The following is a 57,229-nucleotide window of genomic DNA, read 5'->3' as shown; positions in this document are numbered from 1 at the left end:
AAAAGATATACTACTTTTAGAAGAGAACGGCTTGTTTGACGGAAAATATTTTGTCCTGGATTCACTAGAAGAGCTCTCTATATCACATCTTGAAAATATAGTAAAAAATGGCATAGAAGAGATACTTTTTGCCCTGACTCCTTCCATTGCAAATGATGCTGTTATTCTTTATATTGAGGATAAATTGAGCGCTTATCATGTGAATTTTTCTAAAATTGCTCAAGGTGTGCCTACAGGAGTAAGCTTGGAAAATATTGACTTGCTCTCGTTGACACGAGCCTTGGAAGACAGAGTGAGGGTATAAATGAAGTTTTTTATAAGTATATTATTGATTGCACTCTCTTTATCAGCGGTAGAAGTGTGTGATAAACCTGCACCGATTGATGCAACAAAAAGTAAAATAAATATAGAAAATATTAAAAATGACCGTTCAAAAGAGAGTATGCAAAATTGGCTAGATGATGTTTTTGGTCTGCAACCATATAAGGCAAATTATATCTTACCTTTTGCGATTGCAAACCGGCCATATACTTCACATCTGCCAAATGTCATTAACTATGATAAAAAAGAGGCAGAGATTCAGGTGAGTTTGAAACTACAAATTGCATACAATCTTTTTGGTTTGAATGAAAAATACTATCTCGCATATACGCAACATGCATTTTGGCAGATTTATATTGAATCTTCGCCTTTTAGAGAGAGTTTATACAATCCAGAGGGCTTTGTAGTCTTCCCTATTAGTGATAAAAAGTCGATGTTTCATATGCGCTCACTTAAAGTAGCTATTGCGCATAAATCTAATGGACAGCCAAATACTGAAAATATTCCAGAGTTTAATAGATTCAATCTTTCCAAAAGTATTAACTACCTTTATGGAACTCTACGTCTACAGCATAGTACCTTAATTACCGACTTAACACTATTGTATCCTTTTCCTGGTAGCTCAAACTTAAGTGATAACCCGGATCTAATGAAGTATTTGGGATATACACAAGTAAAATTTACTTATTTCTATAATGAAAGCATGTTTAGTCTTATGGTTCGTGGTAATATTGAAAGTATGCGAGGAGCTATGGAAGCAACATATTCATATCCGTTACGAAAAGATAAATCATATCTTTACATGAAGCTTTTTAGTGGTTATGTTGAATCTCTGATTGATTATAATAAAAATATTACAAAGTTTGCTATAGGTTTTTCTTTCTCACGCTAGAAGTTTTAAAGCAGAAAGCTTTTTTGCATTGATGCTTTTATCTGCTCTTTTTTAAGTTTACCCTGAACAAAAAGTTCGTTGGCAAGGACTCCTTGTCCTAGAAGCATATCCGCACCATCTTTGTATGGAAGATTCTTCTCTTTCGCAAGTGCCAAAAAAGGAGTGAGTTTCCCATAAATGGCATCTGCTGCGTAGCGAGTAGCATCTAAAACAGATGTAACTAGCTCTTTTGGAGCAGGAAGTTCTGTATCATTCAGTCCTGCACTTGTCGTATTTACAACTAAATCATAGGATGAGAGTTGAAAATCATCCCATGTGAATGTTTTACAGCCAACTGTTTTAAAGAACTCAAGACGTCCAGCACTTCTGTTTAAAACACTTACTTGCATATTTTCTTCTAAAAACTTTGCTGCTAATGCTTTTGCAGTACCGCCTGCACCAAGAATGAGTACACTTTTGACATTCTCAAACTCTAGGATAGCGTATAAAAAGCCATCAGCATCAGTATTGTAGCCGATGAGCTTTCCATTTTCTTCTACAATAGTATTGACAACACCAACTTTGTTTGCAAAACCACGTATCTCATCACAGGCTGCAAAGGCTGCTTCTTTATGTGGGACTGTTATATTTGCACCACTCAGTTTTAAATTAAAAAAAGTCTCACGCAGAGTTGAACCATCTTCAAGATGTGTACGTGTATAGCAAGCCGGATAGCCAAGGTGTTTAAATACACTGTTGTGCATCAATGGAGAACGAGAGTGTGATACGGGATTTCCAAAAATTGTAAAAAGTTTCATGAGTCTTTTGGATCAAGATCTTCTAAAGAGTGAATAAGTGCACCAAGTTTATTTTTCACTTCCAAGTACTCTAACTCATTAATACTGTCCGCAACTACACCGGCACCAGCTTGAAGTACTACCTTCTCTTTTGTGACAAGAGCCGTTCTGATGGTAATAGCACTATCCATATTTCCATCAAATCCAAAGTAACCGATACTTCCACTGTAAAAACCACGCTTGAGACCTTCATACTCAGCGATGAGTTCCATTGCACGGATTTTTGGAGCACCGGTCATTGTTCCAGCTGTAAAAGTTGCCATAAACAGATCAAACATATCTTTATCATCCCGAAGTTCGGCAACAACATCGGAAACGATGTGCATCACATGGGAAAAACGCTCTATATGCATCATATCTTCTACTTTGACAGTTCCTGTCTTTGCAACACGACCGACATCATTACGTCCTAAATCAATTAGCATCAAATGCTCTGCCAACTCTTTTGGATCATTAAGAAGCTCAGCTTCGAGCTCTTTATCTCGCTCTTTTGTTTTACCGCGTTTTCTTGTTCCTGCAATCGGTCGTAATAACAGCTCACCATCAGTCAGACGAACCATAACCTCTGGAGAAGAGCCAACGATGCTAAAATCTTCATACTCCATTAAAAACATATATGGTGAAGGGTTTTTAGCACGGAGGATTCTATAAAAAGAGAATGGGTCTACCTTGATATGACGGGTGAAGCGGTTTGTCATAAGAATCTGAAAAACATCACCGCTTTTTATCATCTCTTTTGATTTATCTATCATCTCAAAGAACTTCTCTTTAGAGTGAGCATAACTGCCTTTATCATTACCGATATTATAAACTCTGTGTTTATAAGTATAGGTACCTTTGAGATCTGCTTCAATGTTTTCAAACTTCTCTGCATACTCTTTAAGTGTAGAGATAAGTGTGATTTTATGATTTTTATGCGAATAAACCAAAACAAGTTTAGGCAATATCAGGTCTAAATCAGGAGTATGCAGTTCATCGACTAAGTGGTCCATACTGGAACCCAGTTTTGGTTCAAAGACTTTTACCATATCATAACCGATAAAACCGATAAAGCCATCTACATAACCGACACCAAGCTCTTTTGTAGCTTGCTTATAGATAGTTGTATCTATCTTTTTATAGTACTTTTTTAAAAAAGTAAACGGATTCTCTTCTTTTGTATGTTGTACGCCTTCTATGTCAGTATAGACTGTTTTATCATCGATATATTGTAAACGTTCTCTAGCGCCAATACAGATGAAAGAGTAGTTGCCCTCACTTCCACCGGCGCTTTCAAAAAGATAAGATATTTCATCCGAAAACATCTCACGTATTTTTGAGTAGACCGCTATCGGTGCTAACTGGTCAAGCGTAAATTGTTTTGAGTGTATCAAAGTCTGCCTTGAAAAATATTTGTTAATAAATTATTATAGTTTTACTAAGAATGCACCCGGTTCAACTTTAGCACGAAGAACTCTTTTGGCATTGTTAGCTTCTTTTCTTGTATTAAACGGTCCAACAAGAACCTTATTAAGATTACCAACCTTATGGTATCTATAGTTAAAACCTAGATTTTTGATAGATCTTAAGAATTTTTTATTTGGTTCATATCTTGAGAAAGAACCAACTTGAATATAATACTTGATACCTGTTGTTGCTGTTTGTGCAACTTTTTTCGTTGTTGTTTTTACTGGTTTATTCACCGTTTTCGTAGCATCAGGAGCTTTTTTGACAGGAGCAGTAGCTGCTTCTGTTTGACTCTCTTCTTTGAGTTTTTGCGCGATTTTATCAAGATCGGCATCAGTCGAAGAGTCATCCTCGATTACTTGCACTTCTTCAAAAAGTGGTTCTTCTTGAACATTCTCCTGAACAGTTTCTTTTTGTGGTTTTGGTGGTAAAACTGCTTGAGGTAAGTTGTCAGTTGAGCCTGAGTTCATAGAGCTCATAAGCATTAAGACAATAATTAAAACTACACCTAATGTTGCTATTGCCAGTATAATTTTTTTATTAGAACCTGACGCATTTCCTTTATTAAGTACAATATCACTCAGTTCGTTTTTATCATCCATAATCTTACCTCTTGTTAAATCTCTTGTTTATAATACCAAAAATAGGCTAAAGAAACAAGCCAGATAATTTTCTTTAGAAATCAGATTATTTTCTAAAGAAACACTACATGTGTTTTGACCAAGAAGCACCACGCTCTTTGGCATAGACATCATACGGTAAAACAAGAATATTATACTCATCCGGCATATCATTGTTTGGAAACATTCTCCACTGTTTTGGTTGTTTGGCTGCCAGTTTCATACTGAGCATTTTTCCAAGCTGTATAGCCTCTTGAAGTGTTGTATGACCTTTGTGAATGTAAACGTGTAAATGGCCTTCTGTCTTACTCTTATACGCTGTAAAGTTTATAAAACCTTCTTCACGGAGAAGAAGTTGTGTCTTGTGGTAGAACCGTTCAGGGTCACGACCATTATAATCGATAACGATATTTTCTACTTTATTCATTTTATTGACCAATGAATGTGCAACTGTTATCTCACCTTTGAGGTGTTGGTTGATAACCGATTGGGTAAGTGGAGCATTGACTCTTTCAAACTTGTTATAAAAAGTACGCCCTTTAAATGAGATTTTATCTACTACTGTATCACGTTTGATCCAGTAGTGGTCACTTACCATTTTAATGAGTTTTAAGTCCATTGAAGTCATAAAGTTATATACCTGTTAATACGTTGCTTGATTATAAATTACAAAGTTTTGTGCTAACTCTTTTAGCTCTTCTTTGATTTTTGTCTGGAGCTCTGTATTGTTGATATCATCTAAAACATCAGCCATACGGTTTGCAATAAGTTCAAACTCTTTTTCTTTCATACCACGGCTTGTAAGTGCAGGGCTTCCTACACGGATACCAGAAGTTACAAACGGACTTCTTGTCTCACCCGGAACAGTGTTTTTGTTAACAGTGATACCGGCATTTCCAAGAGCAGCATCTGCATCTTTTCCAGAGATCTCTTTACCAACAAAGCTCACAAGTACAAGGTGGTTGTCTGTTCCACCTGATACAACATCATAACCACGCTTCATCAGTACATCAGCAAGAACAGCAGCATTTTTCTTCACTTGTTGTGCATACTCTTTCCATTCTGGGCTAAGGTTATGTTTAAAACCAACAGCTTTTGCAGCGATCACATGAACAAGCGGTCCACCTTGGAGGGCAGGGAAGATTGCAGAGTTGATTTTCTTAGCGATATCTTCATCATTTGTCATGATCATACCACCACGAGGGCCTGCAAGAGTTTTGTGTGTAGTCGTAGTGACCACATGTGCGTGAGGGAATGGGCTAGGATGTTCACCTGCAGCTACCAGACCTGCAATGTGTGCAATGTCAGCAAATAAAATAGCACCGACTTCATCTGCGATCTCACGGAATTTTGCAAAGTCAATCTCACGTGCATATGCAGAAGCACCACATACGATAATCTTAGGCTGAACGATTTTAGCAATGTCTAAAACTCTCTCATAATTGATGCGACCATCAAGCTCAACACCATATGTAAATGATGAGTAGTTTTTACCAGAAAAGCTTGGCTTGGAACCGTGTGTAAGGTGTCCACCATGACTTAGGTCCATCCCTAAGAGTTTATCACCTGCTTTTAAAAGCGCTGCATAAACTGCACCGTTTGCCTGAGAACCTGAGTGAGGCTGTACATTTGCATATTTACATCCAAAAAGCTTGCAAGCTCTGTCTATTGCCAGTTGTTCTACACCATCAGCATATTCACATCCACCATAGTAACGTTTTGCAGGGTAACCTTCTGCATATTTGTTTGTAAATACAGAGCCCATTGCTTCCATAACTGCAGGAAGTGTAAAGTTCTCTGATGCAATCATCTCTAAGTGGTCTGTTTGTCTCTCTAGCTCTTTTTCGCATAAGTTATATACTTCTTCGTCAAACTCTTTTAAAAAACTCATGGTTTGAAATTCCTTGTAAAAATAAAAATATGCAGATTATACTCAAAATATAATAATATAGTACTGAAGATACTTTGGAATTGATTTTCAAAAGATAATAATTTTCCTTTAAGTTGCTTTGTGTAACAATAGTCCTATCTAAACTATAAAAGGATAGAAGATGAGACAGTATGAATCGTACAGATGTAACAAATGTGGCAATATTGTAGAAGTTCAAGATGTTGGTGGCGGTGAGCTTCATTGTTGTGGAGAGGCTATGAAGAGGATTACTGAAAATCTCACTTTAGTTAACCTGATGAAAGCAGTTGCAGGAGAGTCAATGGCTAGAAACAGATATGAGTTTTATGCCAAAGTAGCGCAAAAAGAAGGATATCGTGATATTGCAGTACATTTTCAAAGAGCAGCTGATAATGAAAAGACTCATGCGAAATTACAACTCTCTCTGCATAACCGTATGAAGTTCGAGAGAGAAAACAACTTTGGCAACACAGAAGAGAATCTCCAAGATGCTATCAATGGTGAAAGCTATGAAAATACGACAATGTATCCTGATTTTGCAGCAATAGCAAAAGAGGAGGGGCATCTTGAAGCAGCAACGCTCTTTAAAAACATAGGAAAAATAGAAGTAGAGCATGAGAAGATGTACAGAATGCTTTTAGAGAGACTCACATCACACAAAGAGTTCTTAAGTGATAATGAAGAAGAGGTGTGGATTTGTGAAGTGTGTGGACACATTCATTATGGGCCAAAAGCTCTGGAGGTCTGTCCTGTTTGTAAACATCCACAAGCGTATCAATCACGTTTAGTAGAGCCAAAGTAGGTTCTACTCTACTGAGGCAAGCATTTCCTTTTTAGTTCTATAATTGTAGAATACAATGAAAAAGGAAAAATATGAATACAATAAAAAGAATTTTGATTGCCAACAGAGGAGAGATAGCACTGCGAATTATCCGTGCATGTAAAGAGTTGCAAATTAAAAGTGTTGCAATATTTTCAGAAGTGGATGCAGAGGGTGTCTGGGTAAAAAAAGCTGATCTTTCATACAAGATAGATGGCAATCCTGTTGAAGCATATCTGGATGTTGATAAAATTATCGATATTGCAAAAAGATTGCGCTGTGACGCCATTCATCCAGGCTATGGATTTTTATCAGAGAGCGCTGAATTTGCCGAGGCGTGTCAAGAGAATGATATCATTTTTATAGGCCCACGGACGGAACATATTGCACTCTTTGGTGATAAGATGGCTTCAAAAACTGCTATGAAAAATGTAGGTGTTCCTATCCTCGAAGGTACAGTTGAACCTGTAATCACTGCTCAGGAGGGTGAGAAAATTGCCAAAGAGATAGGATTTCCAGTTATCATCAAAGCTGCATTTGGCGGTGGTGGCCGGGGTATGCGAATCGTTCATAGTGAAGCAGAATTTCAAGAGCTCTTTGATTCCGCTACGAATGAAGCAAAGAAGTACTTTGGAAAAGGTGATGTTTTCATTGAAAAGTATGTCCAAAATCCTCGTCATATTGAAGTACAGATTGTTGCAGACAAGTTTGGAAATGTTGTCCATCTGGGTGAGCGTGATTGCTCCATTCAAAGAAGACATCAAAAAGTCGTTGAGATAGCACCTAGTCCAAGGCTCAATGATGCAACAAGAGAAAAACTCTACACTATTGCCGTCGATGCCGTGAAAAAGATAGGCTATGAAAATGTAGGTACAGTTGAGTTTTTGGTAGATGATCAAGATAATGTCTATTTTATAGAGATGAACACACGTGTTCAGGTAGAACATCCTGTAACAGAGATTATCTCAGGGATAGATATCATTCAAAGAATGATAGAGATAGCCGGTGGAGATAAGCTGAAATATAGACAAGATCAGATAAGCTTTAAAGGCTATGCGATCGAGTTTAGGATCAACAGCGAAAACCCGGAGAAAAACTTTATGCCGACAGTTGGAAAAATTGTCAACTATATGGCGCCGGGTGGTCCTGGAGTACGTCTTGATACAAGTATCTATGCGGGTTATGATATTGTGACAAATTATGACTCTATGATTGGAAAACTGATTGTTTACGCTCTTGAATGGGATGGTGTCGTGAAAAAAGCTATGCGCGCACTTGATGAGTTCTATATTGACGGTATCATTACAAATATACCATTACATAAAGCAATCGTTAATGATGAAGATTTTAGAGCAGGGGTATTTGACACTTCGTATTTAGAAAAGAAATTACCAAACTTTGATTTTAGGGAAAATAAAACTGCAGAAGTTATAGAGGATAAAAGCTATGTGCTAGAGGGATCAAACTCTCTTCTTTATTAAAAGAGAGTAGAGGAGAAGTCTTTACTTCTCTTCTTCATCTTCCTCACAAATATCTTGTGTTAATGGTTTCATAGCAGGGAAGAGGAGTACATCACGGATGCTGTGCTCATTTGTCAGTAGCATTACAAGTCTGTCTATTCCGATTCCCTGTCCTGCAGTTGGTGCCATACCATAACTGAGTGCTTCAACAAAATCTGTATCCATAGCATGAGCTTCATCATCTCCACAATCTTTTGCTGCCATCTGACCTTCAAAACGCTCTAACTGGTCAAGTGGATCGTTAAGTTCTGAGAATGCATTTGCAATTTCGCGTCCTGCTATGAAAAGCTCAAATCTCTCTGTAATAGCAGGATTTTCATCACTTCTTCGAGCAAGTGGAGAGATCTCTACCGGGTATTCTGTGATAAAAGTAGGGTCAATGAGTTTTTCTTCAACGAACTCATCAAAAAGTTCACCTTGCAGTTGTCCGAGATTCATTGCTTCATTGACATCAATATTTTTCTCTTTAAGGTAAGCAATGATCTTTTCTTTATCATTAACGATATCAGCTGGTACACCACCGATTTTTGTCAGTGATTCAATAAGAGGAATCTCAGTAAAGTTTTCAAAGTTTACTTCCAAGTCTCCATAAGGCAGCAGTGTTGGCAGGTCTAAATGCTCAAAAAGATATTGAAAATACTCTTTTGTGATTTCTATGAGGTCTTTATACGTTTTATATGCCCAGTAGAATTCAATTGAAGTAAATTCTGGATTGTGTGTTGCATCCATCCCTTCATTTCTAAAGTTTCTGTTGATCTCAAACACTGCTTCAAAACCACCAACGATGAGACGTTTTAGATAAAGTTCCGGTGCGATTCTAAGGTATCTGTCAACACCAAGTGCATTATGGTGTGTCACAAATGGTTTTGCATTTGCTCCACCGGCGATTGGGTGCATCATAGGAGTCTCAACTTCCAAGAAACCTTTATCTTCAAAGAAACGGCGTGTCAAAGAGATTACTTTAGAACGAATTTGGAATGTTTTTCTTACTTCGGCATTCATAATCAGATCAAGATAACGTTTTCTGTAACGTACTTCTTTGTCTGTAATACCATGAAATTTCTCTGGAAGCGGAGAGATGGCTTTTGTAAGAATTCTAAAATCATTTACATGAAGCGATAGCTCACCTTTTCCCGTAACAAAAGGGTAGCCCTCTACTTCAATGATATCTCCAACTTCGATATTTTTCTTGAATATAGTGTTGTAAAAACCTTCAGGAAGATTGTCACGTGCAACATAGACTTGCAGCATCCCACTCTCATCTTCAATCTTTACAAAGCTTGCTTTTCCCATAATACGTAAAAATTTAATACGTCCGCTTACTGTATAGATGCGGTTTTCATCACGTTTGTTCTCTTTTTGTTCAATATCCGAGTTTACATTTAAAAATTTTTCTACTGTTGTATTTCTTCGTGAGTTGTTTGCATACGGATTTATTTCCGCTTCTCTTAAAACATTTGCTTTTTCAATTCTTTGTTGAATGAATTTGTTACTAAACAATTAATTTTCCTTTATTTATTTGTTTTTTCTTGACACTTTTTACAAATACCGTAAATCTGCATAGAGTGGTCTAACATTTTAAAGCCAAGCTCATCTGTAATGGCATGTTGGCGTTTTTCTATCTGCTCATCTACAAATTCGGTAATCTCGCCACATTCTGTGCAAATAAGGTGGTCATGATGCTCTTTGGCACCAAGTTCGTATTTCTTTCCCTGTGCACCGAATGAGAGTGAAGTGACAACATTTGAGTCTTCTAAAAGTGAAAGTGTTCTGTAAACCGTTGCAATTCCTGTTTTTAGATTAGGGTGTCTCTCTTGAATCAAGTGGTGCAGAGCTTCAGGAGTAAGATGTTCGTTTGAATTATAGAGTGTTTCTAAGATCACTTCTCTCTGGATAGTAAACTTGAGATTGTTTTTTTTGAGCAGTGTTTTAAAATCCTCTAAAAGTTGTTTATACTCAATTGTTCTGTATTTAAAGTTTGTTGTTACATTTGGCATATCAATTCTCTTTTTTCAACTCGTTTTTTATTTCTTGGATATTTTCCTGAAGTTTTTCCTGAGCAAGCTCTTCGGTTTTTTCTTGAATCGTATCAGAAACCTTTCGTGTCGCATCTTCTACAGAGTTATTGATATCTTGTGTAACATCACTTGGGTCTATTTTCATGATGAACCCACCTGTAGAGACAAGTACAGGGAAAAGAACCGAGTTTGAAAATGCAGAGTCAAGTGTCGGTTTGAATGCTTTGACATTGTTTACGGCAAAAGCAATAACTGCAGCAATCAAAAAGAATTTGCTCGCGCCAAAAATAAAGCCCAATATTCTGTCAAATATACCAAGCCCACTCATAACACTGAGCTTTTTAAACACATAGCCTATGGCAATCATGACTATCCAAAAAAGTGTAAGCGTTACTAAAAAACCTGTAAAGCTGATAGCTGCATGGTTTGAAAAGTTAAAGATAAGTTCGCTGAGGTGCTCTCCGACACTGTCACCTACACGTGAAGCTACAAAGATACCGCCAATAATGCCGATAAGTCCAAAAAGCTCTTTAAAAAAGCCATTTAGAATGCCTTTTAACCCAAGAAGCAGAATAATTATGGCTGCTATAAGGTCAAAATAATTAATGTCCATTTGTAAATTCCATATTCAGTTGATTTTTTCCACGCTCTTTTGAATGATAGAGTGCCTTGTCTGCTCTGTCTATAAGTGAATCTGGGGTATCCCCTTCTATATATTTTGTAACACCGATACTGGTAGTTACATTGACAGAGTTGTCTTTGTATATGAGTTTACTGGTGCTGATTGTCTGAAGAATTCTCTGTGTAATCTCTTGACATTTCTCTTTTGTAATTCGGTTGAGAATGATTACGAACTCCTCTCCGCCGTAACGGAATATCTTATCACCATCACGCAGTGTAGAACGTAAAAGGTTGGCTATAAAAATAAGAACTTTATCTCCCACAATATGACCATACATATCATTGACACTTTTAAAGTCGTCAATATCTAAGATAAGCAAGTAGAGTTCATGTTTAAGAGAGCCTTTTTGCATGATTTTTTTTAGGTATCGCTCAAGTGCCCGGCGGTTAAAAACCTTCGTTAATGCATCAAGATTGGAGTCATCTTCCAACTCTTTTATCTGGTGTGTCAGTTGGGAAATAATAGCGTTTGCCTTTTCTACCTCTTCTAGCATATATGACTGAATCTCATCGAACTTTTCTGTTATATTTGGAATATCAATGAGATGATCTTTTGCTTCATCAAGTGTCATCTTGTGTAGTTTGCTCAACTCTTCAAATTTACCGTTTGTATGTTTGTAAGAAGATATACTTTTTTGTGCGATTTCTTTGTAGGCATTGGTAAAAGCAAGTTTGGCATGTTCGATAGAGTCTATCTCGTCATCATGGATTTTCTTAATGCTTTTTATCGCATCTGTCAGGTAAGAAATAAGCATCTCTTTATTAACTTCTTTTTGGGAGTCAATATTATTGAGTAGCTCTTTATGCATTTGTGAAACCAAAGATTTCAAATCATCTTTTTTCATAATTCTCCCAATAAAATGGTTATTTTAGATATGCGATTATACTCATTTAATCATAAAAATAGCTTTTATCATAGCTATTTTATCTATATTTGGATAAAATTGCAAAAATTATTTATAGATAAGGTTTAGACAATGAGTACTTGGAGTCCATCTTCTTGGAGAGAAAAACCAATTTTACAACAACCGACATACCCGGACAAAGCAAAACTTGATGCTGTTTTAAATGAACTCAAACATTATCCGCCACTTGTTTTTGCGGGAGAAGCACGCTCTTTAAAAGAGCAACTTGCAAATGTTGCAGAGGGCAAAGCATTTTTACTTCAAGGCGGGGACTGTGCAGAGAGTTTCTCTGAATTTCACGCAGATAATATCCGTGATACTTTTAAAGCATTGATGCAGATGGCAGTTGTTATGACATATGCTGGTGGGCTTCCTGTTGTAAAAGTAGGCCGTCTTGGCGGGCAGTTTGCAAAACCTCGTTCATCTGATACGGAAACGCAAGGGGGTATTACACTTGATTCATATCGTGGAGATATCATCAATGGTATTGAGTTCAATGAAAAAGCACGTGTTCCAGACCCTGAGCGTATGATAAAAGCGTATAATCAGGCAACTGCGACACAAAACCTCCTTCGTGCATTTGCATCGGGTGGTTTAGCTGACTTGCATCAGGTGAGTAAATGGAATCTTGATTTTGCTCATAAATCCGAAGTAAGTGAAAAGTATGAAAAACTAGCAGAAGATATCGAAAAATCACTCAAATTTATGGAAGCATGTGGTGTTACTTCAAAAACATACAGAACACTGCGTGAGACTGACTTCTATACATCACATGAAGCACTTTTACTTCCTTATGAGGAAGCGTTCACTCGTAAAGACTCTATCACAGGTGACTGGTACAATGTAGCAGCACATATGGTTTGGATAGGGGACAGAACACGTCAACTAGACGGTGCGCATGTTGAGTATATGAAAGGTATTAAAAACCCTATCGGTATCAAAGCTGGACCATCTATGGACCCTGATGATTTAGTACGTCTTGCAAATGCAGTGAACCCTGATAATGAAGCGGGACGTCTGAACATCATCGTTCGTATGGGTGCGAACAAAGTTGCTGAGCATATGCCACAACTTATCCGTGCTATCGAGAGAGAAGGACTGAATGTTGTATGGTCATGTGATCCGATGCATGGTAACACTATCAAATCTTCGAACAACTATAAAACACGTCCGGTTGATGATATCTTAACTGAGATGAAACAGTTCTTCCAGGTTCACAAAGCAGAAGGTACTTTTGGTGGCGGTGTTCACTTGGAGATGACAGGTAAGAATGTAACTGAGTGTATCGGAGGAAGCTTTACGGTAACAGAAGAGGACTTAAGTTCTCGTTATCATACACACTGTGACCCACGCCTTAACGCTGATCAGTCTTTAGAGCTTGCATTTTTAATCGCAGACTCACTCAAAGACGCGCATAAATAATTTTTTATGATGATGCTATAAAATAAGCATCATCCACGCAGTTCCAACACCAAGATAGATAATGGTGTTGGCAAGTGTTACAAGCCCTCCGTATTTATAAACCTCACGACTCTCAATATATCCAGAACTCAGATAAATGACATTGGCACTAGATCCTTGCGGTGTGATGACTGCATTGAAGTTCGTTGCAAAAAGAAGCATAAGTGCAAGCATCTCTGCGGGTACTCCAGCACTCACACCAACACCTAAAAATACAGAAAAAAGAGCCAGCATTTGTGCTGTTTGTGATACAAAAAAGTAGTGTATAAAGACATAACCAAGCACAAGTCCTACATAGACTATCACCCAGCTCTGTCCCATGATAAGTGTTGAGATATGGGCACCAAGCCATGACATAAAGCCAAATTCATTGAGATAGCTACTCATGGCATAGAGCGTTCCAAACCAGATGAGTGTTCCAAGCGCTCGCCCTTCATGTGCTAGGTCATCGAGTGTAAAGATATTACTCAGCATTAAGATGCCAAGACCTAAAAAAGCAATGGCAGTTTTGTCAAGACCCAGTGAGTCTGAAAATATCCAAAGTGTTATCATAGCAATGAAAGTAAAGCCCATAATATACTCATTTTTATGAACATTTCCCATATGTTCTAATTGTTCCTGGGCAATACGTGGAGCATCAGGAGTCTCTTTGAGTTCGGGTGGAAAGATTTTAAAAAGCAGCCATGGAATGACAATAAATGCTACAAGTGAAGGTGCCAGTGATGCAAGAGCCCATGAACCATAACTTATCTCAACACCAAACTCTTTTGCCATCTTCGCTCCGGCAGGATTTGCAGCCATTGCTGTAAGCCACATAGCTGAAGATATGGTAAGTCCTGCCATGGAAGTCATCATAAGGTAAGATCCAAGCTTTTTTCGTGTGCCATCGGCTACTTTCGAGCCGCTATCCGAAGAGAGAGCCTGCACAATTGGGTAGAGGACACCTGAGCGGGCAGTATTGCTTGGAAATGCAGGAGCGATGAACATATCTGCAGCTACTATGGAGTATCCAAGTCCAAGAGAGGATTTACCAAAACGTTTGATGATTAAAAAGGCTATGCGTTTACCAAGACCTGACTTGATAACGCCACGAGCGATTAAAAAAGCAACGATAATAAGAAGGATAAAGCCTTGGGAAAATCCACTGTATGCCTGCTTTGCAGTAAGTGTATGGGTTATGATAACAAAGCCAAGACCGATGATGGAAGCTGTGAAGATAGAAGTTGCTTCAATGATGACTGCTAAGATAATAGAGATAAAGATGCTAAAGAGGTGCCATGCTTCTGGTGTTAATCCAGCAGGAGTGGGTAAAAACCAAAGAAGTAAACCAAAGGCAAAAACGAAGAGTTGTTTATAGTGGGCATTTTTAGTTCTCTTGCGCATTGATCTCTTCCTCTTTTTCTTGAATCGTCAACAGTTCTTCTACTTTTTCTTCATACTCTGCTTCTATATCTGCCAACTCTTTTGCAAGCGCAGTAATGCTGATCTCCTCGTAGCAGTTAGGATCTGCTAAACAGTTGTTCTTCTCTTCCATAAGCAGCTCTAACTCTTCTATCTCTAAGGGGAGTTTCTCAAGTGCAATTTTTTCTTTGTAGGTGAGTTTGAGGACTTTTGGTTTCTCTCTTTTTTGCTCTTTTGGTTTGACTGTTGTTGCCTCTTTCTCCATATCTTCTAATTCATGGAGTTCTTTTTCCAACTCAAGGTACTCAGAGTAGTCCTGATAAGACTCTTCTATGGTCTTGTTTGGTTTAAAGATAAAGAGTTTTTTTGCAATCTTGTCAACAAAGTATCTATCGTGAGAAACGATAATGACGGCACCTGCAAAGTTTGTTAACTGTTCTTCTAAAATGTTGATAGTCGGGATGTCGAGGTCATTTGTAGGCTCATCGAGTATCAAGATATCAACATCTTGTGTAAAGAGCAGGGCAAGGGCAACTCTGTTTTTCTCGCCACCGCTGAGAACACCTATCTTCTTGTCTAAAAACTCACGTGGGAAGAGGAAGTTTTTAAGATATCCGTAAACATGTAGGTCACTGCCACGTACATTGACTCTATCACCTCCATGCGGACAGAAAGTCTCGATGAGGTTTTTATCATCATCAAGCATCTCACGATGCTGGTCGAAATAGCCAACTTTGAACTCTCCACGTTTAATCTTTCCACTTGTTGGCTCTATACGCCCAAGCAGAGCCTTTAAGAGGGTTGATTTTCCACTGCCGTTTGGTCCGACGATAGCGATGACATCTTTTTGGAGGATTCTTGTTGAGAAGTCACGCAGGAGTTCTTTGTCACCGAGTTTCAGCCCTAGATTTTTTACTTCAAAGAGCATTTTTTGCTTATTGACACTTTTGTCACGGTTAAAATGCTTTGCCTCACGCTGCAACTCAACACTCATCTTGCGAATCTTTGTCGGATTTGTTTTTGCAGCCTCACGCAACTGCATCAGACGCTCTTTTCGTCCTTCATTACGCTTCAGACGTGCTCTTACACCTCTTGCAAACCACTCATTTTCACGCTTGAGCAGTCCTAAGAGATTTTCATGCTGTTTTTGCAGGGTTCTGAGGTACTCCTGTTTTTGTTGCAGGTAGTCATTGTATCCGCCACGATATTCACGCAGTTTACAATCTTCAACCTCCACAGACTTTGTTGCAACACGGTCTATGAAGTAACGGTCGTGAGAGATAAAGACAAGGGTAAACTTTTCCTTGAGTAAAAGCTCTTCTAAGAATTCAACCATATAGACATCAAGGTGGTTGGTAGGCTCATCAAGGAGTAGGACATCTGGTTTTTGCAGGAGCAGTGATGCAAGTGCGACACGGCGCTGTTCTCCACCACTGAGCAGTGCTACTGGCTTGTGCTCGTAAGGTTTTAGCTGAAAGTGTTGGATGATACGTTCTATCTTGTCATCTAAGTTCCAGGCATTGTGATGTTCGATGTAGCGTGAAAGCTTTTCATGCTCATCAAGTAAGATTTTGTTTTCAAAATCCTCTGCAAGCAGGTAAGAGAGCTCATTGTAACGCTCTTTTGCAGCATTTATCTCTGTAAGTCCTGCTTCAACAGCCTCACGCACAGAGTGTCCTTCTTCAAACTCTGGACGCTGGTCGAGCATCTTGATCTCAAGGTCATTTTGGACAATGCGTTTACCGCCATCAGGTTCCAAAGAACCATTGACTATCTTCATAAGAGTAGATTTTCCACTTCCATTTTTGCCGATGATAACGATACGCTCACCCTCATCAACATGAAAGTCAACTTCTGTAAGAATTTTTTGTGCCGAATAGTGTTTTGATACTTTTTGCAGGTCGATTAATGCCATAAACAGTTTACTTTTTTTAGTTTTTGTAATAATAGCACTTAGGGGGTTAATAGGGGCTTATGATATAATCATAAAAAAATAGTAAGGAACTATTTATGCAGAAAATATTTTTAATGATTTTGTTGTTTATCTCATCACTTTACGCAGTTGAAATGGGGAAAATCGGAGGGTGCACCCTCACGCAAAGCGGTATCGTAAAAGTCGGTTACAATGATGTAAAACTCGAAACAGTAAAATACACACCAAATGAAAAAGTCGGAAAAAACTTTCGTGAGCTTTTTGTCGGTGCAAAGCTTGAAGTTGAAGTGCCTGCAAAAGCAAAAAAACTCTCAGCAGAAGTCCTTGACTATAAACCAAACAAACGCATCAAAGGAAAACCAAAAACAGGTCTTTTTATCGTAAAATTTCAATATGATGATAAAGAAAAAACCATCTCAATGCCATATATCTTTAATAAGGGCGTGATGAAAATCTCGAAAAATTTAGAAGAAGATACAAGAAAAGAACTTGGCATAAAAGAGGCAATGAAAATCTGGTTTGAGACAGATGTAGCTTACTCTTTGTGTTATGTGAAGTAAGTATAATTGACTATATTCCTATGCAACATCTTGCATTGAATTTTCAAGCATGCTTTCTATATTGAGGTGATAATCAATAGATTCCCATTCTATGCCTGTATTCATACAGATAAATTTATAGTTTTTGAGTTCTGTAATAGAAGCATTTTTGAGTGGTTTATACCACTCCATAGGAGTGAGGAGTGATTTTTCCACTATTGAAGACATTAATTATAGAACCATTTGTAAATTTTATTTGTTTTCCATGTTGAATATCATTCTCTTCGCTTAATTTAAAACCATTTGATTCTAATAAACTTATAATATCTTGAGTTGTCATGTATAATTCCTTTTAAATATAACTGCACCTCGTTGCTCTGGATGCGTAGCGTCCAGAGTAAATATTAATTTAACAAACATTATATCCGAAACAACTCTAAATCACAAAATTAAATTTCATTGTCATTAAAAGGAGATAATATCCCTTAAGTTTTAATATGTGTTTGTTTAAAAAGTTTTATATAAGTAAGGTGTACTCCAAATGCCATACTTCCCACGATAATCCCAACAAAAAGTTCTCCAAGTAGTGATGGCATAAAGTGGAGTACTTCATGTATCTGATGAACATTATGCATAAAGATGCCACCGGCAACGAGTAGCATTGCAAATGTTCCTATGACTGTGAGGGCTCGGATGACTTTTGGTAGTGATATTACTAACAGACGGCCGATTTTATGGATGAAGCTCTTTTCATCTTGAGCTTTTTCTATGAGAGTAAACCCGAAATCATCCATACGTACTAGTAGGGCTACAAAACCATAGACGCCTATGGTTGCTAAAAAGGCTACTACTGTAACAGCAATGATCTGAATCATAAGAGATTGTTCTAGTACAGTTCCAAGAGCGATGATGACTATTTCAATGGAGAGGATGAAGTCTGTTGTGATAGCGGATTTTACTTTTTTGGCTTCGATTTTTAGCAGTTCATCTTCACTGAGCTCAGTTTGAGTTTCTTTCTTGCTCTCTTTATGATCTGCTATGTATTCATAGATCTTCTCCACACCTTCATAAGCCAAGTAGATACCACCAAGCATAAGGATGGGGACAATTGTCCATGGTGCAAAGGCTGAGAATAAAAAGGCAATGGGCAAGATGATGAGTTTATTTCGAAATGAGCCCTTTGTTATGGCCCAAAGAACCGGAAGCTCACGTGAGGCTGCAAAACCGGATGCTTTTTGCGCATTGACGGCTAAGTCATCACCGAGGATGCCGGCTGTTTTTTTCGTAGCGACTTTACTCATCGCTGCTGCATCATCTAAAAGCGAAGCAATGTCATCAAATATTGCAAAAAATCCACCGGTCATAAAGTTACTCTATAAACTCGACAACTTCATCAAAGGAAAGTCTCATTTGTGATGGTTGTGGTTTGATTCTATAGCCAAAAGGCAGTATGAGTGCTACTTGGTATTTTTTCGTATCAAGTTCGAGGACTTTTTCAACATTATCTTTCTCAAAACCCTCTATAGGACAAGAGTCTATGCCGATGTATGCAGCTGCACTCATCATATTTGCCGCTGCTATGTAGGTTTGTTGTGTACTCCAGCAGTAGATGTTCTCATCAGAACTGAGTGTCTTTTGTAGATGTTTTGCATAGAGATCTAGATAGGAATCAAGTTTCTCTTGTGGCATCTTTCTACGCTCAAATCTTTTTAAAGGTATACCACTTTGAGGTTTGAGACTCTCAATGGCAGCTAAAATGACAACTAAATGAGAACAAGAAGTAATCTGTGGCTGATTCCAGCAGAGCGGACGAAGTTTCTCTTTAATCTTTTGATTGGTGATGACTAAAAACTTCCACCCTTCCATTCCAAAAGAAGAAGGAGATTTTCTTCCCATCTCCAAGATGTAATGCATCTCCTCATCAGGGATCTTTTTTGTTTCATCAAAGACCTTACAGGCGTGGCGAAAGTCCATCGCCTCAGTAAATTTATTTTCTATCATTTTCTTCCTCCATGCATAAGATTTTGGCACTGTACCAGTCCGCAATGGCTGCATCACTGTAGTGGTATTCACGTTGCGTGAGCGGTATGACCGAGTTTCTCAGTTTCGCTCGAATGATACCAATGATGATAAAGCCAAGCAAAAAAGCAGCACCTGCAATAAAGTAGTCATAAAAGTACCATACAGCCAAGCCAAAAGGGTAGATGGCATACTGTAAAAAAATGCGCAACAGCAGTGCAATCAGTTTACATTTTTTTGAGTGCAGTTTTGGCGTCGGCTCTATAAGGTTTATATACTCTTTATTCATAATAAGATTATAACCAAAAAAAAGAAAACCAGATGAATTAGATGGAAAAACTAAAGTAACTTTAGTCAAATTCACTAAACTTTCTTGATAAAACTTGCAACTATTAGCTTTTTTTGCTAAAATTCTCTAAAAAATTAAAAGGATTATGAAAATGGCAAAACATCAATTTCAAACAGAAGCAAATCAGATTTTACAATTAATGATACATTCACTTTACTCAAACAAGGAGATATTCCTGCGTGAGCTTATCTCAAATGCATCGGATGCACTTGACAAGCTCAATATGTTGGTTTTAACAGATGAAAAATATAAAGGGGTAAAGTTTGATCCACGTATCGACATTAAACGTGACAAAGATGCAAAACTTTTAACAATTGCAGATACCGGGATCGGGATGAATGAAGAGGATCTTATGAACAACCTCGGAACGATTGCCAAGTCTGGTACAAAAGTATTTTTAGAGAACCTTACGGGAGATCAAAAAGTTGACTCTCATCTTATCGGTCAGTTTGGTGTTGGATTTTACTCTGCATTTATGGTCGCTGACAAAGTAGAGGTTGTTACGAAAAAAGCGGGTGAAGAGAAGGCTTACAAATGGGTAAGTGACGGTAGTGGTGAGTTTGAGATCGAAGAGACTACAAAAGAGGGACATGGTACAGAGATTACACTGCATCTCAAAGATGATGAGAGTGAGTTCTTAGAAGAGTATCGCATTGAAGCGATCGTGAAAAAGTACTCAAATCACATTCCATTCCCAATCTTTATGGACAAAGAGAAGTTCATTCCTGCAAAAACAGATGATGACGGTAAAGAGATCGAACCAAGTAAAACAGAGATCGAAAATGTACAGATCAACTCTGCAAATGCACTCTGGACACTTCCTAAGAGTGAGCTAAAAGATGAAGATTACATCTCATTCTATGAAACATTGGCACACTCAAATGAAGAGCCGCTTAAATGGATGCACCATAAAGCTGAGGGTGCTATAGAGTATACGACACTCTTTTACATTCCAAGTAAGGCACCGATGGATATATACAGAGTTGATTATCAACCAGGTGTGAAGCTCTACATCAACCGTGTATTTATCACTGATGATGACAAAGAGCTTATGCCAACATACCTGCGTTTCTTACGTGGTGTGATTGACTCTAAAGACTTGCCTCTGAATGTCTCACGTGAGATACTGCAGTCAAATCCAGTAATGGCAAAAATCAGAAATGCATCAGTGAAAAAAGTACTCTCTGAGCTTGGAAAAATGATGGAAAAAGAGCCAGAGAAATATGATACTTTCTATAAAGAATTTGGAAATGTACTCAAAGAGGGGCTTTATAACGACTTTGCAAACCGTGAGAAGATTTTAGAGCTGCTCAAATTCCACACGCTTAACTCTGATGAAATGACAACGATTACTGAGTTTGTTAAAAATGTAGATGAAGACAAGGTGAATGACGAAGTCAGAGAGGGTGACCTGGGTCAGAAAAAAGAGATCTACTACCTTGCAAACAAAGCATCTGTTGATATGCTCAAACACTCTCCTGTTTTAGAGAAGTTTAAAGCGCGTGGTATTGATGTACTCTTGCTTAATGAAGAGGTAGATACGATCATCTTCCCAATGGTAACAGAATACAAAGAGTACAAACTCATCCCAGTAGCTGATGCAAAATTTGAAGAGAGCGAAGAAGAGAAAAAAGCTAAAGAGGAGCTTGTAAAAGAGTTTGAAGGACTTGCAAAAGAGTTCAAAACTACTCTAAGTGATGCTGTCAAAGAGGTCGAGGTTACAACTGAGCTAACAGACTCTCCTGTGGCACTCAAAGTTGATAAAGATGATCCGGCATTTATGATGGCTCAGATGATGAAACAGATGGGTCAAGCTGGTGATGTGGAAGAGCCGGCACCGATTTTACAAATCAATCCGAAACACGAGCTTATTGCAAAACTCAAAGAGTCAAGTGACCAGAACCTCATTGAAGATGCTGCGCATGTTCTTTTTGATCAGGCAAAACTCTTTGATGGTAGAGAACTTGATGATACAGCAGAGTTCGCAATGCGACTCAACCGCATAATCACAAAAGCAATATAATTTTTTTGAATGGGTGTAATTGTAGCACCCATTCGTTTTTTTTCTATTTCTCCATTTTTAGTTTACTTTTTATTTACTTTTAACACAGAAATATGATATGTTTCTTCTATGTTACATAAATTAAACTTTTTCCGTAAACCAGTTGTAAAAGAAGCAGAATCAAATGATGTTGAACTTTTAAAGAAGAGTGCTACAGAAGTGTGCAATACTCTCTTTTCAGATAAATTAGCACATCTTAAGATACAAAATTATACGTATGATACAAAAGAAGCTGTTGCTGAACTAGGACTCGATAAAGAGATGGTAGAGCAGTTAGTGGATGATTATGTGGCGCAGATAATAAAAGCGATCATTCAATTTGATGAGTATATGGAAAAATTGCAGCACTCTGAAGCAAATCAGATAGAGTTAGATTATACACTTTTTAGAGACCTTGCACATAAAAACTTGGGCGTAGCCCGAAATCTTCGTATAAAAGATGCTGAAGTGCTTCTTTATGAGCTTATGAAAAAAGATGACCTAGAGTACCTGCTTATATGCTTGGAAGCTTTGAAGGTATGTGCAATAAAACTTCGTCCAAAATGTGCCTATGACACAATCAAACTTATACAGATAAAAAACTCTCTTTAAGGGTTTTATCTCTCACGTAGAGACTGTGAAATCTGTTCAAGCTTTCCTTTCGGTTTTGTGATAACCTGAACTTCTTCTTTTTGAGGCGGTAGAATAAAGGCAAGCAGTATAAAGATAAAAGAGAAGGCAATTCCCCCTAATATACTGAGTAGCACTTTTAATTTAAAGTCATCCATTTTTTGCCTTTTTAGGAACTTTTTTCCTGCTCACTTGTCATATATATCCAAAACTCTTTATGTGTGTAGCCTTTGTTTAAAAAGAAGAACTGTAAGATAGCTACTCTGTAGAGGGTGATAAACATTTTTGCATAAGGAATAAAAAGACTTAAACGAACAAGCAGGGACTGCTCTTTATTTCCTTTGGACTCTATCATCTCCTGCATGCCGATATTTTTGCTTAGATAGACTCCAAACATCATCGACATAACAAAGTTGAGAATAAGTCCAAATATCATATATGCAATAAAATCTTGTTCATACATTCCTGCTATCATAACTGTTAAATCCTTGAAAAATTATCTCTCTTAGAAGTATTTTATCTAAAAAGATATCAATTAAAGATTAGACTTCGAAAAAGTAACAGAATTCTAATATTAAAAAAGATTAAGTAAAAGAAAAACTTTCTTTAAACATCTTTGTACTATACTACCTGCACAAATTATGAATAAAGGTAATTTTATGGAGACTAACCTCGTAATAGAGGGAGTTAAATTTATGTTTTTAGGAATGGGAACAGTGTTCGCATTCCTAATTATAATGATATTATTTATGAATTTAATGTCATATGTAATACATAAATTTTTCCCTGAGCCACAGCCAAGTGCGGATATGCAACAAGCAGGTGCACAAAAAGACAATAAGAAAATAATTGCAGCAATCACAGCAGCAATTGCACACCATAGACAAGGTTAAGGATTATAATGGCTAAGAAATATATAGATGTAATGGATACAACTTTTAGAGATGGTTTCCAGTCAGTTTTTGGTGGTCGTGTATTAATGGATGACTTTTTTCCGGCAGTTGAAGCGGCTAAAATGGCTGGTATTACTCACTTCGAGTTTGGTGGAGGAGCGAGATTTCAATCGCTTTACTTTTACCTGAGAGAAGATGCATTTGAGATGATGGACAAGTTCCGTAAGATCGTTGGACCAGATGCAAACCTTCAAACACTTGCTCGTGGTGTAAATACAGTAATGCTTGATACTGGTAGTAAAGAGCTTATTGACCTGCATGCAAAAATGTTTAAGAAGCATGGTGCAACGACTATTCGTAACTTTGATGCTTTAAATGATGTAGAAAACCTGAAATACTCAGCTGAGAGAATTACACATCATGGTCTTAAGCATGAAGCTGTTGTTACAATGATGGATCTCCCACCAGGATGCCATGGTGCACATACGGTTGAGTTCTATGAAAAAACACTTCGTGATATCTTAGACAGTGGACTTCCATATGACAGTATCTGTTTTAAAGATGCAAGTGGTACTTCAAACCCTCAAAAAGTTTTTGAAACGATTCAAATGGCTAGAAAACTTTTAGGTGATGATACACATATTCGTCTCCATACACATGAAACTGCCGGTGTTTCTGTAGCTGCTTACATGGCTGCACTTGAAGCTGGTGTTGATGGTATCGATATGGCAGCAAGTCCTGTGAGTGGTGGGACAAGTCAACCAGATATCTTAACTATGCTTCATGCAACTAAGGGAATGAACTATGACCTTGGTGGTTTAGAGCTTGGTAAGATACTTACATATGAAAAAGAGCTTCAAGCATGTCTTGAAGATTACTTTATGCCGCCAGAGGCGACTATGGTTTCTCCTATTATTCCATTCTCTCCAATGCCAGGTGGTGCACTTACTGCAAATACGCAAATGATGCGTGACAATGGTATTATGGAAAAATTCCCAGAAGTAATTGCTGCAATGCAGGAAGTTGTAGAAAAAGGTGGGTACGGTACATCAGTAACACCGGTTTCACAGTTCTATTTCCAACAGGCACTCAACAATGTTATGCAAGGTCCTTGGAAAGCAATTGCTCCAGGTTATGGAAAAATGGTTCTTGGATACTTTGGTAAAACTCCGGTTGAACCAGATCCAGAGATAGTTAAAATTGCTTCAGAGCAGTTAAAACTTGAGCCAACAACTGAAAAAGCTTTAGATCTGGCTGATGCTGATCCTGCAAAATCTTTAGAGAGCTGGATTAACAGACTTAAAGATGAAGATATCGAGATCACTGAAGAAAATATCTTTATCGCAGCAGCTTGTCAGGAAAAAGGTATCGCATTCTTAAAAGGTGAAGGCGAATTAAACGTACGTAAAATTTCAGAAATGAAAAAAGATTGTGAAGAAGGAAGTTCAAATATGGGTAGTGGAAATTATACAGTAGTAGTAGATGGTCAAAAATTTAGTGTTCAAGTAGCAGAAGGTGATGCAGATATCCAAGTAACTGCAGTAAATGGTGAAAGCGCAGCTCCAGCAGCAGCGGCTCCAGCAGCAGCATCAGGTGAAGGTGTAGATATCAAAGCATTACTTCCGGGTAATGTTTGGAAAATCGTAGCGAATCCAGGTCAGAGCGTTAATGAAGGTGATGTAATCATGATTCTTGAGTCTATGAAAATGGAGATAGATGTTGTTGCACCAAAAGGTGGAGTAATCAAATCTATCAATGTAGCTACAAATGATAAAGTTGTAGAAGGTCAAGTCGTAGCAGTCTTAGGATAAGCAGATGAAAAATATTGTAATTAAACTACTTGCATCATTGATGCTTTTTGCATTTGCATTTTCTGCAAATGCTGCTGCATCAGAACATGCAACAACAGAACAGCAAGTATCATCAACGCATAAAGAAGAGAATTATCAATCTAAACCTTTTTCAGAGATGATAACAGGATTCTTGGAGTCAACAGGTATCGTAGCACTTGTAAATCCACGTGAGGATGAGATGAGTGCAACTGGTCAGCCAATGAGTGATTTTCATAAAGGTTTAGGCCGTGTAATTATGATTCTTGTAACATTTTTACTTTTTTGGCTTGCAATTGCTAAAGGTTTTGAACCACTTTTACTCCTACCTATTGCTTTTGGTGGACTTTTAGCCAATATTCCGGTAGCTGGTATCGCAGGAGATCACGGCTTTTTGGGAGTCATCTATCAGATGGGTCTCTCGAATGAAATGTTCCCTATCATCATTTTTATGGGTGTTGGTGCGATGACAGATTTTGGTCCACTATTATCTAACCCTAAAACAGCGCTTCTTGGTGGTGCTGCGCAATTTGGTATCTTTGGTACACTTGTTGGTGCAGTTGCACTCTCTCAAGCTAGTCTTGTTGACTTTACACTGCAGCAAGCATCTGCGATTTCAATTATTGGTGGAGCGGATGGTCCGACATCTATCTTTATCGCAACAAAACTTGCACCTGAGCTTCTTGGAGCGATTGCGGTTGCATCATACTCATATATGGCGATGGTACCAATCATTCAGCCTCCGATTATGAAAGCGTTAACAAGTGAAGCTGAGAGAAAAATCAAAATGAGTACACTACGTCACGTATCTCGTTTAGAGAAACTGATTTTCCCTATTTTAGTACTTGTTCTTGCGATTTTAGTTTTACCAGAATCTACACCACTTATCGGTGCGTTTATGTTTGGTAACTTCTTAAAAGAGTCAGGTGTAGTTGAGCGTTTGAATGATACGCTTCAAAATGCACTTATCAACATTACAACGATCTTCTTAGGTCTTGGTGTTGGTTCTAAACTGGCAGCAGATCAGTTCTTAGTACCTGAGACTATGTTTATTATGGTTCTTGGTATCGTTGCATTCTCTGTTGGTACTGCAGCAGGTGTACTTATGGCTAAGATTATGAATCTTTTCCCAGGTCATAAAATTAACCCACTTATCGGTTCAGCAGGTGTATCTGCAGTTCCTATGGCAGCTCGTGTATCAAATAAAGTTGGTATGGAGTATGATAGAACGAATATGCTTCTTATGCATGCGATGGGGCCTAATGTTGCGGGTGTAATCGGTTCAGCCGTAGCAGCCGGAGTATTAATCTCACTCTTTCAATAACTAAAATTTAAATAGCGACGCACTTGCTGCGTTGCTTCTTTCTCATACCCCAAGAGTACTTCCTCGTTTCACTCACAGCGCATACGAAAGTACGCTTCGTCATCAGCGCCTTGTACCCCAAGGGCATTTCTTTCAGGGCACTTTACATCACTCTTTAAATTTATTCGACGTAATTATTTTATAGATTTTTGAAAAATTAACAAAAGAAAAAAGAAAAAAGAAAAAACTACGCTTGGGCAGTTTTTTTCATGATTGAAGCGATAAGAGGGATGATGTTATGGCTTTTTGTTTTATCGATAAAGCCATCTGCTCCAAGGACTTCTGCTTCACGTTTATTATTGTCACCTGTCATTGATGAGTTTATAACGATTGGGATATTGCTTGTTTTTGGATTTGACTTTAAGAGTTTAACAACAGTAAATCCTGACATCTCCGGCATCTCAATATCTGTAATGATAGCAGAGACTTGTTCAATCTGTGCTTCATCGAGCTCATTGATATAATCAAGAAGTTTTTTTCCATTGTCAAAAAGTTTCATAGTAATATTTGCACGTGCGAAGAGTTGTACAAGATGTCTTTGTGCCGTTTTAGAGTCCTCTGCAATGAGAACTGTTCCAAATTTGAGCTTATCAGGAAGATCTATGTCTTTAAGCATCTCTGTATCTCTGTCTACATCAACAAGTGCTTGTGGTAGCACATCTGCAAGAAGTTTTTCATAATCAAGTATCAAACAGAGTGAGCCGTCTTCCAGGCGTGTATCGTTCATGACAACACCATCTTCTTTAAGTCTGTAACTATCAGGGGCATGCATCTCATTCCAGTTTTTCTTGATAACTCTATATGCAGACATAATACGAAGACCGATAATCACGCCGTTAAAGTCACATATTAAGATATTTGAGCGTTCAATCTCCTCTTTTGTAAGAGTCACCCCTAGCCATGCCGGTAGGTTTAATATAGGAATCTGCAGACCACGAAGAATGATAGTGCCTTCTAAAAGAGGATGTGGTGAAGGTATCTGTGTTAAGAAATGATTTTTTGATTCAACGACTTCTCTTGTTTTGAAAACATTGATAGCATAGTATGCAGAGTCCTCTTTTTCGCTTACACGAAATACCAAAAGTTGCAGTTCGTTGTTTTTTGCCAGATTTGTAGCAGCATCAACATTATCTAATACAGACATTAAATACCTTTTCGTTAAATATGCCTTAATAGTAGCAAAAATAAAATGAAATATGCTTGAATATTAGCTAGGAAATGTTAAAATAGAAACTATTAAAATTAAAAAGAAGGCATAATTAAGTGAGAATACTACTCTATCTATTTTTAACTTCACAACTTTTACTCAGTGAGGTCTATTACTCAAAAGTACAACCTTACAAGTTTAAAAAAATTACATCGAATGTCATTGGAGAAGTGACTTTTATTGATGAAAATATGCTGGGTAAAAAGCTCTCTAAAAAGCCGTTTCTTCTTATAGATTCTGAAATTGACACAGCAGAACTAGCAGATGTGAGAAAAAAACTCATAAGTTTGAAAGATACACTGAAACTAAATCAAGAGATATTACAAAATTTAAAAGAAGTACTTAAAAGAAAAAGAGCAAATTTTAAAAAAACAGAAGCATTAAAAATAAAATCCCGTATTGATAAAGATAGAGAGTTCTATGATTTGATTGTAAGTGAGAACTCATTTATCGCAACACAAAAAGAGGTAAACTCACTGAAAAACTCCATTGCTGACCTAGAGTTGCGTGAGATACAGCTGCAAAAAAACATACGAGATAAAAAAGCTATACAAGAGGGCTATTTACTCTATTCTATTGATGTTGAAGAGGGACAGGTTGTCAATATTGGTACTCCATTAGCAAGAGTAGCAGATATGTCAAAAGCACTGCTGACAGTTTATGTAGATACAGATGAATTACAAAATATTCAAGATAAAATTATCTATATTGATGACAAAAAGAGTAATTATAAGATTTTACGAGTCTTAAATATTGCAGACAGTATCAATATATCAAAGTATAAAGTACAAATTGCTATAAATGCACCAAAAGTTTTCTCTCAATTGGTAAAAGTTGAGTTTAAAGGACAAAAAGATGAAAAGTAGTATTACGGCTTGTCCATTGGATTGTTATGATGCCTGTGGCATTGTTTATGATGATGGCAAACTAAAAGCTTTTAAAGACGGACATACAAATGGTTTTTTATGCCCTCATATTAACCATTATGATGCTCATGCAAGAATAGAAAAAGCTCGTTATAAAGGTCAAGAGATTAGTATGGATGAGGCTCTTGCTAAACTCAAGGAGATACTTGATGCTAATCTGAAGAGTGAAACGCTCTGTTATCGTAGTAGTGGAAACTTCGCATTGATGCAGGGTGTAACAGAGCATGTTTTTGCTCAAATGGGAACGTATGTTACAGAGGGATCACTTTGTGACGGAGCAGGAGAAGCGGGAATCATTGAAGGCAGAGGAAGCAATAAAAATATGCCACTCTCTGAGATTGCAAAGTCTGAAGTTATTGTTTTTTGGGGAAGAAACCCTCACGTAACATCTTCACATCTCTTACCGCTCATTAAAGACAAGACAGTTATTGTTATTGATCCTGTAAAGACAAAGATTGCAAAGATGGCAGATCTGCATATTCAGATCAAGCCGCATACTGACATCTTTTTAGCGATGCTTCTGTACCGTTTTTTGCACATTGAAGATTCGTGTGATGATGCATTTTTAAAAGAGTTTGCAAGTGAGCATGAAGATTATTATGAACTTACGCAGACGATTCGTATCAAAGCGATACTTGAAGATATCGGTATGACACTTGGGCAGATTGGTGATTTCTTACATCTTGTCGTCGGCAAAAAGACGGCTATCGTTTGTGGTGTCGGTATGCAGAAGTATCGTGACGGTGCAGATGTTATGCGTGCTATCGATGCTTTTGCCGTAGGTCTTGGTCTTTTTGGAAAAAAGGGGTGTGGTGTTGCCTATCTAGGTAATTCAAAAGAGGCTATAAAGATGCCATTTGATCTCAGTAAAGCAAAAAAAGTCTCTAAGGTAGATACGCCTTTTGATGAGTTTAAAACAGTTTTTATCCAAGGTGCAAACCCACTCTCTCAGATGCCAGACTCAAACAGAGTGCGAGACAGTATCGAACATGTTGAGAATGTTGTCTATTTTGGTTTGTATGAGAATGAGACAAGTGAGATCGCAGATCTGGTCATTCCTGCCAAAACATTTTTAGAAAAAGATGATATCAGAACATCTTATTCACATAACGGCATGATGTTAATGCATCAACAGCAAGAGAGTGATATTGGGATATCTGAGTATGATTTAGCGGTATTTTTAGCCAAAGAGTATGATATTGCGCTAAAAAGTGAGGCTGAGTATCTTGAACACTTTAAAAATCATGCTGTCGTGAAGATTGATGGCTCTTTTGAAGTAGAAAAGCGTGAAGCAATACCTTATCAAGAGGGCTTTGATACGGATGATGGTGAATTTGTTTTTTTAGAAGAATTTGAAGTACCGCAAAAGGTCGAAGAAAATGAGTTCTATCTTATCACTGTCAAATCACCGAAGTCACTCAATTCTCAATTTTACAGAGAAGAGAATGTCTATCTTCACAGTGCTCTAGGATATAAAGAGGGTGAGTTGGTAAAACTTATCTCAAATGTAGGTGAAGTAGAGTTGCCGGTAAAGCTGAATGATGACTTGCGTGAGGATTGTGTTCTTATTTACAGCGGGACTAAGGGCGTAAACAATTTAACGACTTCAAAACATTCCTATGAAGGTAAAAGTGCAATCTGTCAAGAGAATTTTGTCAGAATTGAAAAAGTAAATTAAAGGATTTTTATGAATATAGAAGAGCTAGATAAAAAATATGTGTTGCCGACATATGCGAGAGCAGATGTTGAGTTTGTAAAAGGTGAAAATGCAACACTTTTTGATGCAGATGGGAAAAAATATATAGATTTTACTTCGGGAATCGGTGTGGTTTCTGTCGGACATGCCAACAAAAGAGTTGCACAGGCTTTGTGTGAGCAGGTCTCACAAATAACACACATCTCAAATCTTTACTATATTGCGCCGCAGGCTAAAGCAGCACAGAGAGTGGTAGAGGCAAGTGGCTATGATATGCAGTGTTTCTTTGGAAACTCCGGTGCAGAAGCAAATGAGGGAGCTATTAAGATAGCACGTAAGCACGGTGAACGTGATGGAGAGATAAAACGCTATAAAATCATTACACTCAACCACTCATTTCATGGGCGTACAATTACAACCGTAAAAGCAACAGGCCAAGAGTCTATGCATAACTACTTTGGACCGTTTCCTGATGGTTTTGTTTATGCCGATGGCATTGATGAGATAGAATCTCTTTTAGATGACCATACAGCAGCTGTAATGATAGAGCTGATTCAAGGTGAGGGTGGTGTTGAACCGCAAGACAAAGAAAAAGTGCAGGCTCTGGAAAAACTGCTTAAAGAAAAAGAGATTCCGCTTATCGTTGATGAAGTACAGACTGGATGTTATCGTGTAGGTGAATTTACAGCTTCTCAGGCTTATGGTATTGAACCTGAAATCATTACTTTAGCAAAAGGTGTTGCTGGAGGAGTTCCTGTCGGTATAGTTATGACAACACTTAAAAATGTGCTCTCAGCAGGTGATCACGGCTCAACTTTTGGAGGAAACTATCTCTCAGCTCGTGCAGTATGTGAAGTAGTTGATATTCTCGATGAGCTAAAAAAGAGCGGTGATTTGGAGAGTACATCTTTGATTTTCAACCAAGCTCTTGAAGCATTTTACAAAGAACATCAAGATATTTTTACTCAAAAAGTCGGCTTTGGTATGATGTGTGGACTCCGTGTAAAAGATGCCGAGACTTTGTCAAATATCATCAATAGTGCAAGAGAAAATGGAGTGATGGTGCTTAAAGCCGGAAGAAACACACTTCGTTTCTTACCACCACTTACAATTACAAAAGAGGAAATTGATGAAGGCTTTAAAGCTCTCACTGCTGCTGTTTCTGGGCTCTAGTCTTTTTGCCAATGAGAACAATGCAAGTTTAGATGCTTATATCTCAAAATACAAGCAAGATGCATTTGGGTATGATTATGAAAAGAATGCAGCAGAGAGCTCAAAACTGCGTGATTCATGGATAGCACCGCTCAATATAAACTACTCATTTTCACGCTCAAAACCCTATGAAAAAGAGCAGCAAAATGAGAGTGCTGCCATTAAGATGGACCAACCGATTTTTCAAAGTGGTGGTATCTATTATGGTATCAAATTTGCCAATGCAAGCAGGCGCTATTCGGACTACAGCATTGATGTTGCAAAACGAAAGATGATAAAAGATGCCGTAGCACTGCTTATGCAGATAAAGCAGACTGCTTTAAAAGTAAAAAAACAGAAACTTTTAATCAAAAACTCCGAAATAAATCTGGCACAGAAAAAAGAGCAGTATCTTAGTGGACAGCTGGATTCTGGTTTCTTGGACAATGCAATCATTCAAAGAAATATAGTCATCCAGACACTTTATGATATAGAGACAGTAAAAGAAAAACTTGTGACACAGTTTCAGACCTTGAGTGATCTGGACTATAAAACAGCAAGGATTCCACATCTTGAATATTTGACACCAGAGCAGTTTATCAAACATAATATCGTACTTAAACAAAGAGATGCTGAGATTCAAAAAAACAGATATGCTAAAGATGTGCGTGTCGCAAAGTATCTTCCTCGCGTAAACATCACAGCCGGGTATAACTGGAGTAAAAGCAGTGGGCAGCAGTTCTATGCTGGTGGTAGTCTCTTTGACAGTTCGAACGAGTTAAATTATTATGATTATGGTTTTCGGGCAACTGTTCCTTTGGATATCAATACATTTCGTGATATTGAATCAGCACGTGTAGATTATCTCAAAGCACAGCTACTTAAAAAAGACAAACAAAGAGAACTGCAGGCTCTTTTTGAACAGGTCATGCATAATATTGAAAACTTTGACAAGAAAATAGCACTTTCAAAAGAGAACAAAGAACTCTATAGTAAGTTACTTCGTGATACAAAAGAGCTTTTTGCTGCAGGGTACAAGACAGAGTACGATGTCGATACGCTCAAAAACTCTTTGGAGATACAAAATATAGATACAGAGATATATGAGATAGACAAGCAGTTAGAGTTGTTAACACTCTATGAGATGTATGTAAATAGTGGAGAGTAGATGAAATTCAGTGAATATATGACAGAGTGGCTCTATGGTGAAGATGGTTACTATACGACCTATAAAAACATAGGGAAAGAGGGTGACTTCTATACAGCAGTAAGTACAAGCAAGTTTTTTGGTGGTACCATTGCCAAGCATATCATTGCTTTGGTGGATGAGGGATTTTTACAGCCTGATGCAACGATTTGTGAGATTGGTGCGCATCATGGTTACTTTTTGGCTGATGTGTGTGAGTTTCTTTATACGTTAAGACCGGCATTGCTCTCTTCGTTTAACTTTGTCATCATTGAGCGTTTTGATGATCTGCAGAGGCAACAGAGAGAATATTTTGCAGAGAGTTTTGGTGATGTTGTAAAGCTCACACACTATAAATCTCTGCGTGAGATGCATGTCGAGAATGCTTTTTTTATTGCAAATGAGATATTTGATGCATTTCCTTGTGAACTCTACTTCAAGGGTGATGTGGCACGAGTTGAAGATCATGAAGTGATATTTGATCAAAAAGATGATTGGGTAGAGCAAAAAGCGAAAAAGTACCATAAAGACAGAGGTGAGATAGCTGTTGGCTATGAAGAGTTTGCACGTGAGATGGCAGGAGCTGCAGAGCAGTTTGAATTTATGAGCTTTGATTATGGTGAGATGCAGGCTCGACCAGATTTTTCACTGCGTGTCTATACGAAACATAAAGTACTTCCTTTTTTTCTCCCTGAAGATAATGAAGATTACATTCCAAGAGAACAGCTTTTTAAAAAGAGTGATATTACCTATGATGTGACCTTTGAGCATGTAAAAGATGCTTATATTGAAGCTGGAGTTGATTTTGTAGAGTTTAAAGCACAGATGGTGGCTCTTGTTGATATGGGACTTTTAGAACTTTTGGAGATGCTTCAAAAAAATGCAGATGAGAAGATCTATAAACAAGAGTTAGAAAAAGCAAAAATCCTTATCATGCCAAACTTTTTGGGTGAGCGTTTTAAAATGATACGTTTTCGCAAGCAATAATCAGCTGAGGGTTACTTCTCCAAAAAAGGCTTCTCGGTTGTTTTCAAAATTCTCAACGAGTGTACTAAAACAACTGCCGAGCTCTCGTATTGTTTCAATATTTGGTTCAATATAGATTTTATTCCCTTTTTTCTCCATAGTGACAATATTGGCCTCACGCAACTCTTTTAAATGCTTTGAAATAGTAGGTAAAGAGAAGTTAAAATGCTCAGCGATAGTGCTTACACATGTTGCATGAGGGCTTACCTGAACATTTGGGTCTTTTTTATCAATGGAACAGGTATAACCACCTGTAAATATATTTTTAAAAATAAGAAATCGTGTTTCATTCCCCAATGCTTTAAAAATTTTTATCTTCTGCTGCATATCTAACATACATACCCTTATTCATTGCTTGACATTTTATAAAAAAGATTATAGCATACTTGAAGCTATTTAGCTAAATGCCTAAATTCGAATTTAGCTAAATAGATTTTATATAAATTTTACAGACTCTTGATAGAGTATGTAAAATCAAATCAAGGAATGAAATGAAAGATAGATTCTTAAAAGTTGTGTTTATAGGTATCTTGGCATCAAGTACATTGGTAATGGCAAAAGAGATGAGCAAGATGGACTTAATCAATGAAGCTAAAAAAGAAGTTGGGGAAATAACACCTCAAAAGCTCAAGTATATGTTGGATGAGGGTGAGGATGTTATCGTTCTTGATGTACGTGAGAGCGAGCAGCGTTCGGAAGGGAGTATCCCTTATGATGAATTTAATAAAGAGAATTTCCATACTATCACACGTGGGAATTTAGAGTGGAAAGTAGATAAAGAGATAAAAGACAAAGATGCTGTTATTGTGACATATTGTCGTCGAGGTGGCCGTGGAGCATTGGCTGCAGAAGTGCTGCGAAAAATGGGTTATAAAAATGTAACAACACTCAAAGGTGGTCTGAAAGGTTGGGCAAAAGCCGGCTATCCTGTTAAAACAGGTTTGGGAAATGTTGTTCTAAAAAAAGAGGAGTAGAAAGGCTTTTACAGCCCTTCTATCATTTTCATTAACTCTTCTGGACGGTTCGAGTTTTTGATAGCATTTTCTTTTGTAATAACTCTTTTTTGAAGGAGTTCAATTAGCTGTTGTGTTTGTGTAGTCATAAATGTCTCTTGTTGGTTGAGTTGCATTTGTGAGTAGATTTGGTGTACTTTATCTTCACGAATCTGATTTTGAATTGCAGGATTTGTGATCAAAATCTCTTGTGTTGCCACTTTACCACTTCCGATACGAGGAATCAGTGTCTGAGAAATTACAGCGACTAAAGAAGATGCCAACTGTGCACGAACCTGAGCTTGCTCTTCACCACTAAAAACATCGATAATACGGTTAATAGTACTAGGAGCTGAGTTGGTATGGAGTGTTCCAAAAACCAAGTGACCGGTTTCAGCGGCAGTCAGAGCTGCACCGATTGTCTCGGCATCACGCATCTCCCCGATGAGAATAATATCAGGGTCTTGACGGAGTGAATACTTTAATGCTGTTGCAAATGACTCTGTATTACTTCCTACATCACGTTGTGAAAAGAGTGACTTGATGTTTTTATGCACAAACTCTACCGGGTCCTCAATCGTGATAATGTGACGACGTTCTGTCATATTGATCTCATGTAACATGGAAGCTAGTGTCGTTGATTTACCTGAACCTGTTGGACCGGTAACTAAAATAAGCCCTTTTTCTTTTTTTACAAGTTCTTTAAAGATTGGAGGGTTTCCATACTCATCTAGAGTAGGAATATCAATTGGAATCATACGAAAAGCACAACCGATTCCGTGAATAGTACGGTAGTAGTTGGCACGAAAACGTCCAATATCTTTCAACTCAAAAGAGAAGTCAAGTTCATTATGCTCTTCAAACTCTTTTTTCTGCTTGTCTTCGATGAGAGAGTAGGCCATCTCTTCAACATCATTTGCTGTTAAAACCGGAAGATTTAGAGCACGTAGCTCTTTATCTATTCTGATTTGTGGTTCACTTCCAACAACAAGGTGTAAGTCAGAAGATTTGAACGCTAAAACACTTTTGAGTAATTTTTTGATGTCTAATCTTTTGTTTGCACCTTCGGATGGTGTTGCAACTTCTTCACTCATAAAAGCTCCTGTTTACTTGAAATTTTGAATATATTCTTGCTCATTATAGCCTACTGTAAGCTTATCGTCAAACTCTACAACAGGTCTTTTAATGAGAAGATTTTCTTTGCAAAGCCATTCTGCTTTTTGGGCATCATCAAGATTGAGCTCTTTTAGTTTGAGATTTCTATATGTCGTGCTTCGTGAATTAAAAAGCTTGTTGATATCTACTTTTTCTAACCACGCGGTGATTTTTTCACATGGAAGTGGCTCTTGTTTAAAGTCGATGAGTTCAAATGCAATGTTGTTTTCTTTAAAAAACTTCAGTGCCTTTTTTACACTGTCACAGTTTTTGATACCGTAAACTTTTATCATTGCTACTCGATGATTTTTGGTACTATAAAGAAGTCATCTGCACTTTTTGGTGCATGTTTGAGAATCTCTTCATGGATTTCTGGATTGCAGTCTGGCGTATCCTCACGCAAAGGAGTAGCTGCATCACTCATTGCAAATGTTGCATCGACACCTTCGGTATCTAATTCGCTGAGGTTATCTACAAAGCCGACAATCTCGGAGAGTTGTTCAATGATTTCTTCACGTTTGTCTTCACTTATTTTTAAAAATGATAATTTTTCTAATCTGCTTAATAGTGCGTCATCTACTTGCATAATTTCTCCGTATATAATTTAATTTGTAGATTTTAACATAGAAACCTTATTTGTTTGATGAAACTTTAACAAACTATGCGATAATATTATGAAATTTTAAAATGCAGATGTATGTATAGATAAGGGAAAAGTTTTGAGTTTAAAAGAAAATATAGAGATGGTAAAAGATGAGCTGAATTCAGAAGAGAAGTTTTTTGAAAAAGCGGTGATTACAGAGAGATTTGTAAAAAAATATAAAAAGCCTTTGATTGGTACTGTTGTTGCAATTGTTTTAATTGTTGTTGCAAATCTTACATATGAAGCAAGTGAGCAAAACAGAATTGAGTCTGCAAATGAGACTTTGGCAGAGCTGCAAAAAAATCCTAAAGATGAACTAGCACTCGCAAGACTTGAATCACTTTCGCCTCAGTTACATGATGTATGGCTTTATTCTCAGGCAATAGCTCAAGAGAGTGCGGCTGAACTGGAAAAACTTAAAAACTCAAAAGCTTTGATAGTCAATGATACAGCGCAATATGAAGCAGCGGAGTATAAAGAGGATTTAGCAGCACTAGCGGCATACTCAGGAAAACAAAATGCCATCTATAAAGATTTGGCGATGGTTATGAGCGCTATTCTCTTAATGCAAGAGGGTAAAATTGACGAAGCACATAACAAACTCAGTATGATCAGTGCAAACTCTTCTATGGCTCAGGTAACAAGTGCATTAATGCATTACGGAGTAAAATAGATTTTGAAGCAGAATATATTTTTACTATCATTTCTTGTACTTTTATTGAGTGCATGTAGTACAAAAGAGGTTTATGAACCGAAAAAACTCTCCAATGATTGGGAGAAAACATCTGCAATGGATGAAAGTATCGTCGATACTTCTGCAAATGTAGCACTGCTAGAAAACAGAAAAGTTCTCTCAGAAAATGGTGAGCTTAATGTAACGATTCCTGAGAATCAAAGAGTTATCTCACTGAGTGACAATAGAGTCATTAGTGCATCGATTGATGGAAACGTAACACTCACTTCTACAAAAGATGGTACGAAGACAAACATTGATCTAAAAAAGACCATCGCAGGTGCAAGTGTTTCTGGAAACATCTTAGCCGTACTCTTTACAAATGATGATATAGCTCTCTATGATACGCAAACAAAAGAGATACTCTTTAGAGAACAGGGTGGCAAGGTCATTGCCAATGATATGCGTATTGTAAACCCTTTCTTTTTAAATGATTTAGTACTTTTTTCTACTTTGGACGGAAAAGTAATTATTGTAAATACAAAGCTAAAAAAGCGTTTAAGAACGGTTATAGTCTCTTCGGAAGATTATTTTAACAATGTCATCTATTTTAATATCGCAGACAATAAAATTCTGGCAGCGACTTCGTATAAACTCCTTGCAATGGCACAAAAAGAGCTGCGTCAAAAGTATGAGATTCGTAATATTGTTTTTGATGGCAAACTTATCTATATTACAACAAAACAGGGAGAGATTCTTGCACTCACTCCTGACTTACAGGTAGATTCAAAAATCAAGCTTCCTTTTGCACACTTTCTTGGGATGATAAATCATAATGATAAGCTCTATATCCTTGAAAAAGAAGGTTATATGATAGTTGTGGATAAAAAAAGCTTTGACTACACTGTACATGAAGTTGATTTTGATGATGGTTTTGTTTTTGTCGGTGATAATGTTTTTTATGTAGATGATGAGAAAATCCTCGTAGAATAATGTCAAATGAGTTAGAGGCTTTTATAGAGTATATAACAGTCACAAAGGCACTCTCAAAAAAAAGTATTGAAGCCTATAGGAGTGATTTACTTTTTTTTGAAGAGAAGCTCAAAAAACCGCTTATAAAGCTCGATACAGTGACACTCCTTTGGGCACTAGAGAGTTATGAAAACAAAAGAACGCTCAATCGTAAACTCTCTTCAATCAATGCTTTTTTCGATTTTTGTTACAAGTCACAGTTTTTAGATAAACGCTCAAAGCTTCGTCTTGCAAAAATTCCCAAGCTCTTACCAAAGTTTCTCTCTTATGAAGCGATTCAAAAAGGTCTGGAGCTTATTGACAGAAGTAGCTGGATAGGTTTGCGTGATTATGCACTTATTCTCTTTTTGTATGCAAGTGGAGCGAGAATCAGTGAAGCGTTAGAGCTCTCACGCAATGATATTGAAGGAGAATGGCTGCATATTCGTCATGCAAAAGGGGAAAAAGAGCGCATAGTTCCATTGGCAGTCATAGCACGTGAGGCAATTGATACGTACTTGCGTGAGGCTCCGTTTGAGAAAGATTACTTATGGTATAACTACAGAGGTGGTAAACTGAGTCGTATATCTGCCTATAAAATCACGCAGAAGTATCTTGGAGTATCTCCTCACATACTGCGTCACTCTTATGCGACTTCGCTCATTCGAGGTGGTGCGGATTTACGAGTAGTGCAGGAGTTGCTTGGACATGCATCACTACTGACAACACAGGTCTATACACACATACAAAAGCAGGATCTAAAAGATACGGTATCTGTATATCATCCTATAACAAAGGAGAGTTTATGAATGAAGTAAATAATAAAATATTTTCAAAGCCATTTTTAGACTCACTCTTTTTTACACAAAACAAATGGCATCAACATGGAGTCTTGTGGCATACCTTGCGTGTTGTATATTATACGCTTAAACATGGTGATTTTAAGATGTTATCTGCTGCATTATTACATGATATCGGTAAGCCTTTTGTCGCTTTTAAAAAAGATGAAGAGGATAGGGAGTTTAATGAGTGGAGTTTTACAAACCACGAAGAGACAAGTTATCAAATCATTAAAAACTGGCCTCTGATCAGTGACTATACAAAAGATTTAGTACGCTATCATTATCTTATTCGCGATCTGAAAAAATCAAAAAAAGAAGATCTGGAACGATATGCAAAAAAGAAGCTTATATGGGATGCTTTGGATGATGATTTTAAAAAAGATTTAGAGAAGTTTTTACATTATGATGACCTTGGAAAAGGCAAAAAGAGACGAGATTAACTCAAAGGGAGTATAATACGCACATGAAAAAATTCGCACCGCTACTTATAGTAATCGTTATTATTGTTCTTATAGTCACACTCTTCTTATCACTTGGCAATGCACAGAAAATGGTAGTTATTAAGGAGGGAAACCTGAAAAAAGTTCCTCTAAAAATGGAAATAAATAAGTGCCAAGACAGCTTTTGTGGTATGGTAATTACTGAACTAACTTATGCTTCTCAAGTTGTTGGACCTGATGGAAAAACCTGGTTTTTTCATGACCATGGAGATTTTGTAGAGTGGCTCAAAGACAAACCGTTTGCAAAAGATGCAGTTATCTGGGTCATGAGTCGTGACACGCGTAGATGGATTGATGGACGAAAGGCGTATTATACAGTGAATGAACTGACACCTATGGGCTATGGTTTTGGGGCTTATGAGAAGAAGGGTGAGGGGATGATTGACTTTGAGAGTATGCGATTAAAAGTATTACGTGGAGAGACTATGAAAGACCCTAAAATTCGTAAACAGCTTTTAGGGAAATAGATGGATACAATCAACCTTTTAACTATTGTCTCTATCGCTTTTTTAGGCTCTTTTGGGCACTGTATCGGAATGTGTGGCGGCATTGTACTAGCATACTCTACGATTAAAATAGAGCCAGAGAGTTCAAAAGTCTCAAAAACAGTAGCACATCTGCTTTATAACTTCGGTCGAGTACTTACCTATACGCTTCTTGGTGCTATCTTTGGTGCTATTGGCGGAGTGGCAACATTTTCAAACAGTGCAAACGGGATACTTTTAATCATTGCGGGGGTTGCGATGATACTTGCAGGACTTTCCTTGATGGGAAAAATAAAGTTCTTGACAGTGATAGAGCACTCTATCTCTTCTTCAAATTTCTATAAACAATCTTTTCAAAAGATACTGCGCTCAAAATCAAATATCAGTTTTTTTATACTGGGGATGCTCAATGGTTTACTTCCTTGTGGATTTGTTTACTTCTTTGCCATCACTGCAGCAAGTACAGCAAGCCCGTTTTATGGTGCTTTAGTGATGTTTATCTTTGGAATCAGTACGATTCCTGCAATGTTTTCACTTGGATTTCTCTCATCTCTTGCATCAGCGACAAGCTTTAGAAATATGATGATGAGCCTCTCTTCGGTTGCGGTAATTTTATATGGTCTTTTTACGTTATATAACGGCTATGATTATCTGACAAATCCGTTACGTACAATTCTGCAATGCCACTAGAAAAAGAGCATTGGATATCGACCTTTTAATTTAATGCTAGTGTGATATAATAAATAAAAAATCAAAGGCCAATAGTATGAAAAGTTCAATCGCTGACAGTATAAAATCACTTCCTCCTCTCTCAAAAACAATAGCAGATATCAATAGAGTATATGCGGATGAAGAAGCTGGGATTGGGGAGTTGGCAAAAGTTATTGAACATGATCCTATGATTGTAGCAAATCTCTTAAAGGCTGCAAATTCACCTCTGTATGGCTTTGGCAAAGAGATTAAAAATGTCTCTCAGGCAGTAAGCCTTTTTGGTATGAGTATGACACGCTCCATTGCTCTTGGAAATGCTGTGAGAAAACTTTTAAATGTTGATATGCAGCCCTATGGCATAACAAGTGACAAATTTGCAGAGATATCTTCTATGCAGGCAACATTGATGAGTAAATGGTATCAAAAAATTGACAAACAAAAAGCTGAAAAACTCTATCTTGCGGCTTTTCTTCAAGAAACAGGTAAGATATTAATTGCGAGTGATGTCATTAAAGAAGATGAAGATATCAGTTTTAAATCAGAAGTAGAGATGTCAAATAATCTCGCTCAAGTTGAAAAATCTTATGTAAATGTTACAAGTTCAGAAGTAACGGCCCTTATTTTTGAACATTGGGGATTTGAGGATGAATTTGTAGAGATGATTCGTTATGCAGACAATCCCGCTGCAGCACCAAAAGAGGTCAGAGAGTATGCAACAGCACTGCATATTGTAAAAACTGTCTTACCTGTTAACAAACCTTTTAGCGAACAAGCTATAAACTTTGGTCTAAGAAAAGCAAGAGACGCTGGTTATGACCATGAGATACTAGAGGATGCCATCGATGATATACTTGATGTCATAAAGGCTTCTTAATGTCAAAAACTGTCACAATAATAGATACTTTTGGGTTTTTCTTTCGAAGCTTCTATGCACTACCACAGCACCTAAAGACAAAAGAGGGTTTTCCAACGGGACTTTTAACAGGATTTACGAACTTCATCTCTACACTCTCACGTGACCATGACAGTGACTATATCATCTTTGCAGTTGACTCCAAAGGAGAAACATTTCGTAATGAGATAGATGCAAACTACAAAGCAAATCGTCAAGCACCGCCACCAGAGCTCACTCAGCAGCTCCCGGTTGCTATGGAGTGGATTAATAAGATGGGTTACAAGACACTTGGTAAAACCGGCTATGAAGCGGATGATATCATTGCTACACTGGTGAAATGTGCAAAAGAGAAGGGTTATAAGGTACGTATAGTTTCTCATGATAAAGATCTCTGTCAGCTCATCGATGATGATAATGTAACACTTGTTGATGCCATCAAGAAAAAAGTGATGAATGAGCGAGCTTGCTATGACAAGTATGGTGTCACACCAAAGCAGTTTATAGATTATCAGTCTATTCTGGGTGACAGTGCTGATAATGTTCCCGGTGTAAAAGGGATAGGAAAAGTAGGAGCTGAAAAACTTTTAAAAGAGTATGGTGATTTGGACAGTATCTATGCGCATATCGATGAGATAAAAGGTGCCACGCAGAAGAAGCTCATTGAGTCGCGTGAGGCTGCTTACATGTCAAAAGAACTTGTAACTCTGCATCCTGATGTCTTTTCCTGTGATGAGTTCGATTTTGAAACCTATAAGATGGATATTGAGAATCCCTTTATAAATATCTATGATGAGCTTGTAGAGTATGAACAAAATGCAATTCTTCGAACACTGCATGCAAAAAAAATGGTGAGTGAAGAGCAAAAAGCAGCAGCTGTTAAAAAAGTAGCTAATAACAGAAGTGAGGAGTGTACAAATAGTGAATACACTGCAAAACTACTGACAAACAGAGACGAGCTTTTTAAGGTACTGGATGGACTTGATAAAGATACTTTAATAGCTTTTGATACAGAGACAACAGGACTGGATTATGAAAAGGATAAGCTTGTCGGTTTTAGTTTCTGTATGAATGAAGAAGAAGCCTATTATGTACCTTTTGGGCACTTCTATCTTGGTGTACCGGACCAAATCAGCAAAGATGATGCAAAAGAGGCTATGCGCAAGATATTTGAACACAGAGTAGTCGGTCACAACATTAAGTTTGACCTGCATTTTGTAACACGTTTTTTAGGTGTTGAGAGCCTACCGATAGAATCTGACAGTATGATTTTAGCTTGGCTTATCAATCCTGAGAGTGCACTTTCACTTGATAAGCTTGCAAAGGCACTTCTCAATCATGAGATGATAGCCTTTAAAGATACGGTCAAAAAAGGTGAGAGTTTTGCTTCTGTTGAGCTTGAAGATGCCTGTATGTATGCTTCTGAGGATGCACTTATCACCTACAAGCTCTACAAACTCTTTTTACACAAGCTGGAGCTTCAAGATGCACTTCATTTGATAGAGGAAGCTAAAGAGGTTGAGATTCCTTTTATAAGTACGCTGCTTTGTATGGAGCGACGTGGAATAAGAGTTGATGTGAACTTTTTAGAGGATTTTCTAGTTGAGGTAAAAGCAACATTAGAGAGTCTGACAAAAAGTATCTACGCATTAGCCGGGACAGAGTTCAATATCAACTCCACCAAACAGTTAGGTGTTGTACTCTTTGAGACACTTGGTCTGCCGGTTGGGAAAAAGACAAAGACAGGTTACTCAACAGATGAGAAAGTACTGAGCTCCCTCAAAGATAAGCATGACATTATTCCCAAGCTTTTAGGGTACCGTGAGGTCTATAAGCTCTACTCTACCTATATTGAACCACTTTTGAAATTGGCATATGAGGATGAAGCACATCGTATTCATACCTCTTTTGTACAAACGGGTACTGCAACAGGAAGACTCAGTTCTAAAAATCCAAATCTGCAAAATATTCCAATGCGTTCACCGCTTGGTGCAAAGATACGTGAGGCTTTTGTAGCAGGTAAAGGAAAAAAACTCATTGGCATTGACTACTCACAAATTGAACTGCGTCTTTTAGCACATTTCTCAAAAGATCCAGTTTTACTAGATGCCTTTATGCATGACAAAGATATTCACTTACAGACTGCCATCATCCTTTTTGGACAAGAGGAGGCAAAAGCAAAAAGAAACATTGCCAAAACGGTAAACTTTGGTTTACTTTATGGAATGGGACAAAAGAAACTCTCTGATACTCTGGGAATAACTACCAAAGAGGCAAAAGCAATCATTGAGAAGTATTTTGAGTCATTTCCAACGGTTAAGCAATACTTCCGCTCTATAGTTGATTTTTCAAAAGAGAAGGGTTATGTTGAGACACTCTTAATGCGCCGTAGATACTTTGACTACGAGCGTGCTACACCGATGTTTAAAGCTGCCTATGAGAGAGAATCTGTAAACAGTGTTTTTCAAGGAAGTGCGGCTGATTTGATTAAACTGAGTATGAATAAAATTCATCAAGTTATTTTAGAAGAAAATCTGTCGGCAACGATGCTACTACAGATTCATGATGAACTGATTTTTGAAGTAGATGCGGATGATGCAGATGTTTTAGGAGATAAATTTAGAGATATTATGCAGAACATTTATAAACTTAATATTCCACTCAAAGCATCACTGAATATCGGAGACAATTGGAGTCAGTTGAAATAAGTTAATTTTTAATTAATATTGAAAATAATATAATAGTTTCTAAAGGATACTGTATGCTTTTAGAAACTTATCTCTACACTGACAGGTGGAATACTTCGCTCAATGCTACGCTGGATTCCTCCAATACACTTATTATTGTCTTTGCGAGTTCAAAAGTCGAAATTATAAAAACCCCTCTGTTGGAACTCTCTCAAACCTTTCTTAATGCTGTTATTATCGGTGCTTCGACTGCAGGAGAGATTTACCAAGATGAGTTGTATGAAGATTCGCTTGTTGCATCTGTGATGAAATTTGAACATACTAAACTAAGGCACTCTTTATGTACACTCATTTCAACCGAAAACTCCTTTGAAGATGGTGTAAATATTGCACAAGATTTGTATCGTGATGATTTAAAAGGTGTTTTTATACTCTCTGACGGTCTCAATGCAAATGGTTCAAAACTGACAGAGGGGCTCTCTTCAGTGATTCCTTCACATATACCGATTACCGGTGGACTTGCAGCTGATGATGACAGGTTTGAGTCTACCTGGGTAGTGGTTGACAGTAAGCCAATGAGTGGTTTTGTCTGTGCTATTGGTTTTTATGGAGAGCATGTACATATTGCCCATGCTTCCAAAGGTGGATGGGACAGACTCGGTATTGAGAGGATTGTCACAAAAAGCAGAGATAGTGTTCTTTATGAACTTGACAAACAACCGGCTTTAGAGATATATAAAAAGTATTTGGGAGAGAAGGCTGCGGGTTTACCCGCAACAGGACTTTTGTTTCCTCTAGAACTAAGAGATGAAGCAGATTCGGATGAGAGTAAAGTGCGGACCATTTTGGCAGTTAATGAAGAAGAACAGTCCATTACCTTCGCAGGAGATATTCCGCAAGGATCGCATGTTACATTGATGAAAGCAAATTATAACCGCATTATTGATGGTGCGAGTGAGGCTGCTGAGAGTCTGTATCTGAAAGACTATAAAGAAGAAGTTGTTCTCTCAATAGCAATTAGCTGTGTAGGAAGACGTTTGGTACTTAAAAGCAGGGTAGAAGAGGAACTTGAAGCGATATTGGATGTAGTACCACAAAAAACAAAACAGATAGGTTTTTACTCTTATGGTGAGATATCACCACTGGCGTCAGGAAAGTGTGATTTGCATAATCAAACGATGACATTGACGCTTATATGGGAAAGTGATGCATAGGCTTTTACGAAGACAGCTGAAAAAGATCAACTATACAAAAGGAGATGTCTTAGAAAAAGATTTTAAGATTTTTCTAGATCTGGTTGAGAAAGCATATAGAGATGATGATGAAGACAGAGAGTTTCTAGAGCATACCTTAGAGGTCTCTTCAAAAGAGATGCATGATCTTTATGAAGAGTTGGAAAAGAAGTCTCGTTCAAAACTGGCACAAAGTGAGGCCCGTTTTCGGGCACTTGCAAAACATGATACTCTGACAGGTATATCAAATAGATTTTCATTAGAAGAAGAACTCTCCCGTTTAATCTCCACATCAAGACGAACGAAGACTCAGTTTGCTCTGCTCTTTTTGGATTTAGATCATTTTAAAAATATCAATGATAGTTTGGGGCATGATTTTGGGGATAAACTTTTAAAAGAGGTTGTAAACAGAGTCGCTCCAAAATTACGAAAAGAGGATATATTTGCTAGACTCGGCGGAGATGAGTTCGTTATAGTCCTTACAAATATCGATGAGACAAAACTCTCTATTATTTTAGAAAAGATTATCTCGTTATTTCGAAAACACTGGGAGGTTGACGGACATGTATTGAATATCTCTACAAGTATCGGTGTTGTTTTATATCCAAAAGATGGTAATGAAGCATCAGAATTGTTAAAAAATGCTGATATAGCAATGTATAGGGCAAAAGAATTAGGACGTGATAAGTTTAGCTTTTTTACACAGGAACTTAATGAGAGGATAGCATATGAAATCCAACTGGAAGAAGATATGTTCCATGCTCTCAAAAGAGCTGAGTTTGAACTTCATTTTCAACCAAAAATAGAAGCTTTAAGCGGAAAAATTGTTGGAGCAGAAGCACTGATACGCTGGAATCATCCAAAATTTGGATTCTTGCTGCCCCATCAATTTATAGAGTTGGCTGAAGATCATGGATATATAATTAAAATAGGTGAATGGGTACTTTCTGAAGCAAATAGAGTTATCAAGAGTATTAATGCATTAAATCTTTCCAATGAGATGCATATAGCAGTGAATGTCTCTTTAAAACAGTTGCAGGTCTCTGAGTTTTATAATATTGTACAAAGAGCACTTGTAGGCATTAAGCCTAGTCAGTTAATTATTGAAATTACTGAGAGTGTTATGGCTGAAGATATTGATTTTGCTCTGCATCTGCTCCAAAAGATACAAAAACTTGGTGTTAAAATAAGCATGGATGATTTTGGTACAGGTTACTCATCTTTAGCTTATCTTACAAAACTGCCGATAGATTCCATTAAAATAGATAAAAGTTTTGTTGATGAGATTCCAAAAGATGAGAGTAATAAAAAAATATTAATCGATACTATTATTGCAATGGCAAATACACTTGATAAATGTGTTATTGCTGAGGGTGTTGAACACCCTTATCAGCGAAAGTATCTTCAAAAGAAAGGGTGTAACTATTTTCAGGGATATCTTTTTAGTAAGCCTATAGATGAACAGAACTATATGGAACTATTAATGAAAGAATCACTCTGATTTTTTCGTCATATTGTAAATAAATGTAAAAACCTCTGCAACAGCTTTATACATCTCAGCTGGTACTTCTTTGTCAAGTTCTACTTTTGAGAGCAGTTCTACCAAATCTTCATCTTTTTTTATCGGTATGTCATTTAACGCTGCAAGTTCAATGATCTTTTGTGCAGTTTTACCTTTTCCCTTTGCAGTAATCCTTGGTGCTTTGTTTTTTGCTTGGTCATATTTGAGTGCAACAGCCTCCTGCTTTTTCATGCTTTTACCTCAAAACCAAGTTGTAACTCTTGTTCATTCGTATATGCTGGGGCATTTTCATTTGAACTTTTGATAAAACGGATATCTTTGGGATGTATTCCTGCAGAGAGAAGATTTCCTTTAAGTTGCCCAATATTACTTTTCATTTTTGTTTCCAGTTCAACGGACTCACACTCAATGTTGATGTTAAGCTGATTCTTTTCAAACATACCAAGCCGTAGTCTCAAAAAACCATACTCTTTTAACTGGAGCTCTATATCACAAAAGAATTTTTCATTCTTTGCAGATTTAAGTGTGATATTTCCATCTTCTAAAGCATCAAAATAGTAAGGTAGATAGATGGCCGAAGCATTGGAGAGATGGGAGAGCAGTTGATAATAGTCAATTTGTAGGGAAAGTTTATCTAACTGTTTTATAAGCTCTAATTTTTGGGGATGGTTTGTACTATTTAACTCTTCAAGACTTTTTTTGATAACAGCTTTAAAATCATCACTAAAAAGCTCTTGAATTTTTGTGGACTTTAGGAGTTTTTCAGGTTTATTGAGCTGCTGGAGTTGTGTATACAACTCTTTGGTCTCTTTAGTGAAAAGAATATCTTTTGGATACTGTGTTTTATCAAAATGTGAAAGTATCTGTTTATCTAGTTTATCCAATATCGTTGTTACTTTACTGCTCAACTGCGTGAGCATTGCTTTGTTTTGCTGTGGTGTTGTAAAAAGTTCACTTGAGAGTAGTGCTTTGATATCAATAAGCAGAGTTTTTACAACAGGTACTTTAGAGTCTTGCAGCTGAATGGCAAGCTCTTTTAGCTGCATTTGTAAATCTATTTTAGGGGCTGTGAAGTTTTTGAGTTTTGATTCTAAAAAAATGCCTGAGTTTTCCAGTCTGTTTTTGAGTGCTTTTTCTGTGATAATCGTGTTGTTACCCAGTGTAGTTGTAAGGATTTTTTGGAGCTTTTCCAAGGCAGGTAAAGGCTCTTTAGGAAGCTTTGTATCTAAAAGCTGTGCAAGCTCTTTGAGGCTTGTTGTAACATTTCCAAGAGATTTGAGCGTTGGATTGTTCTTTAAGAGTGTCAGCAGTGCTCTGTTTTGTGTCGCATCCTGTGGAGTTTTTTTTATAAGAGACTCTAAAACGGAGCCAAGGTCTTTCGCTTTTGCTAGTAGTGCCAACTCTTTTGGTGTTATATCTTTGAGCACCTCACGCAGCGCTTTGTTCGTATTTGCTAGAACAATGTTTAAAGTTTTGTTACCTGAGCTCTTTATATCTATCATAATAGGCTAAGTATAGCATTTTTTTTGTATAATTCTTATCACCACCCCAACAAACTAACTCAAAACTTGAGTTAGTTTGTTGGGGTGGTGATAAAAAAACAAGGGTGCTTTATGGATAGTAAAATAACAAAAGTATTAGATATTTGGCATAAATATTTTGCAGATGAGGAGAATCAATACTCTGAGTTTGAGCCTTCTGATATTGAGTATTTTGTAGGTTGTATGCTCTATAACCATTTTGCTTTTTCAAAGGCACACCATAATCTAAAAACGATGGACTTGAGTTATGACTTTTTATCTTCATGTGGTGATGCGTATGAAGCAATCCAAGAGATAATCAGTTCCATATGTTTTGAGAGTGAAGAAGAAGCACTTGCATACTTGCAAAGCTATATTCAGGAGGCAAAGGCAAAGTATACAAAACCGGAACTCTATCTCTTAGATAGACTCGACTATCATGTCTCTGCAATGGCTGAGCGTTATGCAAAAAATGTTGATGTTGAGTATATTGACTTTGCAAATCCGCTGCTGAGGAAGTAGGGATGAAAAAGTATCTCATTACCTCACGTGAGCATTATACAGATACACCGGCAGTCTTTCGCTCTATTTTACAAGAGGGTTTAAAAAAACATCTGCCTGATTTTGCACTCTATAGGGACAAAAACAATCCACACTATGCAATACAGGCTGACCATTTTTTAGATGTTTGTAAAAACTTTTATGGGCTTAAGGCTTTTTTACATCAAGATTATAACTTAGCAAGTAAACTTGGTGCAGCAGGAGTGCATTTGACTTCACAACAATTTGATGATATTTCTCTTGCCAAAGATTTGGGTCTTGAAGTTATCATCTCAACACACACACATGATGAAGTGCATATTGCTGAGGCAATGGGTGCTGATTATGTAACTTATTCGCCTATCTTTTCCACTCCCGGCAAGGGGGAGAGCAAAGGTGTTGATGACTTGGCAGAGATTGCCGGAATGACAGATATTGATATTTTTGCACTTGGTGGTATAATAGGTGATAACGAAGTCGCAGCACTCCAAGAGAGTGGTGCCTTTGGATTTGCATCAATTCGATATTTTGAGTAGGAGGAAGTGATGGGTGGACATGACTTGTGGACATACTCTGCCATTATTATCTTCTTCGTTGTTTTAGCGAAGATAATTTCACAAAAAACTTCCACCGTTGATGTACTCTGGCTTATTCTTTTTGGATCCATCGGTGTTAATCTAGGCATACTTCCCGAGCATAATGCAATACTTGAAGCTATTGGAGAGTGGGGGATTGTCTTTGTTATGTTCGCACTTGGGTTTGATGAGGACTTGAACCACTTCATACAAGGGCTCAAGCGAAGTTTTGGTATTGCCGTCATTGGTGCAATCTTTCCTTTTTTAGCCGGTTTTTATACTGCAAAACTCTTTGGCTATGACTTTAACTCACAGATGATTTGGGGTCTTACGATGACCGCAACGGCAGTCAGTCTGACAATGGTAAGTCTGCGGGAAGAGGGCCTGCATAGAACAACAGCTTCAACAGCTATTATGAGTGCGGCAGTAGTTGATGACATCCTCTCCCTTATTGGTCTTGCTATTATGATTCCTATTGCTATCAGTGCTACAGGAGGATCTTCTCAAAGTGTAGAGTTTGGAGAAATCGCAATAATCATACTCAAGGTTCTTCTCTTTTTTGGAATTATCAGTTTTATCGGTATGGTGCTTTTTCCTGATAGTCTGCAAAAAGAGAAAGGAAAAGAGCACGGTAAGTTTTTTCATTTGGCAGTAAAGGTAAGAAAGTATCTTGGTATCAGACGTTTACTGACTGCATACAGTGGAAAATTCACACCGCTTGTAATGATATTTACAGCATTTTTATTTGGTGCCATTGCAGACAAGTTTGGATTTCATCCGGCAATTGGGGCATATTTTGCAGGACTTTTTCTGCGTGAGGAGTATTTTGTCATTGAAGTTGACAATGTACTAAGAAGTCATAAAAGAGATGGTGAGTTCGTTATCAATCATCTGGCCTATACTATTTTTGGTCCTATCTTCTTTGTTGAGCTTGGAACAAAACTGATTTTTGATTATCATGTACTTTTTGATATTTTGCCAGCAGTTTTTGTACTCTTTTTTGCCGTATTGGTTTTTCAGGTGCTTTCAGCTGCTTTTGCAGCACGCTATACCGGTGGCTATGCTTGGCATCAAAGTGTTATGGTAGGACTTGGGATGCTTGGACGTGCTGAACTTGCTTTTATTGTTATTGATATTACTTATACTGATAACCATATTATCGATTTTCATCAGTTTTATATTTTAATATGTGCTATCTTTATGCTTAATCTTGCAGTCCCAACTGCCATTAAGTGGTGGGAACCTTACTATATGGGTAAAAAAGAGTTTCGTCTTTTTGGTGTGAAATTATCGAAGTAGTTTACCTGCAAGATAACCGCTTGCAAAGCTCCACTGCAGGTTATAACCTCCACAGGGACCATCAAGGTTCATAACTTCTCCACAAAAATAGAGTCCGTCAATAAGTTTACTTTGCATTGTTTTTGGGTTTATCTCTTTTAAACTGATACCGCCACGGGTAATCATTGCCATTTTAAAGCCGTCATGCCCTGTGACAGTCAGTGGTGTCCATGCAAGCAAAGAGATAAGTTTGTCACGCTTTTTTCCTTCTATCTTTTTGTATTTATCATCAGGATTTATTTTTGCAAGTCTGCAGAGCTCACGTGAGAGTGCTTCTGGCAGTAGTGTTTTTAGAAGATCTAAAACAGTTTTGATATTCTCATGCACAAGCTCTTGTTTGAAGTGCTCTCTAATCTGCTCCTCATTTTTTCCTTTTGTAAGATTGAGTAGCAGGGGTACTTCGCCATATTTTTTTAAAAGCGGTGTCACTTCTCGTGCAAAATCAAGTACGACAGGACCACGAATACCGCTCTTTGTAAAGATAAGGTCCCCTTTTGCACGTAGTTTTTTATGTTTTTTAATATCTACCCGAAGTTCAACTTTTGCAATGGTATCAGCACGGCAGTTTTGTACCCAATCCTCTTTTGTTTTAAGTGGCATCATGGCCGGAGAGAGGTCTGTGACTTTGTGTCCGAGCTCGCTTGCCAAATTATAGCCGTTACCTTCAGCTCCAAGGAGAGGATAACCAAGACCACCGGTGGCAACGATAACATTGGGAGCAAAAAATGTTTCGTTTTCTGTCCGTACACCATCGATATGTTTGCCGGTTGAGAGCAGGCGAGTGACCTTTTGATTGCATCTTACTTCTACACCAAGACGCTCCATCTCTTTTTTAAGACCTTCTATGATAGTTAGAGACGAGTGAGAGGTTGGAAAGATTCGAAATCCGTCAGGTGCATGTGTTTCTATGCCGATTTCTTCCAAAAAAGCAATGAGTTTTTTATGATCAAAGGCTTGCAGCGCATCTTGCATAAAACGACCGTCTCTGCCAAAACGTGCCATAAACTCTTCATTAGATAAGGTATTTGTCAGGTTGCAGCGTCCACCACCGGTTGCTTTGAGTTTTGCTGCGATTTGAGAGAGCTTTTCAAGAAGGAGTACTTTACTACCGTCTCTCGCTGCAACAATTGCCGCAATGATGCCTGCTGCACCAGATCCGATGACAATTAAACCATACTGTTTTTGAGTAAGCATAAGGCTATTTTAGTATAATTTTGCTAATGAAACAGACATATTATGGTAATAGAGAAAAATGTTATAGATGTTACAGACCAAAAAGCTCCTGTATGTGCGAGTACTTTTGTGAGATAGAGACAGAGACAAAATTTGTTATCTTAATGCATCCAAAAGAGTTCAAGAAGGTAAAGAATAATACAGGACACTTTACACATCAAAGTCTTAAGAATTCTGAGCTTTTTATCGGTATTGATTTTACTCATAACAGACGTATCAATGAGATTATTGCAACACATGAGAGTTATATTCTTTTTCCTTCACCTCATGCACTCAACCTTACGCAGAAAAATCCAAAAAAAAGTAACAGGCCGCTTGCGATTTTTCTTATAGATTCTACATGGTCGTGCACAAAATCGATTTTCTATCACAGTAAAAATCTGCAAAATCTGGGACATATGAGCTTTACAACAACAAAAAAGTCACAGTATCAGATAAAAGAACAGCCAGATGCAGCGTATCTCTCTACAATGGAGTCCACCCTTGTTGTTTTAGAAGCGTTGAATCAGCATGGTGTTGAGTATATAAAAAAAGAGTCATTAGAACTTTTTTTGGAACCGTTTTATAAGATGATAGCGTATCAACAAGCACTAATAGCAAATCCAAAAAGTAATGCAGTACGTTTTAAACGCTATAAAGAATTAAACTTCAACCATTTATAATGAAAATAATTCTATCATAAGAGTTGAACTTAACAGTAAGGAATTGAATGAAATTCAATAATATTTTAATAAGCAGTTGTCTTTTAGCAGGCTCTTTATTTGCAGGTGTACATCACTCTCACTGGGGATATACAGGGCATGAAGATCCTGCACATTGGGGTGATCTAGATCCAAAATATGCAGAGTGTAAACTGGGTGGTTCTCAATCTCCTATAAACATCAGAAAAGAGATTATCGTAGAGACAAAAGGTCTTGTACCGATTAATTTTCACTATACAACAGGTGCATCTGAAGTGATTAACAATGGACACAGTGTACAGGTAAACATTAAACAAGGCAGTTTTATCATGATTGACGGAAAAGAGTTTGAACTCAAGCAGTTTCACTTTCATACACCAAGCGAAAATCAGATTGACGGAAAAAACTTTCCGCTTGAAGCGCACTTCGTTCATCAGGCAAAAGATGGTGCTTTAGCTGTTGTCGCTGTGATGTTTGAAGATGGTAAAGAGAATGCAATTATCAATAAAATCTGGAAAAAAATGCCAAAAGAAGCAGGCAAAAAAGTACAATGCGGATTATCTGCTGCAATGATGAATGAGCTTTTACCAAAAGAGAGAGCTTACTACAGATTTGATGGTTCTCTGACTACACCACCATGTTCTGAAGGTGTAAGATGGTTTGTTCTAAAAGACTACTCAACTGTTTCAAAAGAGGAAGTCGAGGAGTTCCTGCATACAATGCACCATCCTAATAACCGTCCGGTTCAGCCTGTAAATGCCAGAAAGGTTTTGCAGTAAATTTTATAAGTAAGAGATTTTCTCTTACTTGTTGGCTACAGATTTAGCCCACTCCTCCATAACTTTGTGAAGCTGTTCGTTTGGTGCTTCCAAAAAGTCAATCACGAAAGAATCTTCCAGCTCACTCACACCAAAACTTCTTGGACGTGCTGCTAATATCTTTGTATTTGGAATCTGTTTTCCAAAACAGAAAATGAGGTTTTGTGCATCTTTGATATCTGGATTTATCTCACCATCTGCAAGATTTGCAGTATGCTCGTAGTGATTAAAAAGAGCGATGTATGTTGCGATGGGATGATTGTCAACTTTATCTTTCAGATAGGCAATAATTTCTGAGACCGTTGTAAATGTCGTTTCATTTTTAGCTATTTCTAGAGAGAAGACCGGATATTTATCCATAAGAATAGTTTTTTTCATAGCAGGTACCTTATAATAGTTTTATTTAGAAATTTTATCTAATAATTATTATAAGGCAATAAAATGATTAGGGTTACCTGAATATTTTAAGATTTCTTTTTATTTGTTTGTTCGTTCAGTCTATCTGTTAAACATGATAGAGCCAAGACGAACCATATTAGAACCACACTCGATAGCAAGTTCAAAGTCACTGCTCATTCCCATCGAACAGATAGTCGCACCCTCTAGTTGTGTAAAGATATTGTGTGTTGTTACAAAGCTTTCTTTGACTTGCTCTTTATCATCAGAGTGTGCACCAATGCTCATAACGCCTTTTAAGTTGATATTTGGGCACTCTTTTTGAATTGCTTCATACGTTGCAATAGCATCTTCAGGAAGTACACCATGTTTGGATGCTTCTTTAGCAGAGTTTATTTGCAAGAGGCAATCAAGTGTCATCTCACGCACTGCAAGTCGTTTTTGCAGTTCATGTGCAAGCTCTAAAGAATCAAGCCCTTGAAAGAGTGATGGATTTATCTCTAGGAGTTTGTTTATCTTGTTCTTCTGTAGGTTGCCGATAAAGTGCCATTCAAGAGGTAAATCTTCAAGTTCTGTTACTTTTTTCTCTAAGTCTTGTACTTTATTCTCTCCAAAAGCACGCTGACCTATATGGTAGAGTTTTTCTACCTCCTGCGATGTTGAGTACTTGCTTACTGCTACTATCTTTACAATATGATGAGGACTTACTCTTACTCTTGCAGCTTCTACGCGGCGTATAACATCATCTATTTTAAGTTTGTATTCGATATCGTTCATTTTTTATCCTTGTCCCATTAGTCTGTTTATATCATTGAAAAGCCCTAGCCCCATTAATCCAAAAAGAATAACCCAACCTGCAATAGTAAGGTTTATAAGGATTTTCTCACTTGGCTCACGGCGAAAAAGCATCTCATAGAGATTAAACATAATATGTCCGCCATCAAGTGCAGGAATTGGAAGCAGATTTAAAACTCCCAGGTTAACAGAGATAAGTGCAGCAAAGAAAAGAACACTCATCCAGCCTGCATCAGTTGCATCAGAGGTAAGTTTTACAATACTTATAACACCACCCATTTCAGATGCAGGTACTTCACCGAAGATGAGTTTTTTGACCCCTGTAAAGATAAGCGTAGAAGCAAAAACAGTCTGTTCTGTTGCATACTCGAGCTTCTCAATAAAGTCCAGTTCCCTCTCTTTCATAACACCGGCTGCAGAGATACCTATCATTTTACGTTTGATATCTTCACCATACATATTTTTGGCATCTTTTAATTCCGGTGTGAGTGTTATAAACTTGAGATAGCCTTTTCTGTCAACTTCAAGTGCAATACTGCCTTGTGACTCCTTAATGAGCTCTGCCATCTCTTTCCAAGAGGCTATTTTTTTGCCATTGATAGAGAGGATGGTATCATTGGATTTTAGTCCTGCAACATATGCTGGAGAGTCTTTTGTAACCTCGCCGATAACAGGGGCCAATACTGCAGGATTACCCATCGCAATGGCAAAGTAGAGAAAAAATGCTAAAACAAAGTTTGCAAGTGGTCCTGCTACAAGGATGAAAATACGCTGCAGGGGTGACTTGGAATTATAACTGTCCTGGTCGTAGTTCTTTTTTGTAGGGTCAGAATCATCTTGACCTTTCATACGGACATAACCACCAAGCGGAATGGCTGAGATACTCCACTCTGTGTTAAAAGCTCGAAATGTAAAGAGCCTCTTTCCAAAACCGATACTGAAAACCTCTACAGAAACACCCATCATTTTGGCAGCACTATAGTGTCCAAGTTCGTGAAAAAAGATAAGTCCTGAGATAACTATCAGTGATACGAAATAGCTCATGAAATTTCATCCTTCAGTAGGGCTTTTCGAAAGCCCCAAAGATATTCAAGACCGGAATAAATTGTTAAAAATACCGCAAACCAAAGTAGGGCATCTCCAAAAGGCCAGCGCATTAGTAAAAAACCGATAGCTATCATCTGTGCTACTGTTTTTACTTTACCGGCCCAGCTTGCTTTTACACTTACACCTTCACTTACAGCTACTGTGCGGATACCTGTAATGAAAAGCTCACGTACGATGATGATGTAAATAGCCCATGCAGAAGCTTCTCCTATAACCATGAGACCCAAAAATGCAGCAAGGGTTAGCATCTTGTCTGCAAGGGGGTCAAGTATGGCACCAAGAAGTGTCATCTGATTCCACTCTCTTGCTATATAGCCGTCAAAAAAGTCTGTAACAGATGCTAGAACAAAGAGAAGTGAAGCAAAATAGTAGTTCCATGTAATGTCAAAGCCATTGTTTGTAAATATTTGGGGATTTAAAATAACCCAGAACATCAATGGCGCAAGTACTATACGGATGGATGCCAAAAAATTTGGTAAATTTAACAATAAAGTTCCTTAAAAATTATAATAATAGGATTTTATCTTTTTATTGCTTATCAATGGTTGATACGATAAGATTAGGCATGAAAGAAAGATGTCCCTTATGTGATACACTAAGTCAAAAATTTTATGAAGATACGCAGAGATATTGTAGATGTCCGGAGTGCAGGGCTGTTTTTGTAGTGCAAGAGGATTTACCAAAGCAGGATGAAGAGGTAGAACGTTATGAGCTGCATGACAGTGATACGGAAGATAGAGGATATAGAAAATTTGTTTCACCTATTACAGAGAGTATCACTAAAGATTTTCAAGCTTTTCATAAAGGATTGGACTTTGGAGCAGGAACATCGGCTATCATCTCTGCAGTTTTACGTGAGAAGGGTTATGATATTCAAAACTATGATCCCTATTTTCATAACTATCCTGAACTTTTAGAGACGCAATACGACTACATCTCCTCATGTGAGGTCATAGAACATTTTTACAATCCTGCAAAAGAGTTTGGGCATCTGCGTGAGATGCTGCGTGAGGGTGGTAAGCTCTATCTGATGACAGATATTTATGATGAGAGAGATTTTGGCTCTTGGTACTATAAAAATGATCCCACACATGTCTTTTTATACACAAAAGAGACATTTTCTTGGATTCAAGAGCAGTATGGCTTTAAAGAACTTTTTATAGAGAAACGATTAATAGTTTTGACATCCTAAGTTCAAATCATAAATGCAATTTTCTTGAAGAA

Annotated in this window: 62 protein-coding genes (1 of these 62 cut by a window edge); 33 read left to right on the top strand and 29 right to left on the bottom strand. The window is 37.5% G+C overall.

The features are described 5' to 3' along the window. Together recR and ES948_RS04915 are read left to right on the top strand one after the other, a co-directional pair. Positions 1-304: the 3' portion of a recombination mediator RecR gene (gene recR, locus ES948_RS04920; RefSeq protein ID WP_152183831.1), read on the top strand. The gene continues 266 nt to the left of window position 1, outside the view; the window shows 304 of its 570 coding nt (coding positions 267-570); its start codon lies beyond the left edge, outside the window; the stop codon is at positions 302-304. Then, entirely contained in the window at positions 305-1,213 is a 909-nt protein-coding gene (locus tag ES948_RS04915; RefSeq protein ID WP_152183830.1) for a phospholipase A, read from the top strand. A gap of 5 nt (positions 1,214-1,218) precedes the next feature. Here ES948_RS04915 and ES948_RS04910 read toward each other — a convergent pair whose 3' ends face one another. The 5 genes from ES948_RS04910 to ES948_RS04890 all read right to left on the bottom strand — a co-directional run bounded on the left by ES948_RS04910 (position 1,219) and on the right by ES948_RS04890 (position 6,006). Continuing rightward, a complete protein-coding gene (locus tag ES948_RS04910; RefSeq protein ID WP_152183829.1) occupies positions 1,219-2,010 on the bottom strand; it encodes a shikimate dehydrogenase in 792 nt (263 codons plus the stop codon). Beyond that, positions 2,007-3,422 carry an anthranilate synthase component I family protein gene (locus tag ES948_RS04905; RefSeq protein ID WP_152183828.1) on the bottom strand — a complete coding sequence of 472 codons (1,416 nt, stop codon included), beginning with the start codon at positions 3,420-3,422 and terminating at the stop codon, positions 2,007-2,009. Before ES948_RS04905 ends, ES948_RS04910 begins: the two co-directional genes overlap by 4 nt. 33 nt (positions 3,423-3,455) lie before the next feature. After that, on the bottom strand, positions 3,456-4,097 hold the full coding sequence (locus tag ES948_RS04900; RefSeq protein ID WP_152183827.1) for an SPOR domain-containing protein: 642 nt from the start codon (positions 4,095-4,097) through the stop codon (positions 3,456-3,458). Positions 4,098-4,200: 103 nt separating this feature from the next. Beyond that, a complete protein-coding gene (locus ES948_RS04895) occupies positions 4,201-4,743 on the bottom strand; it encodes a DUF1882 domain-containing protein (RefSeq protein WP_152183826.1) in 543 nt (180 codons plus the stop codon). A gap of 15 nt (positions 4,744-4,758) precedes the next feature. Further along, positions 4,759-6,006, bottom strand: a complete 1,248-nt coding sequence (locus ES948_RS04890) for a serine hydroxymethyltransferase (protein ID WP_152183825.1) — start codon at positions 6,004-6,006, stop codon at positions 4,759-4,761. A gap of 160 nt (positions 6,007-6,166) precedes the next feature. Between ES948_RS04890 and ES948_RS04885 the strand changes: the two genes are divergently transcribed. Further along, positions 6,167-6,826 carry a ferritin family protein gene (locus tag ES948_RS04885; protein WP_152183824.1) on the top strand — a complete coding sequence of 220 codons (660 nt, stop codon included), beginning with the start codon at positions 6,167-6,169 and terminating at the stop codon, positions 6,824-6,826. Between the two features lie 71 nt (positions 6,827-6,897). Then, positions 6,898-8,325: an acetyl-CoA carboxylase biotin carboxylase subunit gene (locus ES948_RS04880; protein ID WP_152183823.1), complete on the top strand. Its 1,428-nt coding sequence runs from the start codon at positions 6,898-6,900 to the stop codon at positions 8,323-8,325. A 21-nt stretch (positions 8,326-8,346) separates the two neighbouring features. Here ES948_RS04880 and lysS read toward each other — a convergent pair whose 3' ends face one another. The 4 genes from lysS to ES948_RS04860 are packed head-to-tail and all read right to left on the bottom strand — an operon-like array spanning position 8,347 to position 11,908. Beyond that, a complete protein-coding gene (gene lysS, locus ES948_RS04875) occupies positions 8,347-9,864 on the bottom strand; it encodes a lysine--tRNA ligase (RefSeq protein WP_152183822.1) in 1,518 nt (505 codons plus the stop codon). An 11-nt stretch (positions 9,865-9,875) separates the two neighbouring features. After that, a complete protein-coding gene (locus ES948_RS04870; protein ID WP_152183821.1) occupies positions 9,876-10,361 on the bottom strand; it encodes a Fur family transcriptional regulator in 486 nt (161 codons plus the stop codon). A gap of 1 nt (position 10,362) precedes the next feature. Next, a complete protein-coding gene (locus tag ES948_RS04865; RefSeq protein WP_152183820.1) occupies positions 10,363-10,995 on the bottom strand; it encodes a CvpA family protein in 633 nt (210 codons plus the stop codon). Beyond that, a complete protein-coding gene (locus ES948_RS04860; protein ID WP_152183819.1) occupies positions 10,985-11,908 on the bottom strand; it encodes a GGDEF domain-containing protein in 924 nt (307 codons plus the stop codon). The genes ES948_RS04865 and ES948_RS04860 overlap by 11 nt, the downstream gene beginning before the upstream one ends. A gap of 132 nt (positions 11,909-12,040) precedes the next feature. Between ES948_RS04860 and ES948_RS04855 the strand changes: the two genes are divergently transcribed. After that, positions 12,041-13,390 carry a class II 3-deoxy-7-phosphoheptulonate synthase gene (locus tag ES948_RS04855; RefSeq protein ID WP_152183818.1) on the top strand — a complete coding sequence of 450 codons (1,350 nt, stop codon included), beginning with the start codon at positions 12,041-12,043 and terminating at the stop codon, positions 13,388-13,390. A gap of 15 nt (positions 13,391-13,405) precedes the next feature. Here ES948_RS04855 and ES948_RS04850 read toward each other — a convergent pair whose 3' ends face one another. Next, complete coding sequence (locus tag ES948_RS04850; protein ID WP_152183817.1) at positions 13,406-14,812, bottom strand: DASS family sodium-coupled anion symporter; 1,407 nt, start codon at positions 14,810-14,812, stop codon at positions 13,406-13,408. After that, on the bottom strand, positions 14,796-16,745 hold the full coding sequence (abc-f, locus tag ES948_RS04845) for a ribosomal protection-like ABC-F family protein (RefSeq protein WP_152183816.1): 1,950 nt from the start codon (positions 16,743-16,745) through the stop codon (positions 14,796-14,798). Before abc-f ends, ES948_RS04850 begins: the two co-directional genes overlap by 17 nt. A 95-nt stretch (positions 16,746-16,840) precedes the next feature. Between abc-f and ES948_RS04840 the strand changes: the two genes are divergently transcribed. After that, the gene (locus tag ES948_RS04840) at positions 16,841-17,323 is read left to right on the top strand and encodes a hypothetical protein (protein ID WP_152183815.1); all 483 of its coding nucleotides are present in this window, start codon (positions 16,841-16,843) and stop codon (positions 17,321-17,323) included. 18 nt (positions 17,324-17,341) lie between these two features. Here the strand turns inward: ES948_RS04840 and ES948_RS04835 are convergent, their stop codons facing one another. The 4 genes from ES948_RS04835 to ES948_RS04820 all read right to left on the bottom strand — a co-directional run bounded on the left by ES948_RS04835 (position 17,342) and on the right by ES948_RS04820 (position 19,610). Further along, on the bottom strand, positions 17,342-17,530 hold the full coding sequence (locus tag ES948_RS04835) for a DUF2442 domain-containing protein (protein ID WP_152183814.1): 189 nt from the start codon (positions 17,528-17,530) through the stop codon (positions 17,342-17,344). 257 nt (positions 17,531-17,787) lie between these two features. Further along, positions 17,788-18,666, bottom strand: coding sequence for a DUF808 domain-containing protein (locus tag ES948_RS04830; protein WP_152183813.1), 879 nt, complete (start codon positions 18,664-18,666; stop codon positions 17,788-17,790). 4 nt (positions 18,667-18,670) lie between these two features. Beyond that, on the bottom strand, positions 18,671-19,300 hold the full coding sequence (locus tag ES948_RS04825; RefSeq protein WP_152183897.1) for an NAD(P)H-dependent oxidoreductase: 630 nt from the start codon (positions 19,298-19,300) through the stop codon (positions 18,671-18,673). Continuing rightward, positions 19,290-19,610, bottom strand: a complete 321-nt coding sequence (locus ES948_RS04820; protein WP_152183812.1) for a hypothetical protein — start codon at positions 19,608-19,610, stop codon at positions 19,290-19,292. Before ES948_RS04820 ends, ES948_RS04825 begins: the two co-directional genes overlap by 11 nt. Before the next feature lie 151 nt (positions 19,611-19,761). Here ES948_RS04820 and htpG point away from each other — a divergent pair, with 151 nt between their 5' ends. Together htpG and ES948_RS04810 are read left to right on the top strand one after the other, a co-directional pair. After that, on the top strand, positions 19,762-21,693 hold the full coding sequence (htpG, locus tag ES948_RS04815; protein WP_152183811.1) for a molecular chaperone HtpG: 1,932 nt from the start codon (positions 19,762-19,764) through the stop codon (positions 21,691-21,693). A gap of 108 nt (positions 21,694-21,801) precedes the next feature. Beyond that, positions 21,802-22,323 carry a hypothetical protein gene (locus tag ES948_RS04810; protein WP_188109453.1) on the top strand — a complete coding sequence of 174 codons (522 nt, stop codon included), beginning with the start codon at positions 21,802-21,804 and terminating at the stop codon, positions 22,321-22,323. Between the two features lie 5 nt (positions 22,324-22,328). Here the strand turns inward: ES948_RS04810 and ES948_RS10845 are convergent, their stop codons facing one another. Beyond that, a complete protein-coding gene (locus tag ES948_RS10845; RefSeq protein ID WP_188109452.1) occupies positions 22,329-22,499 on the bottom strand; it encodes a hypothetical protein in 171 nt (56 codons plus the stop codon). 11 nt (positions 22,500-22,510) lie between these two features. Then, positions 22,511-22,816 carry a hypothetical protein gene (locus tag ES948_RS04805; RefSeq protein ID WP_152183810.1) on the bottom strand — a complete coding sequence of 102 codons (306 nt, stop codon included), beginning with the start codon at positions 22,814-22,816 and terminating at the stop codon, positions 22,511-22,513. Between the two features lie 166 nt (positions 22,817-22,982). On the opposite strand from ES948_RS04805, the gene ES948_RS04800 reads away from it, so the two are divergent. The 3 genes from ES948_RS04800 to ES948_RS04790 are packed head-to-tail and all read left to right on the top strand — an operon-like array spanning position 22,983 to position 26,387. Then, positions 22,983-23,234: an OadG family protein gene (locus ES948_RS04800; protein ID WP_343029872.1), complete on the top strand. Its 252-nt coding sequence runs from the start codon at positions 22,983-22,985 to the stop codon at positions 23,232-23,234. An 8-nt stretch (positions 23,235-23,242) separates the two neighbouring features. Continuing rightward, on the top strand, positions 23,243-25,045 hold the full coding sequence (locus ES948_RS04795; RefSeq protein WP_152183808.1) for a biotin/lipoyl-containing protein: 1,803 nt from the start codon (positions 23,243-23,245) through the stop codon (positions 25,043-25,045). Positions 25,046-25,049: 4 nt separating this feature from the next. Further along, the gene (locus tag ES948_RS04790) at positions 25,050-26,387 is read left to right on the top strand and encodes a sodium ion-translocating decarboxylase subunit beta (protein ID WP_152183807.1); all 1,338 of its coding nucleotides are present in this window, start codon (positions 25,050-25,052) and stop codon (positions 26,385-26,387) included. Positions 26,388-26,613: 226 nt separating this feature from the next. Here ES948_RS04790 and ES948_RS04785 read toward each other — a convergent pair whose 3' ends face one another. After that, entirely contained in the window at positions 26,614-27,570 is a 957-nt protein-coding gene (locus ES948_RS04785) for a chemotaxis protein (RefSeq protein WP_152183806.1), read from the bottom strand. Between the two features lie 119 nt (positions 27,571-27,689). Between ES948_RS04785 and ES948_RS04780 the strand changes: the two genes are divergently transcribed. Genes ES948_RS04780 through ES948_RS04760 form a run of 5 tightly spaced genes read left to right on the top strand, consistent with a single transcriptional unit; the run spans position 27,690 to position 33,619 of the window. Then, positions 27,690-28,499, top strand: a complete 810-nt coding sequence (locus ES948_RS04780) for an HlyD family secretion protein (RefSeq protein WP_152183805.1) — start codon at positions 27,690-27,692, stop codon at positions 28,497-28,499. Continuing rightward, positions 28,489-30,237, top strand: a complete 1,749-nt coding sequence (locus ES948_RS04775) for a molybdopterin-containing oxidoreductase family protein (RefSeq protein ID WP_152183804.1) — start codon at positions 28,489-28,491, stop codon at positions 30,235-30,237. The genes ES948_RS04780 and ES948_RS04775 overlap by 11 nt, the downstream gene beginning before the upstream one ends. Positions 30,238-30,246: 9 nt before the next feature. Further along, positions 30,247-31,428 (top strand): aspartate aminotransferase family protein, encoded by a 1,182-nt coding sequence (locus tag ES948_RS04770; protein ID WP_152183803.1) that lies wholly within the window; start codon positions 30,247-30,249, stop codon positions 31,426-31,428. Beyond that, the gene (locus ES948_RS04765; protein ID WP_152183802.1) at positions 31,385-32,614 is read left to right on the top strand and encodes a TolC family protein; all 1,230 of its coding nucleotides are present in this window, start codon (positions 31,385-31,387) and stop codon (positions 32,612-32,614) included. The genes ES948_RS04770 and ES948_RS04765 overlap by 44 nt, the downstream gene beginning before the upstream one ends. Further along, positions 32,615-33,619 (top strand): SAM-dependent methyltransferase, encoded by a 1,005-nt coding sequence (locus ES948_RS04760; protein WP_152183801.1) that lies wholly within the window; start codon positions 32,615-32,617, stop codon positions 33,617-33,619. It begins immediately after the preceding gene. Here ES948_RS04760 and ES948_RS04755 read toward each other — a convergent pair whose 3' ends face one another. Continuing rightward, complete coding sequence (locus ES948_RS04755) at positions 33,620-33,994, bottom strand: ArsR/SmtB family transcription factor (RefSeq protein ID WP_152183800.1); 375 nt, start codon at positions 33,992-33,994, stop codon at positions 33,620-33,622. A 155-nt stretch (positions 33,995-34,149) separates the two neighbouring features. Between ES948_RS04755 and ES948_RS04750 the strand changes: the two genes are divergently transcribed. Further along, on the top strand, positions 34,150-34,632 hold the full coding sequence (locus ES948_RS04750) for a rhodanese-like domain-containing protein (protein WP_152183799.1): 483 nt from the start codon (positions 34,150-34,152) through the stop codon (positions 34,630-34,632). Positions 34,633-34,640: 8 nt separating this feature from the next. On the opposite strand, the gene ES948_RS04745 is transcribed toward ES948_RS04750, so the two are convergent. From ES948_RS04745 to gatC, 3 genes are read right to left on the bottom strand one after another with little or no spacing between them, the layout of a single operon-like run. Then, a complete protein-coding gene (locus ES948_RS04745) occupies positions 34,641-35,744 on the bottom strand; it encodes a type IV pilus twitching motility protein PilT (RefSeq protein WP_152183798.1) in 1,104 nt (367 codons plus the stop codon). 12 nt (positions 35,745-35,756) lie between these two features. Continuing rightward, a complete protein-coding gene (locus tag ES948_RS04740; RefSeq protein WP_152183797.1) occupies positions 35,757-36,098 on the bottom strand; it encodes an arsenate reductase family protein in 342 nt (113 codons plus the stop codon). 2 nt (positions 36,099-36,100) lie between these two features. Then, positions 36,101-36,391, bottom strand: coding sequence for an Asp-tRNA(Asn)/Glu-tRNA(Gln) amidotransferase subunit GatC (gatC, locus tag ES948_RS04735; protein ID WP_152183796.1), 291 nt, complete (start codon positions 36,389-36,391; stop codon positions 36,101-36,103). Positions 36,392-36,524: 133 nt separating this feature from the next. Between gatC and ES948_RS04730 the strand changes: the two genes are divergently transcribed. From ES948_RS04730 to ES948_RS04685, 10 genes are all read left to right on the top strand, one after another. After that, positions 36,525-37,121 (top strand): hypothetical protein, encoded by a 597-nt coding sequence (locus ES948_RS04730; protein ID WP_152183795.1) that lies wholly within the window; start codon positions 36,525-36,527, stop codon positions 37,119-37,121. A 3-nt stretch (positions 37,122-37,124) separates the two neighbouring features. Continuing rightward, a complete protein-coding gene (locus tag ES948_RS04725) occupies positions 37,125-38,114 on the top strand; it encodes a PQQ-binding-like beta-propeller repeat protein (protein WP_152183794.1) in 990 nt (329 codons plus the stop codon). Beyond that, positions 38,114-38,941 carry a tyrosine-type recombinase/integrase gene (locus ES948_RS04720; RefSeq protein WP_152183793.1) on the top strand — a complete coding sequence of 276 codons (828 nt, stop codon included), beginning with the start codon at positions 38,114-38,116 and terminating at the stop codon, positions 38,939-38,941. The genes ES948_RS04725 and ES948_RS04720 overlap by 1 nt, the downstream gene beginning before the upstream one ends. Beyond that, positions 38,938-39,414 (top strand): HD domain-containing protein, encoded by a 477-nt coding sequence (locus tag ES948_RS04715; protein ID WP_152183792.1) that lies wholly within the window; start codon positions 38,938-38,940, stop codon positions 39,412-39,414. Before ES948_RS04720 ends, ES948_RS04715 begins: the two co-directional genes overlap by 4 nt. A gap of 23 nt (positions 39,415-39,437) precedes the next feature. Further along, positions 39,438-39,941, top strand: coding sequence for a hypothetical protein (locus ES948_RS04710; RefSeq protein WP_152183791.1), 504 nt, complete (start codon positions 39,438-39,440; stop codon positions 39,939-39,941). Beyond that, positions 39,942-40,649: a sulfite exporter TauE/SafE family protein gene (locus ES948_RS04705; protein WP_152183790.1), complete on the top strand. Its 708-nt coding sequence runs from the start codon at positions 39,942-39,944 to the stop codon at positions 40,647-40,649. Positions 40,650-40,725: 76 nt separating this feature from the next. After that, entirely contained in the window at positions 40,726-41,544 is an 819-nt protein-coding gene (locus ES948_RS04700) for an HDOD domain-containing protein (RefSeq protein ID WP_152183789.1), read from the top strand. Further along, positions 41,544-44,270, top strand: coding sequence for a DNA polymerase I (polA, locus tag ES948_RS04695; RefSeq protein WP_152183788.1), 2,727 nt, complete (start codon positions 41,544-41,546; stop codon positions 44,268-44,270). The genes ES948_RS04700 and polA overlap by 1 nt, the downstream gene beginning before the upstream one ends. Before the next feature lie 53 nt (positions 44,271-44,323). Beyond that, a complete protein-coding gene (locus ES948_RS04690; RefSeq protein WP_152183787.1) occupies positions 44,324-45,463 on the top strand; it encodes an FIST signal transduction protein in 1,140 nt (379 codons plus the stop codon). Next, the gene (locus ES948_RS04685; RefSeq protein WP_152183786.1) at positions 45,456-46,982 is read left to right on the top strand and encodes a putative bifunctional diguanylate cyclase/phosphodiesterase; all 1,527 of its coding nucleotides are present in this window, start codon (positions 45,456-45,458) and stop codon (positions 46,980-46,982) included. The genes ES948_RS04690 and ES948_RS04685 overlap by 8 nt, the downstream gene beginning before the upstream one ends. On the opposite strand, the gene ES948_RS04680 is transcribed toward ES948_RS04685, so the two are convergent. Next, entirely contained in the window at positions 46,974-47,234 is a 261-nt protein-coding gene (locus ES948_RS04680) for an EscU/YscU/HrcU family type III secretion system export apparatus switch protein (protein WP_152183785.1), read from the bottom strand. The two genes, ES948_RS04685 and ES948_RS04680, sit on opposite strands and share 9 nt — an antisense overlap. Further along, on the bottom strand, positions 47,231-48,505 hold the full coding sequence (locus ES948_RS04675) for a flagellar hook-length control protein FliK (RefSeq protein WP_152183784.1): 1,275 nt from the start codon (positions 48,503-48,505) through the stop codon (positions 47,231-47,233). The genes ES948_RS04680 and ES948_RS04675 overlap by 4 nt, the downstream gene beginning before the upstream one ends. A 111-nt stretch (positions 48,506-48,616) precedes the next feature. Here ES948_RS04675 and ES948_RS04670 point away from each other — a divergent pair, with 111 nt between their 5' ends. From ES948_RS04670 to ES948_RS04660, 3 genes are read left to right on the top strand one after another with little or no spacing between them, the layout of a single operon-like run. Further along, positions 48,617-49,045, top strand: coding sequence for a hypothetical protein (locus ES948_RS04670; protein WP_152183783.1), 429 nt, complete (start codon positions 48,617-48,619; stop codon positions 49,043-49,045). Between the two features lie 2 nt (positions 49,046-49,047). Then, a complete protein-coding gene (locus ES948_RS04665; RefSeq protein ID WP_152183782.1) occupies positions 49,048-49,599 on the top strand; it encodes a thiamine phosphate synthase in 552 nt (183 codons plus the stop codon). A 9-nt stretch (positions 49,600-49,608) separates the two neighbouring features. After that, positions 49,609-50,937, top strand: a complete 1,329-nt coding sequence (locus tag ES948_RS04660; protein WP_152183781.1) for a cation:proton antiporter — start codon at positions 49,609-49,611, stop codon at positions 50,935-50,937. Here ES948_RS04660 and ES948_RS04655 read toward each other — a convergent pair. Further along, a complete protein-coding gene (locus ES948_RS04655) occupies positions 50,926-52,170 on the bottom strand; it encodes a BaiN/RdsA family NAD(P)/FAD-dependent oxidoreductase (protein ID WP_152183780.1) in 1,245 nt (414 codons plus the stop codon). The two genes, ES948_RS04660 and ES948_RS04655, sit on opposite strands and share 12 nt — an antisense overlap. Positions 52,171-52,196: 26 nt before the next feature. Between ES948_RS04655 and ES948_RS04650 the strand changes: the two genes are divergently transcribed. Next, entirely contained in the window at positions 52,197-52,871 is a 675-nt protein-coding gene (locus ES948_RS04650) for a tRNA-uridine aminocarboxypropyltransferase (RefSeq protein WP_152183779.1), read from the top strand. Between the two features lie 47 nt (positions 52,872-52,918). Next, positions 52,919-53,668, top strand: coding sequence for a carbonic anhydrase (locus ES948_RS04645; protein WP_152183778.1), 750 nt, complete (start codon positions 52,919-52,921; stop codon positions 53,666-53,668). Between the two features lie 24 nt (positions 53,669-53,692). Here ES948_RS04645 and ES948_RS04640 read toward each other — a convergent pair whose 3' ends face one another. From ES948_RS04640 to pgsA, 4 genes are all read right to left on the bottom strand, one after another. Beyond that, complete coding sequence (locus ES948_RS04640) at positions 53,693-54,085, bottom strand: DUF6858 family protein (RefSeq protein ID WP_152183777.1); 393 nt, start codon at positions 54,083-54,085, stop codon at positions 53,693-53,695. 120 nt (positions 54,086-54,205) lie between these two features. Beyond that, positions 54,206-54,880, bottom strand: a complete 675-nt coding sequence (locus ES948_RS04635) for a YggS family pyridoxal phosphate-dependent enzyme (RefSeq protein ID WP_152183776.1) — start codon at positions 54,878-54,880, stop codon at positions 54,206-54,208. Positions 54,881-54,883: 3 nt separating this feature from the next. Then, on the bottom strand, positions 54,884-55,942 hold the full coding sequence (gene rseP, locus ES948_RS04630) for an RIP metalloprotease RseP (protein WP_152183775.1): 1,059 nt from the start codon (positions 55,940-55,942) through the stop codon (positions 54,884-54,886). After that, a complete protein-coding gene (gene pgsA, locus ES948_RS04625) occupies positions 55,939-56,493 on the bottom strand; it encodes a CDP-diacylglycerol--glycerol-3-phosphate 3-phosphatidyltransferase (RefSeq protein WP_152183774.1) in 555 nt (184 codons plus the stop codon). Before pgsA ends, rseP begins: the two co-directional genes overlap by 4 nt. A gap of 77 nt (positions 56,494-56,570) precedes the next feature. On the opposite strand from pgsA, the gene ES948_RS04620 reads away from it, so the two are divergent. Beyond that, positions 56,571-57,197, top strand: a complete 627-nt coding sequence (locus ES948_RS04620) for a class I SAM-dependent methyltransferase (protein WP_152183773.1) — start codon at positions 56,571-56,573, stop codon at positions 57,195-57,197. Positions 57,198-57,229: the final 32 nt, after the last annotated feature.

Source organism: Sulfurimonas indica, assembly GCF_009192995.1.
Classification (GTDB): Bacteria; Campylobacterota; Campylobacteria; order Campylobacterales; family Sulfurimonadaceae; genus Sulfurimonas; species Sulfurimonas indica.
Note: the sequence above shows the minus strand (reverse complement) of the source record. Positions and strands in the feature narration are given on the sequence as shown.

Coding starts and splice junctions, on each gene's coding strand:
- ES948_RS04810 (WP_188109453.1), top strand. CDS start 21,802: ATGTTACATAAATTAAACTTTTTCCGTAAACCAGTTGTAAAAGAAGCA.
- ES948_RS04700 (WP_152183789.1), top strand. CDS start 40,726: ATGAAAAGTTCAATCGCTGACAGTATAAAATCACTTCCTCCTCTCTCA.
- ES948_RS04715 (WP_152183792.1), top strand. CDS start 38,938: ATGAATGAAGTAAATAATAAAATATTTTCAAAGCCATTTTTAGACTCA.
- ES948_RS04785 (WP_152183806.1), bottom strand. CDS start 27,570: ATGTCTGTATTAGATAATGTTGATGCTGCTACAAATCTGGCAAAAAAC.
- htpG (WP_152183811.1), top strand. CDS start 19,762: ATGGCAAAACATCAATTTCAAACAGAAGCAAATCAGATTTTACAATTA.
- ES948_RS04740 (WP_152183797.1), bottom strand. CDS start 36,098: ATGATAAAAGTTTACGGTATCAAAAACTGTGACAGTGTAAAAAAGGCA.
- ES948_RS04655 (WP_152183780.1), bottom strand. CDS start 52,170: ATGCTTACTCAAAAACAGTATGGTTTAATTGTCATCGGATCTGGTGCA.
- ES948_RS04770 (WP_152183803.1), top strand. CDS start 30,247: ATGAATATAGAAGAGCTAGATAAAAAATATGTGTTGCCGACATATGCG.
- ES948_RS04750 (WP_152183799.1), top strand. CDS start 34,150: ATGAAAGATAGATTCTTAAAAGTTGTGTTTATAGGTATCTTGGCATCA.
- ES948_RS04640 (WP_152183777.1), bottom strand. CDS start 54,085: ATGAAAAAAACTATTCTTATGGATAAATATCCGGTCTTCTCTCTAGAA.
- ES948_RS04885 (WP_152183824.1), top strand. CDS start 6,167: ATGAGACAGTATGAATCGTACAGATGTAACAAATGTGGCAATATTGTA.
- ES948_RS04670 (WP_152183783.1), top strand. CDS start 48,617: ATGGATAGTAAAATAACAAAAGTATTAGATATTTGGCATAAATATTTT.
- ES948_RS04745 (WP_152183798.1), bottom strand. CDS start 35,744: ATGAGTGAAGAAGTTGCAACACCATCCGAAGGTGCAAACAAAAGATTA.
- ES948_RS04835 (WP_152183814.1), bottom strand. CDS start 17,530: ATGTCTTCAATAGTGGAAAAATCACTCCTCACTCCTATGGAGTGGTAT.
- ES948_RS04865 (WP_152183820.1), bottom strand. CDS start 10,995: ATGGACATTAATTATTTTGACCTTATAGCAGCCATAATTATTCTGCTT.
- ES948_RS04915 (WP_152183830.1), top strand. CDS start 305: ATGAAGTTTTTTATAAGTATATTATTGATTGCACTCTCTTTATCAGCG.
- ES948_RS04710 (WP_152183791.1), top strand. CDS start 39,438: ATGAAAAAATTCGCACCGCTACTTATAGTAATCGTTATTATTGTTCTT.
- ES948_RS04840 (WP_152183815.1), top strand. CDS start 16,841: ATGCAGAAAATATTTTTAATGATTTTGTTGTTTATCTCATCACTTTAC.
- ES948_RS04680 (WP_152183785.1), bottom strand. CDS start 47,234: ATGAAAAAGCAGGAGGCTGTTGCACTCAAATATGACCAAGCAAAAAAC.
- ES948_RS04910 (WP_152183829.1), bottom strand. CDS start 2,010: ATGAAACTTTTTACAATTTTTGGAAATCCCGTATCACACTCTCGTTCT.
- ES948_RS04890 (WP_152183825.1), bottom strand. CDS start 6,006: ATGAGTTTTTTAAAAGAGTTTGACGAAGAAGTATATAACTTATGCGAA.
- polA (WP_152183788.1), top strand. CDS start 41,544: ATGTCAAAAACTGTCACAATAATAGATACTTTTGGGTTTTTCTTTCGA.
- ES948_RS04790 (WP_152183807.1), top strand. CDS start 25,050: ATGAAAAATATTGTAATTAAACTACTTGCATCATTGATGCTTTTTGCA.
- ES948_RS04665 (WP_152183782.1), top strand. CDS start 49,048: ATGAAAAAGTATCTCATTACCTCACGTGAGCATTATACAGATACACCG.
- ES948_RS04755 (WP_152183800.1), bottom strand. CDS start 33,994: ATGTTAGATATGCAGCAGAAGATAAAAATTTTTAAAGCATTGGGGAAT.
- ES948_RS04760 (WP_152183801.1), top strand. CDS start 32,615: ATGAAATTCAGTGAATATATGACAGAGTGGCTCTATGGTGAAGATGGT.
- ES948_RS04635 (WP_152183776.1), bottom strand. CDS start 54,880: ATGAACGATATCGAATACAAACTTAAAATAGATGATGTTATACGCCGC.
- ES948_RS04675 (WP_152183784.1), bottom strand. CDS start 48,505: ATGATAGATATAAAGAGCTCAGGTAACAAAACTTTAAACATTGTTCTA.
- ES948_RS04620 (WP_152183773.1), top strand. CDS start 56,571: ATGAAAGAAAGATGTCCCTTATGTGATACACTAAGTCAAAAATTTTAT.
- ES948_RS04895 (WP_152183826.1), bottom strand. CDS start 4,743: ATGACTTCAATGGACTTAAAACTCATTAAAATGGTAAGTGACCACTAC.
- ES948_RS04765 (WP_152183802.1), top strand. CDS start 31,385: ATGAAGGCTTTAAAGCTCTCACTGCTGCTGTTTCTGGGCTCTAGTCTT.
- ES948_RS04855 (WP_152183818.1), top strand. CDS start 12,041: ATGAGTACTTGGAGTCCATCTTCTTGGAGAGAAAAACCAATTTTACAA.
- ES948_RS04850 (WP_152183817.1), bottom strand. CDS start 14,812: ATGCGCAAGAGAACTAAAAATGCCCACTATAAACAACTCTTCGTTTTT.
- ES948_RS04775 (WP_152183804.1), top strand. CDS start 28,489: ATGAAAAGTAGTATTACGGCTTGTCCATTGGATTGTTATGATGCCTGT.
- ES948_RS04805 (WP_152183810.1), bottom strand. CDS start 22,816: ATGATAGCAGGAATGTATGAACAAGATTTTATTGCATATATGATATTT.
- ES948_RS04650 (WP_152183779.1), top strand. CDS start 52,197: ATGAAACAGACATATTATGGTAATAGAGAAAAATGTTATAGATGTTAC.
- ES948_RS04795 (WP_152183808.1), top strand. CDS start 23,243: ATGGCTAAGAAATATATAGATGTAATGGATACAACTTTTAGAGATGGT.
- ES948_RS04690 (WP_152183787.1), top strand. CDS start 44,324: ATGCTTTTAGAAACTTATCTCTACACTGACAGGTGGAATACTTCGCTC.
- ES948_RS04830 (WP_152183813.1), bottom strand. CDS start 18,666: ATGACCGGTGGATTTTTTGCAATATTTGATGACATTGCTTCGCTTTTA.
- ES948_RS04685 (WP_152183786.1), top strand. CDS start 45,456: ATGCATAGGCTTTTACGAAGACAGCTGAAAAAGATCAACTATACAAAA.
- ES948_RS04880 (WP_152183823.1), top strand. CDS start 6,898: ATGAATACAATAAAAAGAATTTTGATTGCCAACAGAGGAGAGATAGCA.
- ES948_RS04645 (WP_152183778.1), top strand. CDS start 52,919: ATGAAATTCAATAATATTTTAATAAGCAGTTGTCTTTTAGCAGGCTCT.
- ES948_RS04660 (WP_152183781.1), top strand. CDS start 49,609: ATGGGTGGACATGACTTGTGGACATACTCTGCCATTATTATCTTCTTC.
- rseP (WP_152183775.1), bottom strand. CDS start 55,942: ATGAGCTATTTCGTATCACTGATAGTTATCTCAGGACTTATCTTTTTT.
- ES948_RS04900 (WP_152183827.1), bottom strand. CDS start 4,097: ATGGATGATAAAAACGAACTGAGTGATATTGTACTTAATAAAGGAAAT.
- ES948_RS04720 (WP_152183793.1), top strand. CDS start 38,114: ATGTCAAATGAGTTAGAGGCTTTTATAGAGTATATAACAGTCACAAAG.
- ES948_RS04800 (WP_343029872.1), top strand. CDS start 22,983: ATGAATAAAGGTAATTTTATGGAGACTAACCTCGTAATAGAGGGAGTT.
- ES948_RS04860 (WP_152183819.1), bottom strand. CDS start 11,908: ATGAAAAAAGATGATTTGAAATCTTTGGTTTCACAAATGCATAAAGAG.
- gatC (WP_152183796.1), bottom strand. CDS start 36,391: ATGCAAGTAGATGACGCACTATTAAGCAGATTAGAAAAATTATCATTT.
- ES948_RS04870 (WP_152183821.1), bottom strand. CDS start 10,361: ATGCCAAATGTAACAACAAACTTTAAATACAGAACAATTGAGTATAAA.
- ES948_RS04705 (WP_152183790.1), top strand. CDS start 39,942: ATGGATACAATCAACCTTTTAACTATTGTCTCTATCGCTTTTTTAGGC.
- abc-f (WP_152183816.1), bottom strand. CDS start 16,745: ATGGCATTAATCGACCTGCAAAAAGTATCAAAACACTATTCGGCACAA.
- ES948_RS10845 (WP_188109452.1), bottom strand. CDS start 22,499: ATGGATGACTTTAAATTAAAAGTGCTACTCAGTATATTAGGGGGAATT.
- ES948_RS04820 (WP_152183812.1), bottom strand. CDS start 19,610: ATGAATAAAGAGTATATAAACCTTATAGAGCCGACGCCAAAACTGCAC.